50 protein-coding genes and 2 pseudogenes are annotated in these 57,578 nt (G+C 41.3%); 40 read left to right on the forward strand and 12 right to left on the reverse strand.

What is annotated here, in order from left to right; all coding sequences use genetic code 11:
* Positions 1-46: 46 nt before the first annotated feature.
* The gene (locus tag BIV59_RS02380; RefSeq protein ID WP_071349845.1) at positions 47-928 is read right to left on the reverse strand and encodes an SMP-30/gluconolactonase/LRE family protein; all 882 of its coding nucleotides are present in this window, start codon (positions 926-928) and stop codon (positions 47-49) included.
* Between the two features lie 945 nt (positions 929-1,873).
* Here BIV59_RS02380 and BIV59_RS02390 point away from each other — a divergent pair.
* From BIV59_RS02390 to BIV59_RS02400, 3 genes are all read left to right on the forward strand, one after another.
* Complete coding sequence (locus tag BIV59_RS02390; protein ID WP_071349847.1) at positions 1,874-2,191, forward strand: cytochrome P450 family protein; 318 nt, start codon at positions 1,874-1,876, stop codon at positions 2,189-2,191.
* 235 nt (positions 2,192-2,426) lie between these two features.
* Positions 2,427-3,596: an MFS transporter gene (locus tag BIV59_RS02395; protein ID WP_071349848.1), complete on the forward strand. Its 1,170-nt coding sequence runs from the start codon at positions 2,427-2,429 to the stop codon at positions 3,594-3,596.
* 30 nt (positions 3,597-3,626) lie between these two features.
* On the forward strand, positions 3,627-4,463 hold the full coding sequence (locus BIV59_RS02400; protein WP_071349849.1) for a MerR family transcriptional regulator: 837 nt from the start codon (positions 3,627-3,629) through the stop codon (positions 4,461-4,463).
* A gap of 107 nt (positions 4,464-4,570) precedes the next feature.
* Here BIV59_RS02400 and BIV59_RS02405 read toward each other — a convergent pair whose 3' ends face one another.
* Positions 4,571-5,176 carry a hypothetical protein gene (locus BIV59_RS02405; RefSeq protein WP_071349850.1) on the reverse strand — a complete coding sequence of 202 codons (606 nt, stop codon included), beginning with the start codon at positions 5,174-5,176 and terminating at the stop codon, positions 4,571-4,573.
* Between the two features lie 166 nt (positions 5,177-5,342).
* On the opposite strand from BIV59_RS02405, the gene BIV59_RS02410 reads away from it, so the two are divergent.
* The 9 genes from BIV59_RS02410 to BIV59_RS02450 all read left to right on the forward strand — a co-directional run bounded on the left by BIV59_RS02410 (position 5,343) and on the right by BIV59_RS02450 (position 13,237).
* The gene (locus tag BIV59_RS02410) at positions 5,343-5,951 is read left to right on the forward strand and encodes a methyltransferase (protein ID WP_071349851.1); all 609 of its coding nucleotides are present in this window, start codon (positions 5,343-5,345) and stop codon (positions 5,949-5,951) included.
* Between the two features lie 1,005 nt (positions 5,952-6,956).
* On the forward strand, positions 6,957-7,676 hold the full coding sequence (locus tag BIV59_RS02415; protein WP_071349852.1) for a YebC/PmpR family DNA-binding transcriptional regulator: 720 nt from the start codon (positions 6,957-6,959) through the stop codon (positions 7,674-7,676).
* Between the two features lie 253 nt (positions 7,677-7,929).
* Complete coding sequence (locus BIV59_RS02420) at positions 7,930-8,193, forward strand: CD3324 family protein (protein ID WP_071349853.1); 264 nt, start codon at positions 7,930-7,932, stop codon at positions 8,191-8,193.
* A 395-nt stretch (positions 8,194-8,588) separates the two neighbouring features.
* Positions 8,589-9,227, forward strand: coding sequence for a FusB/FusC family EF-G-binding protein (locus BIV59_RS02425; RefSeq protein ID WP_071349854.1), 639 nt, complete (start codon positions 8,589-8,591; stop codon positions 9,225-9,227).
* Positions 9,228-9,388: 161 nt separating this feature from the next.
* Positions 9,389-9,922 (forward strand): sigma-70 family RNA polymerase sigma factor, encoded by a 534-nt coding sequence (locus tag BIV59_RS02430; RefSeq protein WP_481747411.1) that lies wholly within the window; start codon positions 9,389-9,391, stop codon positions 9,920-9,922.
* Positions 9,915-10,322, forward strand: coding sequence for a PadR family transcriptional regulator (locus BIV59_RS02435; protein ID WP_071349893.1), 408 nt, complete (start codon positions 9,915-9,917; stop codon positions 10,320-10,322). The genes BIV59_RS02430 and BIV59_RS02435 overlap by 8 nt, the downstream gene beginning before the upstream one ends.
* On the forward strand, positions 10,323-11,585 hold the full coding sequence (locus tag BIV59_RS02440) for an FtsW/RodA/SpoVE family cell cycle protein (protein WP_071349856.1): 1,263 nt from the start codon (positions 10,323-10,325) through the stop codon (positions 11,583-11,585). It begins immediately after the preceding gene.
* A gap of 15 nt (positions 11,586-11,600) precedes the next feature.
* Positions 11,601-12,215: a VanZ family protein gene (locus BIV59_RS02445; protein ID WP_071349857.1), complete on the forward strand. Its 615-nt coding sequence runs from the start codon at positions 11,601-11,603 to the stop codon at positions 12,213-12,215.
* Between the two features lie 176 nt (positions 12,216-12,391).
* The gene (locus BIV59_RS02450; protein WP_071349858.1) at positions 12,392-13,237 is read left to right on the forward strand and encodes an AraC family transcriptional regulator; all 846 of its coding nucleotides are present in this window, start codon (positions 12,392-12,394) and stop codon (positions 13,235-13,237) included.
* 82 nt (positions 13,238-13,319) lie between these two features.
* On the opposite strand, the gene BIV59_RS02455 is transcribed toward BIV59_RS02450, so the two are convergent.
* A complete protein-coding gene (locus BIV59_RS02455; protein WP_139194290.1) occupies positions 13,320-13,934 on the reverse strand; it encodes a YdcF family protein in 615 nt (204 codons plus the stop codon).
* 331 nt (positions 13,935-14,265) lie between these two features.
* Here BIV59_RS02455 and BIV59_RS02460 point away from each other — a divergent pair, with 331 nt between their 5' ends.
* From BIV59_RS02460 to BIV59_RS02490, 8 genes and pseudogenes are all read left to right on the forward strand, one after another.
* Positions 14,266-15,192, forward strand: coding sequence for a catalase family peroxidase (locus BIV59_RS02460; protein WP_071349860.1), 927 nt, complete (start codon positions 14,266-14,268; stop codon positions 15,190-15,192).
* A 134-nt stretch (positions 15,193-15,326) separates the two neighbouring features.
* Complete coding sequence (locus BIV59_RS02465) at positions 15,327-16,853, forward strand: HD-GYP domain-containing protein (protein ID WP_083392009.1); 1,527 nt, start codon at positions 15,327-15,329, stop codon at positions 16,851-16,853.
* Positions 16,854-17,105: 252 nt separating this feature from the next.
* Positions 17,106-18,872 carry a T7SS effector LXG polymorphic toxin gene (locus BIV59_RS02470; protein WP_071349861.1) on the forward strand — a complete coding sequence of 589 codons (1,767 nt, stop codon included), beginning with the start codon at positions 17,106-17,108 and terminating at the stop codon, positions 18,870-18,872.
* Positions 18,869-19,312 (forward strand): SMI1/KNR4 family protein, encoded by a 444-nt coding sequence (locus BIV59_RS02475; protein ID WP_071349862.1) that lies wholly within the window; start codon positions 18,869-18,871, stop codon positions 19,310-19,312. Before BIV59_RS02470 ends, BIV59_RS02475 begins: the two co-directional genes overlap by 4 nt.
* A 126-nt stretch (positions 19,313-19,438) precedes the next feature.
* A pseudogene (locus BIV59_RS24005) lies at positions 19,439-19,537 on the forward strand (recombinase family protein); the annotation flags it as partial.
* A gap of 236 nt (positions 19,538-19,773) precedes the next feature.
* Positions 19,774-20,118, forward strand: a complete 345-nt coding sequence (locus BIV59_RS02480) for a hypothetical protein (RefSeq protein WP_071349863.1) — start codon at positions 19,774-19,776, stop codon at positions 20,116-20,118.
* Positions 20,119-20,423: 305 nt separating this feature from the next.
* Positions 20,424-21,137 (forward strand): annotated as a pseudogene (locus BIV59_RS02485) (polymorphic toxin type 15 domain-containing protein).
* 18 nt (positions 21,138-21,155) lie between these two features.
* Positions 21,156-21,698: a T6SS immunity protein Tdi1 domain-containing protein gene (locus BIV59_RS02490; RefSeq protein ID WP_071349864.1), complete on the forward strand. Its 543-nt coding sequence runs from the start codon at positions 21,156-21,158 to the stop codon at positions 21,696-21,698.
* A 238-nt stretch (positions 21,699-21,936) separates the two neighbouring features.
* On the opposite strand, the gene BIV59_RS02495 is transcribed toward BIV59_RS02490, so the two are convergent.
* Together BIV59_RS02495 and BIV59_RS02500 are read right to left on the reverse strand one after the other, a co-directional pair.
* Positions 21,937-22,476: a PadR family transcriptional regulator gene (locus tag BIV59_RS02495; RefSeq protein ID WP_071349865.1), complete on the reverse strand. Its 540-nt coding sequence runs from the start codon at positions 22,474-22,476 to the stop codon at positions 21,937-21,939.
* On the reverse strand, positions 22,473-23,315 hold the full coding sequence (locus BIV59_RS02500) for a sialate O-acetylesterase (RefSeq protein WP_071349866.1): 843 nt from the start codon (positions 23,313-23,315) through the stop codon (positions 22,473-22,475). The genes BIV59_RS02495 and BIV59_RS02500 overlap by 4 nt, the downstream gene beginning before the upstream one ends.
* A 294-nt stretch (positions 23,316-23,609) precedes the next feature.
* On the opposite strand from BIV59_RS02500, the gene bla reads away from it, so the two are divergent.
* The 11 genes from bla to BIV59_RS02555 all read left to right on the forward strand — a co-directional run bounded on the left by bla (position 23,610) and on the right by BIV59_RS02555 (position 38,949).
* Positions 23,610-24,551, forward strand: coding sequence for a class A beta-lactamase (bla, locus tag BIV59_RS02505; protein WP_071349867.1), 942 nt, complete (start codon positions 23,610-23,612; stop codon positions 24,549-24,551).
* Between the two features lie 360 nt (positions 24,552-24,911).
* Positions 24,912-25,676, forward strand: a complete 765-nt coding sequence (locus BIV59_RS02510) for a MerR family transcriptional regulator (RefSeq protein ID WP_071349868.1) — start codon at positions 24,912-24,914, stop codon at positions 25,674-25,676.
* Between the two features lie 132 nt (positions 25,677-25,808).
* Entirely contained in the window at positions 25,809-25,985 is a 177-nt protein-coding gene (locus BIV59_RS23460) for a hypothetical protein (RefSeq protein WP_170846069.1), read from the forward strand.
* Between the two features lie 15 nt (positions 25,986-26,000).
* Positions 26,001-27,566 carry a response regulator transcription factor gene (locus tag BIV59_RS02520; protein ID WP_071349870.1) on the forward strand — a complete coding sequence of 522 codons (1,566 nt, stop codon included), beginning with the start codon at positions 26,001-26,003 and terminating at the stop codon, positions 27,564-27,566.
* 9 nt (positions 27,567-27,575) lie between these two features.
* Complete coding sequence (locus tag BIV59_RS02525) at positions 27,576-29,348, forward strand: sensor histidine kinase (RefSeq protein WP_071349871.1); 1,773 nt, start codon at positions 27,576-27,578, stop codon at positions 29,346-29,348.
* A 187-nt stretch (positions 29,349-29,535) separates the two neighbouring features.
* Positions 29,536-30,822 (forward strand): ABC transporter substrate-binding protein, encoded by a 1,287-nt coding sequence (locus BIV59_RS02530; protein WP_071349872.1) that lies wholly within the window; start codon positions 29,536-29,538, stop codon positions 30,820-30,822.
* Between the two features lie 174 nt (positions 30,823-30,996).
* Positions 30,997-31,884, forward strand: a complete 888-nt coding sequence (locus BIV59_RS02535) for a carbohydrate ABC transporter permease (RefSeq protein WP_240501840.1) — start codon at positions 30,997-30,999, stop codon at positions 31,882-31,884.
* Positions 31,877-32,701 carry a carbohydrate ABC transporter permease gene (locus tag BIV59_RS02540; RefSeq protein WP_071349874.1) on the forward strand — a complete coding sequence of 275 codons (825 nt, stop codon included), beginning with the start codon at positions 31,877-31,879 and terminating at the stop codon, positions 32,699-32,701. The genes BIV59_RS02535 and BIV59_RS02540 overlap by 8 nt, the downstream gene beginning before the upstream one ends.
* A gap of 27 nt (positions 32,702-32,728) precedes the next feature.
* Entirely contained in the window at positions 32,729-35,770 is a 3,042-nt protein-coding gene (gene lacZ, locus BIV59_RS02545) for a beta-galactosidase, LacZ type (RefSeq protein WP_071349875.1), read from the forward strand.
* 137 nt (positions 35,771-35,907) lie between these two features.
* Positions 35,908-38,154: an alpha-galactosidase gene (locus tag BIV59_RS02550; RefSeq protein WP_071349895.1), complete on the forward strand. Its 2,247-nt coding sequence runs from the start codon at positions 35,908-35,910 to the stop codon at positions 38,152-38,154.
* Positions 38,155-38,478: 324 nt separating this feature from the next.
* Positions 38,479-38,949, forward strand: coding sequence for a hypothetical protein (locus tag BIV59_RS02555; protein WP_071349876.1), 471 nt, complete (start codon positions 38,479-38,481; stop codon positions 38,947-38,949).
* Positions 38,950-39,169: 220 nt separating this feature from the next.
* Here the strand turns inward: BIV59_RS02555 and BIV59_RS02560 are convergent, their stop codons facing one another.
* Together BIV59_RS02560 and BIV59_RS02565 are read right to left on the reverse strand one after the other, a co-directional pair.
* Positions 39,170-40,198: an ABC transporter permease gene (locus tag BIV59_RS02560; RefSeq protein ID WP_071349877.1), complete on the reverse strand. Its 1,029-nt coding sequence runs from the start codon at positions 40,196-40,198 to the stop codon at positions 39,170-39,172.
* A complete protein-coding gene (locus tag BIV59_RS02565) occupies positions 40,195-40,926 on the reverse strand; it encodes an ABC transporter ATP-binding protein (protein ID WP_071349878.1) in 732 nt (243 codons plus the stop codon). Before BIV59_RS02565 ends, BIV59_RS02560 begins: the two co-directional genes overlap by 4 nt.
* Before the next feature lie 448 nt (positions 40,927-41,374).
* Here BIV59_RS02565 and BIV59_RS02570 point away from each other — a divergent pair, with 448 nt between their 5' ends.
* Positions 41,375-42,106 (forward strand): GDSL-type esterase/lipase family protein, encoded by a 732-nt coding sequence (locus BIV59_RS02570; RefSeq protein ID WP_071349879.1) that lies wholly within the window; start codon positions 41,375-41,377, stop codon positions 42,104-42,106.
* Between the two features lie 210 nt (positions 42,107-42,316).
* On the opposite strand, the gene BIV59_RS02575 is transcribed toward BIV59_RS02570, so the two are convergent.
* Entirely contained in the window at positions 42,317-43,093 is a 777-nt protein-coding gene (locus BIV59_RS02575; RefSeq protein WP_071349880.1) for a class I SAM-dependent methyltransferase, read from the reverse strand.
* Positions 43,094-43,498: 405 nt separating this feature from the next.
* Here BIV59_RS02575 and BIV59_RS02580 point away from each other — a divergent pair, with 405 nt between their 5' ends.
* From BIV59_RS02580 to BIV59_RS02590, 3 genes are all read left to right on the forward strand, one after another.
* The gene (locus tag BIV59_RS02580) at positions 43,499-44,188 is read left to right on the forward strand and encodes a pseudouridine synthase (RefSeq protein ID WP_071349881.1); all 690 of its coding nucleotides are present in this window, start codon (positions 43,499-43,501) and stop codon (positions 44,186-44,188) included.
* Between the two features lie 195 nt (positions 44,189-44,383).
* Positions 44,384-44,788, forward strand: coding sequence for a hypothetical protein (locus tag BIV59_RS02585; RefSeq protein WP_071349882.1), 405 nt, complete (start codon positions 44,384-44,386; stop codon positions 44,786-44,788).
* The gene (locus BIV59_RS02590; RefSeq protein ID WP_071349883.1) at positions 44,785-46,053 is read left to right on the forward strand and encodes an ammonium transporter; all 1,269 of its coding nucleotides are present in this window, start codon (positions 44,785-44,787) and stop codon (positions 46,051-46,053) included. Before BIV59_RS02585 ends, BIV59_RS02590 begins: the two co-directional genes overlap by 4 nt.
* 130 nt (positions 46,054-46,183) lie before the next feature.
* On the opposite strand, the gene BIV59_RS02595 is transcribed toward BIV59_RS02590, so the two are convergent.
* The gene (locus tag BIV59_RS02595; RefSeq protein ID WP_071349884.1) at positions 46,184-47,575 is read right to left on the reverse strand and encodes an APC family permease; all 1,392 of its coding nucleotides are present in this window, start codon (positions 47,573-47,575) and stop codon (positions 46,184-46,186) included.
* Between the two features lie 223 nt (positions 47,576-47,798).
* Here BIV59_RS02595 and BIV59_RS02600 point away from each other — a divergent pair, with 223 nt between their 5' ends.
* From BIV59_RS02600 to BIV59_RS02620, 5 genes are all read left to right on the forward strand, one after another.
* Complete coding sequence (locus BIV59_RS02600; protein ID WP_071349885.1) at positions 47,799-48,707, forward strand: acetamidase/formamidase family protein; 909 nt, start codon at positions 47,799-47,801, stop codon at positions 48,705-48,707.
* A 248-nt stretch (positions 48,708-48,955) separates the two neighbouring features.
* Positions 48,956-49,780, forward strand: a complete 825-nt coding sequence (locus BIV59_RS02605; protein WP_071349886.1) for an SPL family radical SAM protein — start codon at positions 48,956-48,958, stop codon at positions 49,778-49,780.
* Positions 49,734-51,194 (forward strand): cytochrome P450, encoded by a 1,461-nt coding sequence (locus tag BIV59_RS02610; RefSeq protein ID WP_240501839.1) that lies wholly within the window; start codon positions 49,734-49,736, stop codon positions 51,192-51,194. The genes BIV59_RS02605 and BIV59_RS02610 overlap by 47 nt, the downstream gene beginning before the upstream one ends.
* Positions 51,195-51,382: 188 nt before the next feature.
* Entirely contained in the window at positions 51,383-52,009 is a 627-nt protein-coding gene (locus tag BIV59_RS02615; RefSeq protein WP_071349887.1) for a 5-bromo-4-chloroindolyl phosphate hydrolysis family protein, read from the forward strand.
* Positions 52,006-52,998 (forward strand): toxic anion resistance protein, encoded by a 993-nt coding sequence (locus tag BIV59_RS02620; RefSeq protein WP_139194291.1) that lies wholly within the window; start codon positions 52,006-52,008, stop codon positions 52,996-52,998. The genes BIV59_RS02615 and BIV59_RS02620 overlap by 4 nt, the downstream gene beginning before the upstream one ends.
* A 760-nt stretch (positions 52,999-53,758) precedes the next feature.
* Here the strand turns inward: BIV59_RS02620 and mglC are convergent.
* The 3 genes from mglC to mglB form a co-directional block, all read right to left on the reverse strand.
* Entirely contained in the window at positions 53,759-54,784 is a 1,026-nt protein-coding gene (gene mglC, locus BIV59_RS02630; RefSeq protein ID WP_071349890.1) for a galactose/methyl galactoside ABC transporter permease MglC, read from the reverse strand.
* A gap of 12 nt (positions 54,785-54,796) precedes the next feature.
* On the reverse strand, positions 54,797-56,302 hold the full coding sequence (mglA, locus tag BIV59_RS02635; RefSeq protein WP_071349891.1) for a galactose/methyl galactoside ABC transporter ATP-binding protein MglA: 1,506 nt from the start codon (positions 56,300-56,302) through the stop codon (positions 54,797-54,799).
* Positions 56,303-56,383: 81 nt separating this feature from the next.
* Positions 56,384-57,439 carry a galactose/glucose ABC transporter substrate-binding protein MglB gene (mglB, locus tag BIV59_RS02640; RefSeq protein ID WP_071349892.1) on the reverse strand — a complete coding sequence of 352 codons (1,056 nt, stop codon included), beginning with the start codon at positions 57,437-57,439 and terminating at the stop codon, positions 56,384-56,386.
* Between the last annotated feature and the right edge of the window lie 139 nt (positions 57,440-57,578).

The raw sequence follows: 57,578 nt of genomic DNA on the forward strand, positions 1-57,578 counted from the left end.
CTTTTAGGGGTCACTACAAATCCGTAATTGGAGATCCGCCGCATTTTTATTTGTCATTAAAAGAGTATGCTGGAAGACCTTTAACTCCAGTTTTAACTTTGAATAATCCTCCTGACAAAGGATACTTTGCAAGCTGTTCATCGTTCATTCCGTTTCTTGCTGTCGTGATATATAATTCAGTAAAATCTTTTCCGCCAAAGGTACATGAAGTGACATTCAACGCTGGAACCTCAATAGAGGACAATTGTTTTCCAGATTGCGGATCCCATCTCGACACTTTAGAACCGCCCCAGTGTGCTATCCAAAGCATGCCTTCATTGTCGATGGTCATTCCATCAGGCATTCCTTGATCGTCCGGAAAATCAATAATCTCAACCGGATTTTCAATCCCTCCTGTTAAAATATGAAAATCAAAGCGAAGCACCTTCTTAGTAGGCGTATCAATCAGATAGAAAAACTTGTTGTCGGGAGACCAGGCCAATCCATTTGATAAGCTTAATTTATCCCACTTTTTTATTGTTCTGAAATCTGTATCCAAGCAATAAAGGGCACCTTGTTCCTTATTGTCAGACATGTCCATGGTACCAGCCCAAAAACGGCCTTTGCTGTCGCATTTTCCGTCATTGAATCTGTTATTTGTCAAATGGATTTCAGGTTCGCTGATCCGGGAAATTTTTTCTGTTTCCAGATCTAAAAAATAAAACCCGTTTTCTAATGTGATAACTGCTCCGCCACTGGTTCTTGGAACAATAGCGCTGACACGCTCTTCCAGCTGGATTTCGCGGTTTTCATTTGCAGCTGGATCGAAAATACATACCTTTTTCTCTTCAATGTTAACCCAATACAAAAGTTGTTTCTCCGAATCCCAGCTAGGCCCTTCACCAAGTACGGCTTTTGCGTCAAATACCAATTCTGCTTTTTCCGGCATACTAAAATCCCTCCGCCAATTTTAAAATTTATTACACAATCTTTTCTATAAGCTGTTTTCGTAACCTTTGTTGCTTTGAAACAAAGTGGTTGATTTTCGCTCCAGGATGCTCGCTTTCCGCAGGGTCTCACCTGTTCTGCTAATCTAAGCAGGAGTCTCGCACCTTATGCTCCAATCAGCCTGACTTGAACAATCTTTAAGAAAAGAGCCTTTCTATAATTACCAGGTACGTCAACATTCAATGCGCTCTCATTCACTTTGGCTCTGTGCTGCAGAATTCGGCTTTTTTTGCCGGTCCGGTAGCCGCAGCAGCGCACCCATCGCTTGTCCAAAATTAACATACATAGACTTGTATCCGGTTATGCAGCTGCAGATGCATCCAGCGATGTCTATAGCGTATCAAAAATTCGCCTATCCCACTTTTCCACAAATTCAGCCGGCATAAACTGTACAGGGCTTTGGTTCTTAAATTTTCTGCTAAAAATGATTTATGTTTATCCTGAAAATTCAATGTACATTGTGTGTTTCCTTTTGGATTGAAAATAGGAATAACTAGAAGAATCAAAAGTATACAATGGAGCTGATAGGCATGCCGAATAACGGCCAATTGCCAAGGGACAGCGGTTTAGATCATACGCTGGGCTTATTAAAGGAAGGGTATTCGTATATTTTAAACAAGCGCTAAAGCATGAAGTCTGATATTTTTGAAACCCGGCTGCTTGGGCAGAAAGCTATTTGTATGGGCGGGGCGGAAGCGGCAGAAATTTTTATGATCCTGATAAATTTAAGAGAGAGGAGGCTGCACCTAATCGCGCCAAGGAAACCTTATTTGGGGAAAATGATGTTCAGGGACTTGATGGGCACTTGATGGGCAGGACCATAAGCACCGGAAGGCCATGTTCATGTCCCTTATGTCTCCTGATAGAATGAGTGAATTGACACGCATTGTCACAAAGCAGTGGGAGCTGGCCGGGATTTGGCTGCCATTATGAATCTGCAGCGGCAGCTGGTCCTGCCCATTGGAAGGGAAGGCATTCGCGCAACCATGCTGAGAAGTGGATTGGAGAACTTGTTGAAATGGTTCGCGAGAGGAAGGTGAATCCTCCGGAAGGTACTGCTCTTCATACTTTTTCCTGGCATAAAGAATTGGAAGGGAACCTTCTGGATACTGAAACCGCGGCGGAAGAGGTGCTTAATAATTTGCGGCCGATTGTGGCTATTTCTGTATTCATCAACTTCCTTGTGCTGGAGGTCCATCCCTAGTGCATGGTCAAGATGCCAAGTATTCCTGAGAGTAAAGTAGTGCTCAGGCAGGTTAAGCGCCGCCTAAAATTCATAGTCAGCCAAAAAATACAAGCCGATTTGTTATCAAGGGAAACCGGCTTTTTGACATACCCTCATAAAGTGCTGGCTGAGATTCTTTTGCAAATGTATTGACTCTGCCCTAAGGGGAGACTTTATATTGGGAGATATCAGTGTAAGATAAAGGGGAAGCATCATGGAAAAACAGAACTCAACAATGTTTATTTTATTATTAAATTTATTCATCGCATTTTTAGGCATTGGCCTTGTTATACCTGTAACGCCAAAGATTATGAATGAACTGCATTTATCCGGAGCGGCAGTCGGTTACATGGTATCGGCTTTTGCATTGACCCAGTTAATTGTGTCTCCCATTTCAGGCCATTGGGCTGACAGGTTTGGGAGAAAAAAGATGATTCTTATCGGCCTGCTTATTTTCAGCGCTTCAGAGTTTTTATTTGGAATCGGAAAAACATCACAAGTGCTGTTTCTTTCCCGTATGCTTGGCGGAGCAGGTGCAGCCTTTATCATGCCGGCGATAACAGCATTTATTTCAGACATTACCACACTCAAAACACGTCCAAAAGCAATGGGATATATGTCTGCAGCCATTTCAACAGGCTTTATTATCGGCCCCGGAATAGGCGGGTTTTTAGGGGATATCAGCACTCGCCTGCCATTCTTTTTTGCAGCAGGCCTGGGGGCGGTTGCAGCAGTGTTAACCATGATTGCCTTAAAGGAACCAGAGAGAAGTCCCGAAAACGAAGAGAAAGCGGTACAAGAAAAAAAGCTGAAGCGAATTTTCTCTCCGTTATATTTTACCGCTTTTTTAATTATCTTTATTTCATCATTTGGTTTAGCTTCATTTGAATCATTATTTTCATTATTTGTTGATCACAAATTCGGTTTTACACCCAAGGACATTGCCATAATTATTACGGGCGGCGCCATTGCGGGAGCCATCGTCCAATTGTCTTTATTTGGCCGCTTAACAGCATGGCTTGGAGAAATCCGTCTTATCCGCTATAGTATGATTTTTTCGACTGCCCTTGTTGTCATGCTGACATTCGTAAACTCATACATGTCCATATTGCTTGTTACAGTAACGGTGTTCATTGGCTTTGATATCATGCGACCTGCACTTACAATGTATCTATCCAAAATTGCCGGCATGGAACAAGGATTTGTCGGCGGCATGAACTCGATGTTCACTAGCATCGGCAATGTCTTTGGCCCAGCCATTGGCGGCATTTTATTCGATATTGACTTAAATTATCCATTCTATTTTGCAACGGCCTTCTTAACAGCGGGAATTGGATTAACGTATGTTTGGAAAAAGAAGGAGCATACCTATAGTACAAATTAACCATGAAGAGGAATTAGGGGGGCGGCCATATTGAGAGAAACATTATATACAATCGGCGAGGTATCAAAGCTTGCAAATATTTCGATTAAAGCCCTCCGTTATTACGATAAGATCAATTTGTTTAAACCTTCCTATGTGGATCCCGGCACAAACTACCGCTACTATAAGGATTCTCAGCTATATCGCCTTGACCTGATTAAATCACTCAAGTATATTGGAACACCATTAGAGGAAATGAAAAAAGCCCAGGAACTAAAAACGGATGAATTATTTACATTTCTTACAGAACAAGAGAAGATTGTGCGGGAAAAGGTAGATTACTTATTGGAGATTGAACAAAACATCGCAAATGTGAAAAAAAGAATGCAGCGGCAGAAGAACTATCCGGTATTGGGTGAAGTATTTGTCCTTGAAGAAGAGGAAATGCGTATTATCCAGGTCGAGGCGGACGGGATCTCGCAGAAGGAATTTCTGAATGCTTTTTACAGCAAACTTAAACATACAATAGAATCAATTGATGGATTTCTGAACAATGGGGAGGGTGCTATTTTCTCCTACCAGCCATATGTGCAGGCTGAAGAAATCAGATATATGAAGTTGTTTATGCCGGTATTAACAGCCAAACAAGAATTATCTCTTCCTCAGAATGTGGAAATATCCTCTATTCCAGGCGGGAAATATGTATGTATTGCCTTTATTTACTCGCCGGAAAGCTATTTTAAAAGCCTGAAAAAGCTGATTTCTCATATTGAGGAACACCATTTCACAGTAATCAGTGATATATATGAGGTGTTCTCACCGAGCCATTACTCACCGAATCAAAGTGAAGAATATATCGTTGAGATGAAGATTAAGGTGAGTGAATAACTGAAGCCGATTTCTATGAATCGGCTTTTTGGGTTATATCAACGCTTCCTAATATAATCGAGTCTTTTGAAAAGACTGATTAGACCAGGCTTCTTGGTTCGTGATACCTAGTCCAGCAGTACGGCTATTTCCTGCCCTGACCGTTTGTCAAAAAAAGGATTGGGGTTTTCACTGAAAACTAACTCCAGTCCGGAAAGGTTGTCCGGCAATGGAGGAGAGACGATGAATTGGTAAGATATATGTCCATCTGATCCGCCGCCGCCAGTCATTCTGCAGTAATAATCTCCGCTGATCTTAAGCTCCCAAAAACCGTGAAACCGATTTTCACGTTCATCAGGGCCTGATGGAATTTCCCGATCAATATTCAGATTTACGACACTTGCATTATCATACTGTTTTATAAAGGTAACGGAGTATACGTTATTCTCTTTTTCCACTAGTTTTAGAACTGGAAGGAGTTTCCGGTACTGATTTGGTTCAACAATTGGCCGAAAGGTTTCTTCATCTCTCAGCATGGAAAATAAGCCACGTAATAAATCTTCATATAGTCCATATTCTCTTGCCCAATTTTTGAGGAGCCCTGAACCCGGAAATCCGGGATTGCTGTTTGATTGTTCCCTGCGCCTTTTCAGCAAAGCACAAATTTGCTCATCAATTTTAATAATGCTTTCGTCATAGTATTTTGCCGATGGTTCGAAATAAACTCGCTTCATTGCATGTATCACTCCCTTCGTATGGTTACATATTAACAGAAAATGGTATTTGCGGCATTTGTTAATCACTGTTTGGGCAATGGAGAAAAAATAGCGTGTTCCTTTAAAGAATGAAAGGATAAGGTATAATGGAATACAAAGAAAGCCATCAGTCAGGAGTTTAGCTATGAACGAAAAGTATTATGATGCATTGCTGAATATTAAAACGGGCGGGGATCAGAAGGGGTTTCATCAGTCGCTGCACTATCACCGCTACGAGCCAACGCCGTACAGCGCGCTTGAGCATTTATTTACTCAGCATGATCTGGAAAGCAGTGACAGGATTGTAGATTTCGGCTGCGGAAAAGGGCGCTTGAACTTTTACATACACCATCTATTCAATGCTCATGTTACAGGCATTGAAATGGATGAAAATTTTTACCGGGAAGCATTGGAAAACAGGAAAAGCTATCAAAAGAAAAATAGGCATACACCGGAAAAAATCCAGTTTCAGTGCACACTTGCACAAGATTATGTAATCCATCCACGGGATAACGTGTTTTATTTTTTCAATCCTTTTTCGGTCCAGATTTTCATGAATGTGGTCAAAAATATTCTGCGGTCTGTGGAAGAAAACAAGAGGGAAATAGAATTGATTTTATATTACGGGTCAGAGGATTATACTTTTTTCCTTGAAAATCAAACTGCCTTTGAATTGAGGGAACAAGTTCTGCTGCCGGGATTATATGAAAGCAATCCTTTTGAAAAGTTTTTAATCTACCGTCTGGCCTATTGAAGGGAGAAGCTGGAACCTGGTTCTAACTAGGAGCTTAAAGGAGAGGGCTATTTCTGTAAGACCGCAAAGAAGATAAAGCATGGGGGCATTTTTTTGGGGAGGAGTTCATGCAAACCTTGAGGGAACGATTCAGGTGGCGTGCAGCCACAGTTAAATCATTCCGAAGCAAGGGCATGATCAAACTTATCCAATTAAAAGACAACGTGAGCGTTCACATTAGCTGGAAACAGTTTCGGAATAAAAGCTACTTCATGCGGATGTATTTAATCCGGGATTTGCGGGGATCACGGTAGCCGCCGTTTATTTGATGTCCGAGCGAGCAGCCGATAATTACAGCCGCAAAAAAAAGAACAAGCCTCTTCAATTTAAAAACTTCTTTCTCTATTTTTTTTTTTCAAGGATACACCCTTATAAATCATACATCAAGATATCTATGATAATGTTGAAAAAATGCCACAAAATTATGACAGGTTTATAAAAAAGATTGAAAACCAGGCCGAGAATTCTTTGCTTGGTTTTTTTATATGGAGGGAAACTGAAGTTTATTTCCCCAATCAAGATTTTTTTTAGCAAAATGACGTGTGTTTTGAGCCTAATCAAAAAGAAATGAGCGATCCACATGGCTTTATGGGCATCTATTATTAAATATCAGGGCCATTCAACAATAAAATTGGAAATTAAATGGATAATAAGTCCAAATGAGCCTCGATTCGAGCCAAATCATGCATGATTAGAGCGAGATTAAGCTCCATTAGAGCCAAATAGCTTGTCATTCGAGCCAGATCCCAAAATTAAAGGTCAGCTCTGGTGCATTCAAAGCGCCAAAAATACTTCAAAACATTTTCAGGTATAAAACTCGAAAGACCATGGACAGATGAGGTATAATATAGGAGAATGCAAAAAGCTGGGAAGTGCCCCGTGAGGACTTCTGTGATACCAAAGAAGCATGCAGCATTGACTTAGTTTATTTAATCATTTTGTGAACCCGAAAGAGAGTGGAACCCAATGGGACGTAAATGGAATAATATTAAAGAGAAGAAAGCTTCAAAGGATGCGAATACTAGCCGTATTTATGCCAAGTTTGGCCGCGAGATTTATGTGGCAGCCAAGCAGGGTGAGCCGGATCCGGAATCAAATACTGCGCTGAAAGTTGTGCTGGAGCGCGCCAAAACGTACAGTGTGCCGAAAACCATCATTGACCGTGCAATTGAAAAGGCAAAGGGCGGCTCAGAGGAAAGCTATGACGAGCTTCGCTATGAAGGATTTGGCCCGAATGGTTCAATGGTCATTGTTGATGCATTGACAAATAACGTAAACCGCACAGCTTCCGATGTTCGTGCGGCATTTGGGAAAAATGGCGGAAACATGGGTGTGAGCGGTTCGGTTACGTACATGTTTGATGCAACGGCGGTCTTTGGCGTTGAAGGCAAAACCGCGGATGACGTACTTGAACTTCTGATGGAAGCAGATGTGGATGTCCGCGATATCATCGAAGAAGAGGATTCAGTGATCGTGTATGCAGAGCCTGATCAATTCCATGCTGTGCAGGAAGCGTTCAAGAACGCTGGGATCACTGAGTTTACAGTGGCTGAGCTGACAATGCTGGCACAAAATGATCTTGAACTCCCTGCGGATGCACAGGCACAATTCGAGAAAATGATAGATGCGCTTGAGGATCTTGATGATGTTCAGCAGGTCTACCACAACGTAGATTTTGGAGAATAATGCATCTATAATCCTGCGCAGGCGCCCATTAGGGTGCTTGCGCTTTTTAACTGACATATAAGGAGGTGGCAGCAATGGCAATTTCCATGCCGAACTCTGCAGCGTCTCATGCAAAGCCTGATTTTGAAATGGCGATACTTTGCATGGGGCGGACTTCTATTTTAAACAAATCGCCCAAGTAAGCGTATATTGCCTTTCATCTATTCGGCTTTGCACCTTATTTCATTGGATTAAAAATAAGGGGCTGGCAGAAATGAAATATGTGAAAGCAACCGCTATACTACCTGAAAAGCTGATACTTGAAATTCAAAAGTATGTTCAAGGAGAAACCATTTATATTCCAAAGCCAGAAGCTGCATACCAAAAGTGGGGTGCGCGTTCTGGAAGCCGAAAGATGATCGATGACAGAAATGCCTCAATAAAGACCGCCTTTAAGAGCGGCAGCAGCATTAATCAGTTATCTGAAGAATATTGCCTTTCCATTGAAACGATAAAAAAAGTCGTTTATTCCAAATAACAAGGCAATCAGTTGGACTATCAAATAGAATGGCCCCGGTTTTATGCCGGGGCCATTTAACATAATCCAAAACTATTTGGACATAACTTCAGGCAGGGGTGAAATAATGCAAACTGCAGTTTTATTAATAGTAGTGATCATCTCAATTTTAATTTATTGGGGAGTACAAAAAGGCAGTATGAGTGCTACGGCTAAAAAATTTATATTGGGATTCCTGATTACTATAGTAATCATTAATATTATCATGGTTTTCCTCATGTAAAAGAAGGACAGCTGGACTACTCCTGCTTTTAATGCAGTAAAGTTTTAGGTATAGTTTGATTCGCATTCATTTTCTCCATTTACTGGCATTTGCTTTTATTTTATAGTAAAGAGGAGAGCAGGGAGGGATTGGTATGGAACCTTTCATTAGGAGTGACCAGTTTAACTTTATTAAATATCAGACACAGATCATTATAAATGGCCATGCGACAGCAAACGACCTGAATGTCCGCCGCACGGTTAAAGATCTTGCAAAGGAGAAAGCTGCGGGTTTGTTCAGTGATTTAAACGAGGAACAAACAGAGCTGATTGAAGCCATTCATAAGGTTGAGGATAAGGCACAAGCAGAAGCTTATACTGCGAGGCTTTACCCTTATGTTATTCCTTTTAAATCTATTTCAGAGGAAGGCATTAAGAAATTGTTCCGGAAGGTAAAGAAACTCCGGGTTCCTTCTATTGAAGAATGGGATTTTCGTGATATATCTTATTTAGGGTGGAATGATGCGGGCTCTAACAGAAAATATCTCATAATACAGCAGGGCGATAAGCTTGCTGGATTGCATGGGACCTTCCGCAGCATTAATCAAAAAGGCATGTGTGCGATATGCAGCAGTTTCCAGGAACTTGGCTTATTCGTTTCTGAAACAAAAGGGTCAGGCGGGGATACCTTCATTAAAAGAGGAAACTATATTTGCACGGACAGCATGATCTGCAATCAACACCTTAAATCACTTGATAAATTACACGATTTTTTTGAACGGCTGAATGGGTAATATTATACATGGAGTGTTCAAAAATAAAAGGCCAAGACACCTTAAAATGGATTCTTGGCCCTTTTTGCGTCTTTTTTTCAGTAAAATAGAAAATAAGGAAAACTTTTCAATATGCTGTCTCGTCTAAGTTATAGAGAGGAGGGGCAGAGGTGGAGGATTTAATGCTTGACGTATTTGAACATGCAGATAGTGATGAACTGATTGATGAAATCATGAAAAGATATGGACAGGACATATTGCAGCTCGCTTATTCGTATGTGAACAGTAAAGAAGTTGCCGAGGATTTAACACAGGATATCTTTATCAAGTGCTATAAATCCCTTCATACATATAACGGAAAATCGAAGCTTAGAACATGGCTTTGGCGGATTGCGATTAATACCTGCAAGGATTACCTGAAAAGCTGGTATAACAACCGTGTATTGGTTTCTGAAGAAGAGCCGTCGAACATGTTCACTAAAAGTGATGAAGTAGAAAAAGCAGTTATTCAGAAGGATGAAGATAGCCGACTGGTTTCCGAAGTAATGGGCCTGCCGATTGAATATCGTGAAGTGGTATATTTGTATTATTTTGAGGAATTGCCAATTAAAGAGATTTCAGTTTTGATAGAGACGAAGGAGAATACTGTAAAAACCCGGCTTAGGAAGGCTAAAAAGCTTCTTAAGGAAGGAATGGGGGATCAGCATGATGGATGAACGTTTAAAAGGGCTTCGGAAATCCATGAAAAAAACTGCATTCAGGGAGCTCCAATTCACCGGGGACCATGCTGCGGAAATCCGTAAGAAAATCAGCAGGGGCAATGAACGGGAAGAAGATATATTACTAGCAGTCATGCAGCTGACAGTACATGAAAAAACCGGGTTTGTTTTGGCTGGGCAATTACAGAGCCGCGGCATAAAAAAATTTGAAGATAATGAAGGGATTTTATATACACTATTGCATCAGCTTGAACAGGCCGGGATTTTGCGGTCAGCCTGGGATCAATCTGAAAAGCTGTACCAGCTGACGGATAAAGGAAGAAAAGTGCTGAAAAAAGCAGAAAAAGCAGGAAAACATGAGCGGTTTTCAAGAAACTGGCTGAGAGGTGAGGCATAAATGGCTGATAAAAAAACCTTTATAAGCGAGGTCACTGCCCACATCCGGTCTAAAGAAGCGAAACAATATGTGTCAGAGGAATTAGGCTATCATTTGGAGGAAGCGAAAAAAAGTTTGCTTCAAAAAGGCATGACGGAGACTGAAGCTGAAGAAAAAGCAATCAAGAGGATGGGAAGCCCGCAGGAAATTGGCCAGCAGCTTAACAGGGTGCACCGTCCAAAGCCAGACTGGTACTTGTTAGGCTTGCTTTTTACAGTTATGTGCCTTGGATTTTTGACAATGTTTATACCGGGCTTTTTGAATACTCCCCGGTTTATCTTATCAAAAGTAATTATAGTATTGATCGGTGCAGCGGCTGCTTTTGTGCTGATGAAGATAGATTATAGAAAATGGAAGAGAGCCGGATGGCTGTTTTATACAGCCGGAGTCATTTTTCTGGCCGGTATTCATTTCTTTTATAATACAACGATTAATGGGAAAGCATATTTGAAATTTGGGACCATTACCTTAGAAAGCATTATGGCCATGCCCTTCTTTTACATAGCGTGGGCATCTTTTATGAGTAACGGCAGGATGAGAATTTGGAATTTTGTTCCCTTGTTTTTGGTTCCTGTGATTTTGTATGGCTATGTTCCCAATATTTCTGCAGTCTTTATCTATAGCATGATGGTTTTTATTATGCATTGGAAAAGTACGTTTAAAAAAAAGACCATACTTGCCATATGGTCAGCAGCAGCAATGTTGCTGGCTATTGTCTTCGCTGTTTCCTGGCATAATGTAAAGGACTATCAAAAAACAAGGATACTCTCGATTTTGCATCCTTCTTCCGAAAGTATACATATTAAAAAGCTGTTGACCCACGCAGGATGGTTTGGCCACACAGGTCCCCAGGATTTTTTTATGCCGGAGCCCTACACCAATTTTGTTTTCGTTAGCCTCACTTACTGCTATGGCTGGATTTTTGCTGCTGTACTTGTGCTCATTCTCATCATGTTTCCCGTAAGAATGGCCATGATGATGTCAAAGGTGCAGGATGGGTACGGGAAACTTCTTATTGCTGGTGCAGCTGCCTTTTTTACAGTCCAGTTTGCCTGTCATATTGGAATGGCCGCGGGTGTTTTTCCTATGACGGAGATGTCTCTTCCGTTCATAAGCTATGGGTTGGCGCCTACATTGCTAAATGCTGCTGTGATTGGAATTGTACTCAGTGTATACCGAAAGAAGGACCTGGTCGCGGCCCGTCTTTCTGCAGAAAAAAGGTAAGAGAGGATGGATACTTTGGTTTTACTTAATGGAAGCTTAGCTTTAGCAGCGGGAGTTGTGCTGTATGTTTTGGCGCGCGGTCTATATGTCTTGATACATCGGGACAATGTGAAATGGGTCAAAGAGGGTCTTCAAATTGTGTTCGTTATTTATCTGCTCATGGTGGTTTCTGTTACATTGTTTCCACTAGCACTATGGATTGAGCCGGATTTGAAAGCTCTGAAATATGCTGTGAACCTTGTGCCCCTAATTTCCATTTTTCATGACATTAGTCAAATTGGCATTGCGTACGGCGGGGATTCTGTTTTTATGATGAAGTTAATACTCCGTAATGTTGGAGGAAATGTGTTAATGTTTGTTCCTTTAGGTATTTTAGCACCGATGTTATGGCCGGAATTCAGGAGACTGAAACCGATTCTTTTACTGGGAGTGCTTATGTCGATAGGGATTGAGTTTCTGCAGTTTTTTGAATTGCTAGTTTCAAGTGAAATGGGCAGGACTGTCGACATTGACGATGTGATCTGCAATACGGCAGGCGCTATTCTCGGCTATATTTTATACAGACTAATAACCGCCCTCGCAAACAAGTATCGCATCAAATCCCTGCAGCAGTTGTTTATCGGCGGCTGAAGAATAGCTGCCAGAAAAATAGTTTACAGACTCCGTGCTGAATTACATAAAAAAGACTGCTGACTGAATTATTTATGCAGAAATTTAACAAGTTCAAAAACCAGTCAGAACAAAGCACACATTGACAGGATTTCCCGAACTGAGGCTGGTAGGATATGAAGTAAGGAGTGAGTGATATGGGCTGGGTTGAATCTTTGCAAAAAGCGATCGATTATATGGAGGATCATTTACTGGACGATATGGATATGAAACAGATCGCGAAAGAGGCGAATTCTTCTGTTTTTCATTTTCAGCGCACCTTTGCGCTGCTGACTGATGTATCCGTCGGTGAGTATCTCCGGCGCAGGCGTTTGACACTGGCAGCCCAAGAGTTAGCAAGATCTCAATGCAAAATTATCGACCTGGCCTATAAGTACGGCTATGACACTCCGGAGGCTTTTTCCAGGGCTTTCCGAAGGCAGCACGGCGTAAAACCCAGTGAAGTCAGGAAAAATCATGGAAAGCTGAATGCTTATAATCGCCTGATTATCCAGGTAACCTTGAAAGGGAGAGAACCGATGAAGTACAAAATTGTTGAGCGGGAAAGTTTTCAAGTTGTTGGTGTCAAACGGGAGTTTTCGTTAGCAGGAGGTGAAAATTTAAAGGGAATCCCGCTTTTTTGGAACGATATCCATTCTGATGGAACAAATGACGTTCTGCTTAGCTTGGACAATGGAAGAATGTACGGAATATGTGTGGATAAAAGTACAGATCAGAAGATGGATTATTGGATTGCAGCGGAATACGGCGGTGAAGTACCAGAAGGATTATCAGCCTTTACGATGCCTTCCTCAAAGTGGAGTGTATTTGAAGTTCATGGCGCAATGCCGGATGCCATTCAAAAGGCGTGGAAGCAAATCATGTCAGAGTGGTTTCCATCAGGGCATTATCAGCATGGAGGCACCCCGGAGATGGAAGTCTATTCCGGCGGAGATCCGTCAAGCCCGGATTACTATTCTGAAATTTGGATTCCAGTAAAATAAATGAATTAGCCTTTTTATGAAGCAGGGACCGGTCGCCACAAAAACCAGCATTCTATCTAGAATGCTGGTTTTCCACACTGTTTTATGAATTTTTACCTGGTATGATGCTGAAGAACTTTTTCAGTGTCTTTTTTGAGTTTGTTCCATTCAAACCAAAATAGTTGCCAACCAGCTTAATGTATTCGGTATAGGTGATTTTCCTGTTCAGGCTTGTCAGCCACCAGGTTGCGGGATGATAATGGCTGCCGCCGCTTGAGCAATAGGTCAGAGTGATGCCTGTTTTCTTAAATGCCTTATCATAATTATATTTAACCCGTCTCATATGATAATTGGAGGAAACCACAATCGCAGATTTCAATCCGTGCTGCTTCATAAGTTTTTCTGTGAATAAGGCATTTTCCGACGTGCTTGTCGCATGATTTTCTAAAATGATGGAGCGGGCAGGGATGCCGGATGCACGGGATCCCTGATAAAGGTTATTTTCACGGCCATTAGAGAACATCAGATGAGAGGCATACCCTTTTTTATACAACTCAATTCCTTTTTCCAGGCGGTTAGTATCGCCGCTTAATACAATTACAACATCTGATTTAACAGGTTTTTCATCTACAACAAGAAAATTCCCCGCAAGCTCTATAAGAATGATGAAAATAATCATCACCGCCATTAATTTTTTAAAAGTACGTTTTTTCCGCATTTTTATCCTTCCTCTACCAATGCTTCAAAGCCTTGATGCAGATTGCGGACTGTGAGAAGCAAGAATCATTTTTATGTGAAAATAAAACTGTATAAAATTCTTTTTGTTCATTAAATATCCATTTGCAGTCATGGTAAAACTGTGCTCGCCATTGCTTGGCCATGACAAGTATAACATAGGATATTCGTAAACTTTAGAGAAAATTACTGACAGTATTCTGCTTTTAATGAGGATGTTTTTAAAAGGACACTTGAATACAATTCAATGTGATGGGGTACACGTAAGAATATATACTTTGGCTTGAAAAATAATCAATAGACAGGAGATTCATATGAAACCGAACGATCACTCCGATTTAGCGGTACAAGCTGTAGATGATATTGAACATATTTCAGGCACGTTTCCCGGGTATCGGCGTGCGCATGCCAGAGGGCGCTGCTATAAGGGGATATTCACTCCGAATGGAAAGGCAGCTCCTCTCACCACTGCTCCTCACCTGCAGACAGAACCTGTGCCTGTTATTGTCCGGTTTTCCAACAGCTCGCCCAATCCCGGCCACTCAGATGCCCTAACTCCTGTTAAAGGGATGTCGGTACAATTTCAATTAGGGAACGGAGAAATCACTAATTTAATAGCTGTTACCATCCCTGTTTTCTTTGCGAAATCTCCCGAGGCATTCTCTGAAATGTTTAAATTGATAAAATCAGCGAAAACAGGCTTGCCAAATCTTAAAAGCCTGATGAAGGTGCTTGTCAAATACCCGGAAGGTGATGCTGCAGTTCGGATTTTGAAGGAAATGCACCCTCCAGCAAGCTATGGCTCTGCACAATACTATTCGATTCATGCTTTTTATTTTGTGGATAAAGAAGGAAGAAGGCAGGCGGTTAAATACCAATGGAAGCCAGATGCAGGGCTCGGCATGCTGAAGCTAAAAGAAGCGGCAAATCGTCCAGAGGACTATCTTGATCAAGAAATGGATGAACGCCTAAAACAGGCGCCTGTAGGGTTTGACCTTGATATCCAGCTGGGAGCGGAAGAAGACCCTACGGATGATCCAACCGTACTCTGGCCTGAAGACAGACAAAAAATGACTGTAGGCCATCTTGAAATAACGGAAAGACTTGAAGATCAAGGCGAAGATTTGCTATTTGATCCCACAGTGATAACAGACGGAATTCAATTGTCTGAGGACAAAATCCTGCATTTTCGCCATGCTGCTTACAAGGAATCCTATCGTCGCAGAATTCATAATAAATGAAAGAGTAGCTGTTTCAAAGGACGCTAAGCACCATGCCTTTGAGACAGCTTTTTTGGTGATTCATTTCAAAAACATCCAGAAAAACCGATATAAGGAAAAAGATAGGAAATAACTTAATTGCGCAGGTGAAATTTTTGCATATTACATATAGGACGTTTATCAAAAAGCTGATTAGGAACTATGTAATCGGTTCGCTGGCAGCTGTATTCGGGGTAGGAGGAATATTTATTTTCTTTGCTTTAAAGGTATCGGCTGAGGAAATAGTAAGCCTTCTGTCCATTTTATTCATATCGCTTGTTGTTATGCTGTTTGCTGAGTTTATTGTATTTTCCAGGCATATCCGCCCTATACGGAGCATGTTTTTGGAGAGCAGTCCGGACTTCAGTATGCTGCAGTCTGTATATTTTCAGACACACCGCTTTCCAATATTGGCAATTAAGCGGATTATTGGACCGCATTTTCTGGGTCTGTCCATTCCAGCCATGCTTATGCTTTGGGGGGGCATCCGTAGCGGACTTTTGGATTTGCCCCATTATTATATTTTGCTGGCTGCTTTTGGATTGCCGCTTGTAGCTTGTATGCATGCTTTTATCGAATTCTTTTTAACATCACAGTCCATCCGTCCTGTTGCCATGCACATCAGACAGCTTTCCATGGATTTATACAATATTGATTTGTCTCTGAACGGAGAGGTGCTGGTATCTATTCAGCGAAAATTTCAATTCAGTACCTTTTTAATTGGAACATTTCCGCTGTTCCTCTTCAGTCTCGGTGAGTATATCCGCCAGAATGTGCTTCATAATTCTCATGATTACTGGAAATGGACGGGTATCATTCTTCTTGCAGGGATTATCTTTTCTTCACTTGGAGCCTGGGTATTGTCAAAAGAGGTGCAGCATCCGATTACGAGCCTTTATAAAGGGTTGGACTCTGTACGGAGCGGCGACTTTGACGTGAGAACAGCTGATATTTATTCAGACGAGTTTTCCATGCTTGTGGCCGGCTTCAATCATATGGTGAGCGGGCTGAGGGAGCGGGAAACCATGAATAACCTGCTCATCCAGAGTTACTTCTCGACCCTTGCTGCGGCTCTTGATGCCAGAGATCCTTATACGGCGGGGCATTCCGAGCGGGTGGCAAATTATTCCCTGAGGATCGGCAGGCTTGCAAGACTGCCGGAAGCTGAGCTCGATATTTTGCATAAAACCGCACTGCTGCATGATATTGGAAAAATCGGCGTCCGTGATGATGTTCTTCTTAAGGACGGTAAGCTCACAGACGGAGAATTTGAGCAAATTAAACAGCATCCAGTATTAGGAGAGAAAATTTTAAAAGAAATAAAGCCCGCCGAATCCATGGCGCCCTTGCTTCCCGGTGTCAGATCGCATCATGAACGATACGACGGAAGAGGATATCCGGATGGCTTAACAGGCGTCGGCATCCCGTTAATGGGCAGGATCATTGCTATAGCAGATGCCTTCGATGCCATGACCTCTGACAGGCCGTATCGCAAAGGAATGCCCGAAGAAAAAGCCTTGAGCATCCTTGCAGGCGGCAAAGGCACACAATGGGACCCGGAATTAACCACTCTTTTTATTGCTCATTATGGAGAAATTAAGTTTCGGGAAGGAGAATCGGAGCAAACTGAATATGCAGGGTAATGTAGGACCGGATTTGATCTGGTTCTTTTTTTATATAAAGCTAAAGCTCAGGAGAAATCAACAACGATTACGTCGCTTGTATAAGACTAATTGCATATATGGTGAATAATAGATAGTTCAATAGAATTATTTATAGAATAAATTGTGGATTACTTGTTGCGGCAATAGTATTCCTTTAAGATGTGAATATCCAATAATTTACAGTATCGAGGATGGCTGTCCAGACTCTGTGAGAAAGGAATTCCAATTAAAATGTCTACTAAAAGATATGATGCGAAGGCACTTTTTGCTGCAATGGATGATCGCGCAAAACAATATGAAGATGTGCATAAGCAATTGGCGGCAATCAGGAAGGAATTTGACATCATTGTGAAACTGGATGATGAATTACAGGGAAAAGGTGCCGAAGCAATCAAGGGGTTTTACAAGGCGCAGATTGATGCAGTGGATGCGTGGATCGGCCTAGTTAATCGGCATATCGCCTTTTTTAAAGGGATAAGCGGGGATGCAAAGGAAGCTAAGCTTGGAGAAGACACCGTTATCCATGTTCCCTTTTTGGAAGATGAGGTGGCCATTGCCGACCAGAAATCCAAAGATTTAGTTACCGCCCAAAAAAGGGATCTCAAAACGATATTGGACCGGATCCATGACATTATTGACCTAAAACCCTTCTCTGATGAAGACTTTCAGGACGAAATTCAGGAAGCAGAAAGAAAGCGGATTAAGACCATTGCCAAGGTAAACAAACTCGACAGCAAATGGCTGACGGAATACGCAGAATCAGAGGATGACCAGGTTTCCATCACGGCTCTCATAAAGCAGCTCAGTGATTCCAGCACAAGAGGCGGAAAGGTATCTCCGCTGTACTTTAATGCCAATGCCTACAAAAGTAGTGAGGTATACAAAGACCTGCAGGAGCAGAGAAAAGAAGACGAAGCCTATCTAAAGGTGAAGAAGAAAGAAGCGGAAGAGCGAAAGCGCAGTGAATTGAATGCAGACCTTGCTCGGCAGGTTTCAAATCCGCAGGAATATTTGAAAGTCGCTGATAAAATTGGCTTTACAAACCTCCATCAAGATCAGCGGAGCCTGTACATGAGGTATATGGAAGAAGAGCTTAAAAAAGGAGCTACTATAGGTTTACTTGATGCGGGAAAGGACTTCGCGAAAGATATCTTTAATTTTGTGATGGACCCGGAAGCAGCGGAGATGGCAGTCTATGAATCTGTCATTCATTACAAACAGACCTATCAGATCATGAAAAAATCCATTGTCGACTCCTATGAAAAAAACATGGTGCATGGAGACTGGTATTCCAGGGCGCACTGGGTAACCTACGCCATCGGGTCCGTTGCCTCCAATGCAATCGGCACAAAAGGAATGGGAGCTGCCGCCAAAACAGGGATGGCTACTGCCAGAGTAGGCGTAATCAAAGGCGCTTCCAAGGCCAGGAAGTTTGTGCAGATTCCCCGAAGAACACCGTGGGCATACCAATTTGCGGTAGATGGGCAGGTGCCATATAATACGGTTAACAGCAAAGGATTGCTGGACCGGCTTTCTGCGTTTAGTGCGGAGGAGGGGAAGGTTGGTAAGGGTACGGATAAATTAAATTCAACAAAAGATATTTATAAAGTATCACCTAAAGATATTTACCAAGCGCTAGAAGGCTATGAGCAAACTCATAAATTCAAAGCACATTTTAGAGGATTTGAAGTAAAAGCACAGCGTTCATTATCGTATATGTTTGATAAACAATTGATATACTCATTTAAAAAAGGGTACTCACCAAAGGATGGAGCAAATGATACAATTTTACTCCATCATCATGAACAAAAAGTTGAGGGACCAATAATTGAGATGCCTAGTAGATACCATGATTTGGGCAATAAAAAACAACATCCATTTGGAAATTCAGGTGGAGTTGGGAGTGGGGAAGCTAGGATAGAATTTAATAAGTGGCGTAAAGAATATTGGAAGGCAAGATATGCCAATGAAATGATTAAAAGGGGGATTATTGAATGAAGATAGAAATATTAAATGCTATCGATGAAGAGTTTGAAATGTGCCCAGAAGCCTTTGGAGGACCTCTTAATATTGAGGAAGTAAACCAAGCAGAAGATGAACTAAAAGTAAAATTGCCAGAGGGCTTTAAAGAATTTCTTTTGAGATATGGTTCTGGAGCAGTTGGTGAGGCTATTATTTTGGGATTGAAAGAGGCAGAGTTTGTTGCGACACCATCATTTGTAGAGAAATCTCTACATTTTAGAAAAGCACTCCCTCAAGGGTATGAGAATTTTACTGCTATTGGTATAGACGGTGCAGGAAATCCAGTAGGCTTTAATTCCCCGAATACAGAAATTATTACATTTGACTTTAATTTCGGTGGGAAAGAAATTATAGCAGAGAGTTTTGAGGAATACTTAGAAAAAGCAATCCGTGAAGAATTAAATATACATTTTTAACATCCGGGATATTAATTGTAATAAGATAGACTAAAAAATGAAAATTAACTGTAAGCACTTGATTGCATAGTAGGCAACAAGTGCTTTTTTGAGAGAAATTAGCCTTTGGACAACATAAAAAATGATAAGAAATATGGCTGTGATATTAAAAGCATTGAACAGCCATTTTACAGCATTCACAAAAAAGACCCAAACGACTTTTTGGTCAATGGCTTAATGGAGTTATAATTAATAGATAAAATGGTTGAAATAAAAGTTGACAGAATTAATATAGAATTTTTAAGGAAAACTACTGATTAAGGGAGAAGAAGTTAAATTCATAAATTATTACTAACCACAATAGTTTATATTGATAGCTGTAAAGCACTTAATGCCATTTCGAGCATTGAGTGCTTTTTTGAGGAATTTTAAGGTAACGGTAAACCAGACGAGATGATAAATTTTTCAAAGCTAAGGTTGTTTTGGTCTTAGTAGCTAACAAACTAACAAAAATAACACTTGTGGTGATAAAACAATGTGAAACTGCAAAAAAGTATATTTTTAATAAAGACATTCAGGATAAGGTATCTCCGCTGTACTTTAATGCCAAGTCCTACAAAAGCAGCGAGGTTTACAAAGACCTGCAGGAGCAGAGAAAAGAAGACGAAGCCTATCTAAAGGTGAAGAAGAAAGAAGCGGAAGAGCGAAGGCGCAGGGAATTGAATGCAGACCTTGCTCGGCAGGTTTCAAATCCGCGGGAATATCTGAAAGCCGCTGATAAAATTGGCTTTACAAACCTCAATCCAGATCGCGGACCCTGTACATGAAGTATATGCAAGAAGAGCTTAAAAAAGGAGCTACCATAGGTTTACTTGATGCGGGAAAGGACTTCGCGAAAGATATCTTTAATTTTGTGATGGATCCGGAAGCAGCGGAGATGGCAGTCTATGAATCTGTCAATCATTACAAACAGACCTATCAGATTATGAAAAAAGCCATTGTCGACTCCTATGAAAAAAACATGGTGCTTGGAGATTGGTATTCCAGGGCGCACTGGGTGACATACGCCATCGGTTCCGCTTTCGCCAATGCAGCCGGTACAAAAGGAATGGGAGCTGCCGCCAAAACTGGGATGACTACAGCCAGAATAGCCACAAAGACCGTTGTTTCCAAGGCAGGAAAGCTGGCACAGATTCCCTCAAAAACACCCCTCGAATACTCACTTGCGGTAGACGGGCAAGTGCCATATAATGCGATTAACAGCAAAGGATTAATGGACCGGCTTTCTGCGTTTAGTGCGGAGGAAGGGCATGTTGGTAAGGGTACGGGTAATGTAAGGCATTTAGATGATGTACCTAGAATAAATAAAATAGAAGTGGAATTTAAGAGAAATATAAAACACGACCCTGAAGAATTTGGGAGACAATTAAAAGATCAAGAAAAAGGGATGAATGAGTTAACAGTTGAAGAATATTTGAGAAATAGAGAAAGGTATATTGCTGAAGGTAGAGCTATTGAAGGAAATGCTGCTTAAAAAATGGCAAGACAAGAAGCACTTAAAGATAAAATTACTGGACTACGTAAGCAAGGACTTTCAAGAGCCGATGCGAATAAGCGAGCTTCAGAATGGATGGATACACAAGCTGCTCTTCACAATCCAGACCAAATAGCAGGAGGAAGGGCAGATAAAATTGGTGGTTTAGGAGATAAAAGAGTTAATTCCTCCTTGGGATCACAATGGAAATATAGAATTGATATTGTTGATGAGCAAATTAGGGAAATGGCAAAGAATATGTCACCTGAAGAAATAAAGAATACTTATTTGAATGTAAAGTTGACCCAATAAATAAAGGGGGCATTTTAAATGGATACCTTTGAGAACTTTATGAAATATAATACGGTTGATGAAAGAATTAACTTAAAGTATAAAGATAAACTTCCTGGAGAACTGATAGAAGTGTGGGAAAAATATGGTTTTGGAACATTATTAAACGGTTTTTTAAAAGTAATTAATCCAGACGACTACTTGGATATTTTAGAAAGGTGTTACATAAGGTACGAGCAAGCAATTCCTATCTTTACGACATCGATGGGTGATATTATAGTGTGGGAAAAAGATAAATATGTTAACTTGTTGAACTTTAGGAAAGGACTCGTTCACGTTGTTTCATCGGGCTTTGATTTCTTTCTTGATGATTTAAAGGATAATGATTTTATGAATGATGAATTAATGTGGGAACCATATCCTGAGGCTTGTAGTAAATATGGTAGACCTGATTATGACGAATGTTTCGGATACACTCCCTTATTAGGTCTAGGTGGGTCTGAAAAAGTGGAAAATCTAAAAAAGGTAAAAATAAGAGAACATATTCTTATTATTACTGAATTTATGGGGCCGGTTGAATAGAATTAATTTCAAGATAAGCACTTGATAGCATTTAGGGTATCAAGTGCTTTTTTGTATATAATATATTTAGTTGAGCGCAATAAATAATACCTGCTTGAAATAGAGACTTCATGATGGCTATACCATCATGGAGTACGGTTGTAATACTTTAATTATCGAAAAAGTGCGAGAACCGAGCGAGATGACATTTTATATGGCATTGACCAAGTAATATTGATAGGTGATTATAGTTTTTTATTTAAACAGTAGCTTCTTCTATGTCTGCCTTTAATTCTTCAAACCATTTTAAGTTCACTAAATGGTGAGAACGAGAATTTTCGTTCATGCGGCGAAAATAATCAATTTTGCCAGGTGATTCCTTAGTGATAGCTAAGTATTCATCGAGAAGAGCAATTCTGGCTTCAGTTTGATCAATTTGAGATTGGATTATTTCTAATAATTTATTTTTATCAAATACATCTGCAAAGAGTAATGGTCCATAGAATGGCAAGTTAACATACTCGGATTTAGTTCCATATTTGGAAATTAATTTATTAAATTCTTCTATTCCTAAAGACGTGATTTTAAAGGTGTGAATTTCACGACCGTTGTTTGGACGTATTTGATGTGTTTCTTCAATCAAACCTTTTTCTTTAAGTTGCTGCAAATTGTAATAAAATGATCCTTTAGTAAAGTTAACGATATATTTATAATGTCGTTTTTCCATTAAACTTAATAGTTCGTATCCATGTGCGCCAGGGTTTTGAATAAGTAAGCCAAGAATTAGTAAGGGAATCAAGGCTGCATCACCTTCGCCATTTGTGCTTCAAATTCAGCGTATGTGATTTTACCTAGAGCTAAATTCATACTGTGAATATAAATTTGTTCAGTTTTCGAATAGTTTTTGTTTATTTTAAGTGATTGACCTTCATCCGAAAGCGGCTCTAAGATATTGCGTTTCTTGGAAAACGCCTCAAAGTAGCGGAAACCGAATTTTCGTTGAGAAACGGCGTCCAAATGAATACCATCAGGATTTGAAGTTAGACCTTCTGCCGATACAAAATAACAATTTTGCTGCTCATGAGCGAATCGACGTAATTGTTTGTTGATTTCCTGAAACTCTGATGAGTATTTTCCAAAACCTGTTTTCCCTAAGAAATCACCAAGCTCACCAATTACTAATGGGGCATTTTGAAGGTTTAATTCTTTACGTAAAGTTTCAATGATAAGAGATAACTTTTCATTATACGTTTCATGTAGAGAATTATTGCTATCACTTTCACCTTGATGCCAAAGGATGCCGCAAATTTGACTAGTTTCAAGAGCAAATCGAGCTTCTGATAAAGCATGTTGAAAAAGAGTACCTTGCGGATGCCAATCGTTCAAGGAACTGCCGCCTTCCGCACAAGGAATCAAACCAATTTCTTCATCCTGGTTTGCTTTCGAATACGCCTCTGCAAAAGATGCTGCTAGACTTATACCAGCAACAGGGCGGTCATAATTAATTGGCTCTGTCATCATTTGCCACTGTCCGTTGCGAAGCATTTTTATTTTTTCATTTATAATAGGTTCTACCTCATGCAAGAATCCGCGGCCTGCCATATTCGATTGTCCTAACATTAAGAAAGATTTTATCATTTATTTTTCATCCCTTTACATAATAGTCTAATTAGACTAAGCTAGTATAAAGTCTAATTAAACTATCGTCAACTCGCTATTGCTAGTAATTTTTCAATCACGAATAAGTATAGAATTGTAAGCGTTCTAATAACTGCTCGTGAACGAAGCCAGTAATAGGAATTTTAAGTAAAGTTATAAAGGGAATCATTGGGTTGTTCTAATTCAATAGAACTTAACCAAAAATTATGTGATAGTTGACAGAATCAGAATGTAATTGAATTTAGGTATTAAACCAACATTAAACTAGAGAATATGAGAGGACTGATCATTTTGAAAAGTGTGAGCATGCTAAAAATATGGTTGAGTGCTGGATTATTAATTTTGAGTTTTATAAGTTTAAACCTCTTTGGAGACGGAATAAAGCAGACCGAGGCAAAAGAAAAAGTAGAACAAACAAAAAATACAAGTCATGCGGCGGCTGGCCGAAAGTTCAAGCAGCTTGAGAAAAAGTTTGATGCCCGGCTTGGCGTCTATGCGATTGACACCGGTACAAATCGCACGGTGGTTTATCGGCCCGATGAACGGTTCGCCTACGCATCCACCTATAAGGCTTTGGCCGCAGGGTTAGTGCTACAGCAAAACTCAATTGACAAACTTGACGAGGTAATCACTTATACTAAAGATGACCTAGTCACGTATTCGCCAATCACAGAGCAGCACGTGGATACCGGGATGACCCTTAGGGAAATTTGCGATGCTGCCATCCGATACAGCGATAATACCGCAGCGAACCTTTTATTGCAGAAACTCGGCGGTCCTAACGGCTTCGAGAAAGCACTGAGGAAAATCGGCGATAATGTCACCGAGGCTGATCGCTTCGAGACGGATTTGAACAGTGCCATCCCAGGAGACATCCGTGATACAAGTACAGCAAGAGCACTTGCGACCAACCTGAAGGCTTTTACGGTCGATGACGTTCTCCCGAATGATAAGCGCAAAATCCTAACAGATTGGATGCGGGGAAATACTACTGGAGACGAATTGATCCGTGCGGCTGTACCTAAAGGATGGGAAGTAGGCGATAAAACCGGATCAGGAGACTACGGAACACGAAACGATATTGCTATCGTTTGGCCGCCCAATAGAGATCCCATCGTCATCACGATTCTATCCACCCGTGATACGAAGAATGCCACCTATAATAATGAACTTATAGCAAAGGCTGCCAAGGTCGCATTGAATACTTTTAAGTGATTTTCCGAAACGTTCTTCAAGAAATAGAGCTATAATTTAAGGGCAAAGGTTGAAAGTAATTTTTATAAAACCGAAATTATTCAAGGGTTGAATGTTAGAAGGAATGAAAAGATTCTTAGGTTAGATGTATATTAAACTCATCAACTTAGATTTTAAAAAGATTGTTGCTTTGTGTAACGATGTGTATAGATTTTTCATTTAATCGTTGAGTGGAGGAAGGTGCGGGACCCGAGCGACCTCTGCAGAAAGCGAGCGTCATGAAACGGAGAGTACATGGTTACGAAGACAGATCTTTTTCAAAAAAGGGTTTGACCTTCACGCTGCGTCAAGGTGTAAAGTGAAGGTGTCAGGAGGGATCTCATGGAATATACAATCCAAAAACTAGGCATTCTGGCTGGCATCAGCACGAGAACACTTCGGTATTATGATGAAATTGAACTCCTTAAGCCGGCAAGGATCAATTCGTCAGGCTACCGCATTTATGGCAAGCGCGAAGTCGATCGGCTTCAGCAAATCTTATTTTACAGAGAGCTCGGACTCACATTAGAACAAATCAGGGAAATTGTCAGCAACCCTGCCTTTAACGGGACCGAGGCCTTAAAAGAACACCGTGAGAAACTCCTGGACAAACGAAAGCAATTGGATGAACTCCTCCTTAACGTAGAGAAAACGATTGCTTCACATGAAGGGAGAATGACAATGAAAGATCAGGAAAAATTCGATGGGTTTAAGCAAAAACTCATTGATGATAATGAGAAGGAATACGGAAAAGAAATTCGAGAAAAATACGGTGAAGATACCGTAAACAAATCGAACGAAAAGCTGAAGAACATGACACAGGAAGAACATGCGGAGATTACTCGTCTGACGGATGAGTTGGAACAGACCCTCGCAGCGGCGTTTAAGGAGGGCGATCCTGCAGGGAAACTCGCTCAAAAAGCTGCGGAAATGCATAAGAAATGGCTTACTTTTTATTGGAGTGAGTACAGCGAAGAGGCCCATGCCGGACTTGCGCAAATGTATACGGACGACGATAGGTTTAAGCAGCATTACGACAAGGACCAGCCAGGAACGGCAGAATTTCTAAGAGACGCTATCTACATCTACACAGGTGTAAAAAAATAACACAAAAAGCAGCCCTCCATTTTACGGGAGAGTTGCTTTTTTTACTATATGCAGAAGTTATCCTGGCTTAGCGATTTTGCTGCTCTAGGCAGCACGGGCCTTAACTACTGCGGGCAGTTGATGAGGGTTGTAATGGATAAGAAAGTTCAACCTCAATCGCCTCTAACGCACATGGCTCAAAAAAACTATTATATATATCCCAAAAACTCCTTTTCTCTAAAAATGGAAAAAGGAACTTGGGGCAATTTTATATTCAAAATTCATGAAAGCTATATAATAGGAATAAAAGCGCTTACTATACATAATTAAAAGCGGGGGATAAGTTTGGCTGAACAAGAGCTGTGCAGAACGCTTATTGTGGATGATGAAATTTTAATTAGACAGGGCATTAAGCATTATATTAACTGGGAGCAAGAGGGATTTATCATTTGCGGAGAAGCGTCTAACGGGCAAGAGGCGCTTGAGTTAATCGGCTCGGCGGATCCGCACATTATCATAACAGATATTGTGATGCCCATTATGGACGGGGAAGAGCTGACAAGAATCGTTAAAGAAAAGTACCCTCATATTGAGGTAATTGTCCTTAGCAGCTTTGGCGAGTTTGACTATGTGCGGTCTACTTTGCAAAATGGCGCAGTGGATTATATTTTAAAGCCGAAGCTGGATGCTGCTGAACTGCTTAAGGTGCTGAATAAAGCATTGGATAAAATTCCTGCTCTTAAATTTCGCAATGGAACGGCAGACTGGCATTTTTCCATGGAGCAAATCGCTGATAAGCTGCTCTCAGGATATGAAATAAAAGATGAAAAGGAATTACAGGCCATTTCTGATGCCTTTCCGTATCGTTCCTTTTATTTAATGGGTATAGATTTGACCCTTCATCCTTCAGGTGATCATCCTGAAACCAGGAGCAGGATAATAGAGAAGCTGGAAACTGAATGTAAACGTCTGCTAAATCAAATTGTATCTTTTCCTATCAATCATGGAAACAAAAAAGTCTGTGCAATGATCCTTAATACAGGTTCTGATCAGGCATCTGAAGTGTTTGCAGCAGTCAGTCAGCTCTTAAATAGCGAACCTGGAATCGGACTTGCAGTGACGGACGAATTCACGGATTTCAGCAGGCTTGGCCATATATACAAGGGAGAATTTACAAAGCTTGTGAACGCTGGATTTTATCTTCCGGAAGCACCGCTGTTAACCATCCGCAGCCTTCCTGAGTTGTCTGGCCAGATTGATAGCTTCAATTTGGACTGGTTTACAGGTGAATGTAAACGGCGGAATTTTGATGCTGCTTTTCAATACCTCGAGAAGCATACCGAGGCCTTATGCGCCAGGTATGATATGGATATCTATGAATTTAAGGCTTTTTTCGGGAACATTATCTTCAATATATCCATTCAGCTTGGCAACATGGATTATGATGTGAAGGATTTGGAGACTGTCAGGAATGAGTACTTTAGAGCCATTGAAGAAGCCCGTACTGCCAGGGATACCAGCGCTTTGCTGAGCCGGTTTATTGCAGAGGCAAAAAGCATTATTTTATCCAGGCAGCAGCCGGATCATCTGACTATCAAAAGTATCATGGAATATATAGCTGAACATTATGCAGAGCAGCTGACGCTAAAAGATGTGGCCAATCATTTTCACTTTAATCCTTCTTATCTTTCCAGTTATTTTTCCTCTCATAATAATGAGGGTTTTATTGAGTACTTGAATAAAATCAGAATAGAAGAAGCGGCTGGGCTTCTGATAACGGGCACAGTGTCAATTTCAGAAATCAGCGGTATGGTCGGTTATTCGGATCATAGCTATTTCTGTAAGGTTTTTAAGAAAGTAAAGGGCATGTCGCCAAGTCAGTTTAGAAGAAAACAAATTAAAAGTAAGTGATGGTATATTATGAAATTGATTCCCGATCGTTTTAAACACAATGGTATTTTTATAATTATGTTTTTGATAACGGTTCTGAGCATCATTACAGTTACAATCACGATTACCTGGACCGTCATTCGCATGTCTGAAAATTTTTTCATTGATAAGTTCAGTATTACGAATTCGAAGGTAATGGATCAAATCAAAGACAGCTTCGAGTCTTTTAATTATTCAGTCGTAATTGCATCAAACAATCTTCTGCAAAGCGGAAATCTTAAAAAAAGTTTAACGGCAAAAGAATCCGATACGGAGAAAATGTTCTCCATCTACAATATTGGCGAGCAAGTAAAGCGGATTAAGTCCAATTTGGATGCCTATGATGTCGGAATTATTGTGCTGGGAAAAAACGGGACTAGCTTTGCAACGAATCGAAATTACTGGCCGATTTCAGATGAAGAGCTGAAAAACAGCCCGATTACCCGCAAAACTCTAAAGGTGCCAAAGAGATTGATCTACCAGCAGGATAAGCGTCCGGAACTGGCGCTTGACAGTAAAGATAAAAATTTCATCGTGGCTTCCAGGGCTTTAATGGAACGGATTTCCGGCAAGATATACGGCTCCATGTATTTTTCCATTCAGGAACGTAAATTCAGGAAGTTTTATTCTAAGTATACGAGCCCCGGAAATAATGTTTTTCTGATCAACAAAGCAGGCCTTATTGTATCAAGCAGCCAGACGGGGATGATCGGACAGAAAGCCAATGATCTTCTCGGCTATCGAACAGATTTGGAAAGCCATTCACGTTCATATACAATCGGAAAATTCATGGGACATGATCAGATTATTTTAATGGAATATCTTCCTTCATTTGATATGTATTTATTTAATACGATTGATAAGAAGACGGCGATTGGGGATTTAATTAATAAAAAGGCTATTGCCATGATTTGCATGAGTATTGTATTTGTGGCGCTCATTATTGTATTTCTGCTTTCCAGAAGGCTTACTGATTCATTATCCAGGCTTGTTAAGCAGATTTCCAATGCGCCCAAAAATGATTTTCATCAATTTGCTGATGTGTCTGGCACCTACGAAACCAGGCAAATCGGAAAGGCCTTTAACTCGATGCTGGACGAGCTGCATGAATATGTCGGGCAATTAGTGCTGGCGCAAAAGCAGCAGAGAACGGCTGAGCTTGAGGCGCTGCAGCAGCAAATCAATCCTCATTTTCTCTATAATACATTAACTTCAATAAAGTTTATGGTCTGGCAGGGGAAAAAGGAAGAGACGGAAGCGGTTATAAATGCGCTGATTTCACTGTTGCAAAATACGATTGGAAATGTGAATGAAACGGTTACCGTGCAAAAGGAAATGGAGAATCTGAAGAACTACGTGTTTATTAATCAAACCAGATACGGTAACAGGATTAAAGTCAATTATTTTATCGAGCCGGATTGTATGGAATTTCAGCTGCCAAAATTAATTCTTCAGCCATTTATCGAGAATTCATTTTTTCATGGCTTTAATCATAAAGCCGGGGGGTACATCAATGTTCTCGTATGGCGAGATGGTGAAAACATGATCTGTGAAGTGGCGGATAATGGAGATGGCATGAAGGTTACAGGTGAAAGTGATCTGCCTAATACGAGGCGCAAGCGCCAGCTATTTTCTGGAATAGGGGTCAGGAATGTAAATGACCGGATCCAGCTTATTTATGGAGAGGAGTATGGGGTAACTATTTCAAGCGAGCCAGGCGAGGGGACGAAGGTAAGGATTGTGCTGCCAATCAGCCGATTGTAAAAAAAGTTATAATTTCTAAAGATAATACAATTTCAATATTTGTAAGCGAATTCATTTCCTGAAAATATTACAAACATACAGAAATATTGTTCTAACTGGACGCCCCCGGGTGGTGCTAAGATAGGGATTGTAAGATGGTTAGCGCTTACAATTAATGAGTACTAAAACACAATCGGGGGGTTTTTTTATGAAAAAAGTGCTGGCACTTTTTTTGGTAAGTGTAATGATGCTGGCTGCCTGTTCTTCCGGATCGAGTAAGAATGATGCTTCCGGATCAAAGAATACCAAAGAAATCACAGTATGGGCATGGGATCCTAACTTTAATATTAAGGCAATGAACGTTGCTAAAGAGGCTTATAAATCAAAAGACCCAAAACTTAACATCAAGGTTGTTGAAAATGCACAGGATGATATCGTGCAAAAGCTGAATACAAGCTTGAGCTCAGGAACAACAAAGGGCTTGCCAAATGTAGTCCTTATTGAGGATTACCGGGCACAGAGCTTCCTTCAGGCCTATCCTGATATGTTCTATGACTTATCAGATTCTTTCAAATCAGATGACTTTGCAAAGTATAAGGATGCTCCTACCAGCCTAAAAGGGAAGCACTACGGCCTTCCATTTGACTCAGGGGTTACTGGATTGTACTTCAGAAAAGACTATCTTGAAAAAGCAGGATACAAAGTAAGTGATTTAAATAATATTGACTGGGACAAATACATTGAAATCGGCAAAAAGGTAAAAGCGGCGACAGGCAAACAAATGCTTACTCAAGACCCTAAAGACCTTGGACTGATCAGAATGATGATTCAATCAAGCGGATCATGGTACTTAAAGAAAGACGGAGTAACACCGGATATTGCTAATAACGAAGCACTTAAAGAGGCTTTTAAAACATATAAAAATATCCTGGATGCAGGTCTTGTAAAACCAGTTTCAGACTGGAGCCAGTTTGTAGCAGGATTTAATAAAGGTGATGTTGCCACCGTACCGACTGGTAACTGGATTACTCCTTCCATAAAATCAGAAGCATCTCAATCAGGGAAATGGACAGTTGCCCCGCTGCCAAAGATGTCTCAAATTCCAAATTCAGTGAATGCCTCTAACTTAGGCGGAAGCTCTTGGTATGTATTAAACATCCCTGGAAAAGAAAAAGCGGCTGAGTTCTTGTCAAAAACATTCGGTTCAGATGTTGATTTGTACCAAAAGCTGAACAAAGAAATCGGTGTGATCGGAACATATAAACCTGCTTCTGAAGGAGAGGCATATAAAGCAAGCGATGAATTCTTCGGAGGACAAAAAGTCATTACCGATTTTGCGGACTGGACAGCAAAAATCCCTCAGGTAAACTACGGCCTGCATACTTATGCCATTGAAGATATTTTATCAGTAGGCATGCAGGATTACCTGAAAGGAAAAGATCTGGATAAAGTACTTAAAGACGCTCAGCAGCAAGCGGAAGAACAAGTTAAATAAATTTCAATTTCATAAAAAACTAAGCCTCGGGATTTCGCCGGCTTCTCCAAGTTTGGTTACGGAGCTTTCTGATTCATCAGGCGATCTTGCCCGGGGCTGTTTTTTCATGGACATTGTAAGGAGTGATGTAAAGTGCAAACAGCTAAAGCCGCCCAGGAAACTCGAACCGCTTCAATAAAATCCGGCCGTAACCTGCGGACAAAGAGTACTATTATCGGATGGTCTTTCATCAGTATTGCTTCAGCCATGATCTGTTTGTTTTACTTTTACCCTATGATTCAGGCATTTATATTGTCCCTGCAATCTGGAACAGGCATGAATCTTAGATTTGTGGGCCTTGAAAACTATGCGCGTTTATTTAAGGATCCGACCTTTCTTACGACAGTGAAAAATACCGTAATCTTTCTTATCATTCAGGTGCCGGTCATGATTTTGCTTGCTTTATTTCTATCGGTCCTGCTTAATAACAAAACCCTGAAATTTAAAGGGCTGTTTCGGACGGCGATTTTTTTACCCTGTGTAACCTCATTGGTTGCCTACTCCGTTATTTTTAAATATTTGTTCGGACAGGACGGAATCATCAATCTTATGCTCATGAAAATAGCCTTGATTTCTGAACCGATCCAGTGGCTGACAGATCCCTTTTGGGCGAAAATAACAATTATCATTGCCATTACATGGAGATGGACCGGATATAACATGATTTTTTATTTATCTGCTCTTCAAAATGTCGATGAATCTATTTATGAGGCAGCGAAAATGGACGGTGCTTCATCTATCCAGCAGTTTTTCAAAATTACCATACCAATGCTGAAGCCAATCATCCTATTTACATCTATTACCTCAACAATAGGAACGCTTCAGCTATTTGATGAAGTGATGAACATCACGAAGGGCGGACCAGGTAATGCAACCATGTCCATCTCACAGTACATTTATAACCTTTCGTTCAAATATACGCCGGACTTTGGTTATGCGGCCACTGTCTCGTATGCCATAGTGATTATGATCGTGATTTTCTCAATTATTCAATTCAGGGTGGCGGGTGATAAGAATGCCTAATATTAAACGGAGCTTCAGCTATGCAGTACTGTTCATTTTGTCCGTTATTTCTGTCTTTCCATTCTTATGGATGATTATCAGTTCAACAAATCAGTCAGTTGATGTGACAAAAGGAAGGCTGCTTCCTGGGACCCACTTCATGGAGAATCTGCACAAGCTTCTCGACTCGGTGAATCTTATCCCAGCTTTGCTGAATTCAGCAAAAATTTCTATAGCTACGACACTGCTGTCACTCTTGATTGCTTCTTTGGCGGGATATGGATTTGAAATTTACAGAAGCAAAGCAAAGGATATCGTCTTTAACATTCTTTTGCTTTCAATGATGATTCCATTTGCTGCTTTAATGGTCCCTTTGTTCAGGATGTTTGGAACCATTTCGCAGACACTTCCTTTTCTCGGAATCGATACGCTGACAGCAGTTGTTTTGCCGACAGTGACGACAGCCTTTCTGATCTTTTTCTTTAGGCAAAGTACAAAAATGTTTCCCAAGGATATCCTTGAAGCAGGACGAATTGATGGTTTATCAGAGCTGGGCGTGTTTTTCAGGATTTATGTACCAACCATGAAAACAACCTATGCAGCTGGTGCCATTATTACGTTCATGGCCAGCTGGAACAGTTACTTATGGCCGCTCGTTATTCTGCAGTCTCCGGAAAAGCAGACACTGCCGCTCCTTATTTCTAACTTAGGATCAAGCTATTCTCCGGATTATGGCATCATTATGACAGCCATCGTCATTGCGACACTGCCGGCTGCACTCATTTTCTTTATTATGCAAAGGCATTTTGTTGCAGGCATGATGGGATCGGTAAAATAACAAATCGAAAGGCAGGATGTTAAAGATATGGAAATGAAACCTGAAATCAGCTGGTTAAGTGATTTGAATAAATACGCAGTAAATAGACTTCCGGCACACTCCGACCATGTTTACTACGAGACGCTTGAGGAGGCAAAAAGTGCAGGACAGATGAACATGAAGCATGTTTTGAACGGAAACTGGAAATTTGCTTACAGCACCAATCCTGGCTGCCGCCCTGAACATTTTTATGAAAAAGACTTTAATTGCTCGGGCTGGGGAGACATCAAGGTCCCCGGGCATATCCAAATGCAGGGTTACGGAAAACCTCAATACGTGAATACCATGTATCCGTGGGATGGCCTTGCTGATATCCGTCCCCCGGAAATTCCGATGGACCATAATCCTGTGGGAAGTTATGTGAAGGAATTTACACTTCCGCAAAACATGCAGGGCAAGCCAGTCTATATTTCTTTTCAAGGTGTAGAATCCGCTTTTTATGTGTGGATGAACGGAGAATTTGTGGGATACAGTGAGGACTCCTTCACACCCTCAGAATTTGAACTTACTCCTTTTCTTTCGGAAGGGAACAATAAGCTTGCGGTTGAAGTGTACCAAAGGAGTACCGGAAGCTGGCTTGAAGACCAGGATTTTTGGAGGTTTTCCGGTATATTCCGTGATGTGTACCTTTATACAATTCCGGAGATTCATATAAGAGATCTTCACATTCATGCTGATCTGGATTCAACATTTACTAAGGGTTCTCTAAAAGCAGATCTTTCATTTTTAGCTGAAAATCGTGTTCCTTCTAAAATCACTGGGGAATTGTTTGATGCAAACGGAAGTAAAGTTGCCTCAGGAACAGGGGAATATGCTGGCGGGAGATCGAGTTTGTCGCTGAATCTGGATAATCCGGAGCTCTGGAGCGCAGAAAGCCCTTATTTATACAAGCTGTATATTCAAGTGTTTGATGAAGACGGGCATTTATTAGAGGTTGTTCCGCAGAAGGTCGGTTTCAGAAGGTTTGAGATGGTTAACAAGTTGATGACATTAAACGGAAAGCGCATCGTTTTTAAAGGCGTTAACCGGCATGAATTCAATTGCCGGACTGGACGTGCCATAACGAAGGAAGATATGCTCTGGGACATTAAAACACTGAAGCGAAATAACATTAATGCAGTCCGCACGTCTCACTATCCGAATCAAAGCTATTGGTATGAATTATGTGATGAATACGGCGTATATGTGATTGATGAGATGAATTTGGAAACACATGGATCCTGGCAGAAGATGGGTGTGGTTGAGCCTTCATGGAATATTCCCGGAAACAAACCGGAATGGAGGGATATTGTCATCGACCGGGCTGTATCTATGCTCGAGCGCGATAAAAATCATCCTTCCATCCTGATATGGTCTTGCGGGAATGAATCATATGCTGGTGAAGTGATCCTGAGTGTTTCCCAATATTTTAAAAAAGCAGATCCGAGCAGGCTTGTCCATTATGAGGGTGTTTTTTATGACCGCAATTATAATGACACAAGCGATATGGAAAGCAGAATGTACGCGAAGCCGGCTGAAATTGAGACATACTTAACTGAAAACCCGGAGAAGCCTTACATCAGCTGCGAATATATGCATGCAATGGGGAATTCTTTGGGAGGCATGTATAAATACACAGATTTAGAAAAGAAATATCCTATGTATCAGGGTGGCTTTATATGGGATTATATTGATCAATCCCTTATAAAAAAAGATCGTTACGGAGAGGAATTCCTTGCTTATGGCGGAGACTTTGAGGACCGGCCGACAGATTACGGCTTCTGCACCAATGGAATTGTGTATGCCGACCGCAACCTGTCTCCAAAGATGCAGGAAGTGAAATTTTTGTATCAGGACTTCAAACTGCAGCCGGACAGAGAAGGAGTCACCATCATTAATGACAGTCTTTTCACAGATACATCGGGCTATGATTTGGAGTACATTTTGTTCCTTGAGGGCAGGGAAGTATTTCGGGGTGTACTGGAAACAGCTGTTGCGCCGCAAAGCGAAGGGCGTGCTCACTTTAACTGGCCTGCCGATGTGGCGGAACGTTCAGGAGAATATTGTATCCAAACCTTTTTCCGGACCAGGGAAAACCGGGATTGGGCAAAGTCCGGATATGAAATGGCATTTGGGCAGTATGTATTTCAAGTGGAAGCTCAGCATGCGGCTCCTTCGAAAGAAAGCATAGAAGAGCTGAAGGTTATCCAGGGCGATGTGAATATCGGGGTGCACGGCAAGGATTTCCGGGCGATCTTCTCCAAGCAGGCCGGCAGTCTTGTTTCCCTGGTTTATGATGGCAGAGAGATGATTTCCCTTCCTCCGGCACCATTGTTTTGGAGAGCCACAACAGATAATGACAGAGGCTACTCTCAAATGTTCGAATCAGGCTGCTGGCATACAGCAAGCATGGCACGCAGATGCACAGACATTGTTGTTGAAGAAGAAAATGGGTATGTTAGCATCATCTTTACCTATAAATTTTCCATCAGCGGAGAAATTGGTGTCATGATGAAATACACAATTGACAGCGCTGGACATGTTCGTGTCCGTTCTGTTTACAAAGGAGCCGCAAAGCTCCCGCAGCTGCCGATTTTTGCGGTCACCTTTAAGGTTCCGGCAGATTATGATCAGCTTGAATGGTATGCAATGGGCCCTGAAGAGAACTATTCTGACCGTTCTATGGGTGCAAGGCTCGGAATCTTTAAAAATAGTGTTTCAGAAAATATTTCTTCTTATCTTATGCCTCAGGAATCTGGAAACCGGACAGGTGTACGTGAATTGAAGATTGCAGACAAGCTTGGACAGGGAATAAAAATCGCTTCAGTTGGTGAACCGCTTGAGTGCAATGTATCTCCTTATACAGCCTTTGAACTTGAAAATGCCCAGCATCACTATGAACTTCCGAAAACACATTTTACAGTCGTTACGGTTGCGGGAGTACAAATGGGTGTCGGCGGAGATGACAGCTGGGGAGCACCGGTTCACCAGGAACATCTCCTTTTGGCAGATCAGGATTTAGAATTTGAATTCACTCTGGATAGAATCTAGATTGCTATAAGAAGAAATTATATCAGCACAGTAAAAGTCTGAACCATAGAAGCCTTTTCCTGTGCTGGATAGTTTTAAGATGTTAATAGAGGGAAGCCGCAATGCTGATCAAAAAAAGGCAGGAAAAGAGGAAGATTATGCTGATACACGTGAATGAAGAGAAAAAGCAATTCCATCTGACAAATGGGCTTGTGAGTTACATATTTCATGTCATGAAGAATGGCCAGTTGGGCCATCTTTATTACGGAAAAGCACTGCGTCACAGAGAAGATTTTTCTCATATGCAGGCCTATGATGTCCCGACAGCGGCAAGCTGCCACATATATCCTGATGATCCCGCCTTTTGCCTTGAAACTCTCCGGCAGGAATATCCGGTTTACGGAAATTCAGATTTCCGGGAGCCTGCAATAAGTGTGTACAGGAAAAATGAAAACCATACTCCGGATTTTAAATATGAAACATACAGACTTTTGAATGGAAAGCCAAAGTTGGAAGGATTGCCTGCAACTTATTCTGAAAAGAAAGACAGTGCCAGTACCCTGCAGATTATTCTTAAGGATGAGTACTTGAAGGCAGAGCTAACCTTACAATACTCTATCTTTCTTGGTAAGCCTGTTATCACAAGGAGTGCTTCATTGAAAAATGAAGGTGCAGAAGCATTGATACTTGATAGAATGATGGGGGCTTCTATTGATTTTCCTGATAAAGAGTTTATTTTTACCCATCTGGCCGGAGCCTGGTCAAGGGAGAGGCATATCAAGGAAAGAAAACTGGAAACGGGCATTCAATCGATTGCCAGTCTTCGCGGTGCAAGCTCTCACCACCATAACCCATTTTTGGCACTGAAAAGACCTGATGCTACCGAACACAGCGGAGAGGTGTTTGGCTTTAATTTTGTTTACAGCAGCAATTTTATCATGCAGGCAGAAGTCGATCATTATGATATGACAAGAGTAACAGCAGGCATTCACCCCTTTCAGTTCAGGTGGGATATAAACCCTGAAGAATCTTTTCAAACTCCTGAAGTGGTCATGGTGTATTCGGATAGGGGCATGAATGGAATGAGCCAGGGTTTTCATGATTTATATAGAGAAAACTTGATTCCATCCCGATGGAAAGAAGAAGAGCGTCCAGTGCTGATCAATAACTGGGAAGCGACCTATTTCGACTTTAATGAGGATAAATTGGCGGAAATAGCCGAGTCTGCAAGCGAGCTGGGCATTGAGCTATTTGTCCTTGATGATGGCTGGTTTGGAAAAAGAAATGATGACACATCATCGCTTGGGGATTGGCATGTTGATGAGCAGAAGCTTCCCAATGGTCTAAAAAGCCTTGCTGGGAAAATTCAGCATGAAGGAATGAAGTTTGGGCTGTGGTTTGAGCCGGAAATGATCAGTCCGGACAGTGATTTATTCAGAAACCATCCCGATTGGGCGGTGGGAATGCCTGATCAGCACCGTACTCTCGGCAGAAATCAGCTGGTTCTGGATTTTTCAAGAGCGGAAATTGTTGATTATATGTATGGTAAAATATCAAATATCATCGAAGAAACAGGACTTTCCTATATTAAGTGGGATATGAACAGGAATATCACAGAAGCTTTTTCTGCAAAGCTTCGTGCAGATCAGCAGGGAGAGTTTTTTCATCGCTATATCCTGGGAGTCTATCAGCTGTATGAGCGTTTAACGGCAGAATTTCCGCATGTATTGTTTGAATCATGTGCAGGCGGCGGGGGGCGTTTTGATCCGGGAATGATGTATTATGCTCCGCAAGCCTGGACAAGCGATGATACTGATGCTGTAGAAAGATTGAAAATTCAGTACGGAACTTCGCTGGCCTACCCTCTGTACAGCATGGGCTCTCATGTTTCTGCTGTGCCCAATCACCAGACGCTGCGTAATGTACCGCTGTCAACCAGAGCGAATACTGCTTACTTTGGAACCTTTGGATATGAACTTGATCCTCTGAAACTCTCTGAAGAGGAGAGAGAGGAGATTAAAGCTCAAGTATCTTTGTATAAACAGCGGCGCAGCTTAATCAGGGATGGCGATTTCTATCGTCTGTTAAACCCGTTCCATGGAAATGAAACAGCATGGATTGTCGTCTCAAAAGACGGAAAAGAAGCATTGGCCGGATGGTATAAGGTTCTGGGCGGGGCGAATCCTCCGAAGCTTCAGACATTGCGGCTGGCCGGGCTGGATGAATCACTTGTGTATGAAGTGCAAGGGGAGGACCGGTATTATTATGGAGATGAGCTAATGAACTCAGGCCTTCCGCTTCCTACAGAGTTTAACGGCGCTAACAGCCAGCACGCCATTCGCGGAGGAGACTATCAATCACAAATCTTTTATTTAAAAAGTACCGATTATATAAGCTTAGTGTAAAATCTAAATCTGTCCGCACTGGCGATTCTCCGTTATGGAGGATCGCTTTTGCTTGCTTGTCTGCTGTCACGCGGAGATTTAGCAAAGAATTAATAGATAGAAAATCAGAAGAGTTTCATTGAAGAGCAGGGATTTCTTAGTTATGGATTCAGCGGGCAACAGAGACTTGAAAATAGTCCAATTAATGGTAAATAAAAAAATAGGAATAGCTCAAATAATAAAAGGGTATAGGATTATAGAACCGAAATAGATAACAAGGGGATTAATTTTTCTCAAATTCTCATATAGTTATATGGAATTACTATTCGTTTGGAGGAATGAGATATGAAAAAGTGCCTGATTTTCTTGATTGCCATCATGACTCTGCTGCCATCTGCTCTTGCATCTGCCGCTTCATCCAGTACGAATGCAACTACATATTTTACATCCATGAATACAAGCAGCAAAGGTGTTACTGCAAAAGCCGATTATATCCAATGGTATAGGGGCGAACGCGCCAACCAGGAAGCGCAAAAGGACCACGAATGCTACTGGTATAAAGGAAAATGCTATGTGCCGGATGATTATTACATACGCAATGTGAATAAAAAAATCCGCAGCTTAAAAATCTCGAAAAGTGCCGTCATTACAATGGTGACTTATCAAATAGATAAAACAAACGATATAAAAAAACAAAGATTATCTTTGTCAGCGTTCACTAAGGAAATGAAAAAGAAGCGGTACCGCTATATTCCCTTCCATATCACCGTTAAAAATGGTGTAATAGTGAAAATAACTGAACAATTCATTCCATAATAACAAAAACAGCATCATCCCAAAGATTAGGGGTTCGGATGTGAAATACAAAATCAATTCACAGCAAATCAACCTTGATTAACACTCCAATTAGCATTTATATTAGCGTAGAAAAACGCTCTGAGTTTTTATTCTCAGGGCGTTTTATTATTTAATGCTCAAAATTCGTTGGCAACATCCATTTCAAAAGCAGCATAAACCAAAACCACAATAAGGAATATTATAGTTTTCTGAATTTTTTCAATGCGTGTGTGTTTAATAGGTATAACAGAAGAGCATATGCCACTAGACCAAGAAGATAACCCCAGATTTGAAGGAAACCATCACCATAAAGCATTACACTCTTAATTGCCGCTGCACCATAATAAACTGGCATAATATAACACAGATTCCCCAGATGATATGGAATCAGGTCTAATGGAATCAGTCCCGAAAAGAAGACTTGCGGAATAATAGTAAAAGGGATCATTTGCACGACTTGCAGTTCTGAACTAGCAAATACAGAAATCATCGCACCAAATGAAACGGCTGTAACCGCTAATAAAACCATTGCGGCCATAATCCAGCCAATATTCCCGACTGAACTTAATTTCAGCACATAAAAGGAATAGAACACAATAAGAATTGCTTGAATAATCGCAAATACTCCGTATCCAATCGTGTAACCAAGAATGACTTCACCACGTTTGATTGGTGTCATCATCAACCTTTCCAAAGTTCCGCCACTTCGTTCCCTAACAAGTGCCATCCCCGAAATGATAAACACTAGCAAGAATGAGAAGAGACCAAGAAACACATATCCGAGGGAATCAAATGTTGACCCACCTTGCGACCCATAGACATAGGACATTTTTACTTTTGCCGAAGGATTTAATGAAGTCATCGCCTTTTGAATTTCATTTACTGCCTTTGCACCCTTAGATGAAGATTCAAACATTGTAATAGTCGTTCCTGAGCTTTTTGAGATAGTGAAAATCGCATCCACATTTTTATGTTCTTTCAAATAATGTTTTGCATGTTGAGCATCATTGTTTGAAACATTTACAACTTTTAAATCTTGTGCTTTTAACGCTGTTACAAGAGGTACAGGCATTGTATTTTTATTTATTCCAACTGAAGGTACATAACTTGAATTACCAAGGAGGAAATAAATCAAGGTCAAAGCAAATAGCGGTGCAACTAAAATCATCATTACGCTTCGTTTGTCATTTAACGTTTGGAGAATGACACGTTTAGCTAAGTTCATCATTGTCCAACACCACCCTCTGAATCATTTGAAGCAATAAAGAACAGTTCTTCGACTCGTCCACTTTCAGTTTTGTTAAGTAAATTTTTGACAGTATCATATTGAATCAAGGAACCGTTATAAATGAGTGCTGCTTTATCGCACTCTGTCACTTCGTCCATAACATGTGTGGAAACAATAATGGTTGTTCCTGATTTTTTAATTTCCTGAAACTGATCCCATATCGTTCGACGTAAGACAGGGTCGATTCCAACTGTCGGTTCATCCAAGAATAAAACTTCAGGAGAATGCAAAATGGCAGCCGCAAGCGATAGCCGCTTTTTCATACCCCCAGAAAAATTTTTTACCAATTTTTTTCGATACTCAGCTAAATTTACTAAATAAAGTACCTCATCAATACGCTTTTCTAATTGAACTTTATCTAAATGATAAAGTCCTGCAAAAAATCGTAAATTAGCTTCAGCGGATAAGTCGTCATACAAAGCATCGTTCTGTGGCATATACCCTATCTTTTTTAACATGTTCATATTAGGCATTTGCACGTCTTCATAATAGATGGTTCCGTTATCCGCAGCAATAGCTCCTATCATCAGGCGAATCATCGTTGTTTTTCCCGAACCCGAAGGACCGAGCAAACAACATATTTCTCCAGTTGGAATCATAAGCGTAATATCTTTTAAAACTGTCTTTTTTTCAAAACTTTTACTGACATTTGAGACTTGAATATCCATTGAATTTTTACCTCCTCTTATTAGCGGTGATAACACTATATAATTTTTCTTATACAAATTTATTCAGTTCCTCTATATCTTTTTAAATAAATATACAACACGTTGTTCGCTGTGCAATTTCATTGTAATTATAGAGAAAACCATTATCAATAATCAGAAACAAAGGATATGTCGGTTATCCAACACATTTTCTGAATGTGTTGGAAAAAATAGGAGGAATGCAGGGAGGCTCACCGCACGCCCGGTAAAAGAGAAGATTCCTGCGTTCCAATAGATCGGCTAATTTACAAAGGTAATCTTTAAAAAAACCTTTCAAGTGGCTTTGTTTTTTATATGTAGTTTTTTGCCGAAAAATAATTGTTCAGGGTGTGAAGGATTTATTATCAGGAGAAAAGAATTTAGGAGAGGAGTTGATTTTAGGTATATTATACCAAAAGGGGAGATTGTGATGAACGGGAAAAAGAAAGCGGCCAGCTTGGCTCTGGCCGGTGTTTTGTGTATTGGGCTTCCTTTTAGCGCCATGGCAAAACCAGTGCAGAAGGACCTTCCTCAGCACGTGCAGTATGTTGCATTAGGAGACTCTTTGGCGGCAGGGCAGACACCCAATGGCTATATCGACTACAGCTATGCGGATTATCTTGCAGGAGACTTTTCAGCGAATAAGTACAAATATAAGCTCGATGATTTCGATAACTTTGGTGTTCCCGGCTATACATCTGCACAGGTCAAAACAGACCTTCTAAAAAGCGGGAAGATAAGAAAAGAAGTAAAAGAAGCCACACACATCACCCTGGATATAGGAGCGAATGACCTTCTCGGCAAGCTTAATGACCCAGCGCATGTATCGGAAGCCATTTCTGCCGTGAGCTCGAATCTGCAGACAATCCTTTCCACTATCCACAAGCTTAACCCGCATGTGAAGGTGTATGTAATGGGCTATTATAATCCATATCCATATATGCCAAAGGATCAGCAGGCAGCATTACTGCCGCTTTTGAAAGCGCTTAACGCATCGATTCAGACAGTTACCATGCAATATAAGGATACCTATATAGCGACAGAATCGCTGATTGCTAAAAAATACAAAGAATATATTACAAATAAGCAAAATATCCATTTATCACTAAGCGGCTACAAAGCGATTGCGGGTGAATTCTGGAAAGCGATGATGAAGAAGTAATAAAGCCAAAACATCTGATACTAAAAAATAACGGTTCAGTTTTAAAGTGCAAGTAATTCGCAGTTGAACGGCAAAGTTAGCAACAAAAAAAGCTCGGAGCTATTATGCTTCGAGCTTTTTTTTGTTGCTAACTTTGTAATATCAGCAGCCATAGCTTAAGAGTATCGTTTCACAAACTACAGAGAATTTTAGAATTATTCAAGTTAAGTTTTACACTTTTTTACATACATAAATTAACTCGTAACTATCGTTTGAAATAGGCGTTTCCTTCCAATCTTTAAATATGCTCACTATCTCCAAGCTGTTAAATAATAAGATTCTTTCCATCTCTTTTGGGAAGACATAGCGTAATCTTATATTAGTTCTTTTTTCGTCTATAATTTTACCTTCATTGTTTAGGTATTTTCTAATGGTTGCATAGTTTTGAATTTGCCTCAAAGAATCATATCTGCTAATCGTAAATACATCCACCTTATTTGAAGTATCTTTATCTATATATGACTTCCAATATTCTTCAGTATCAGGCTGGAATAACTCTTCAGGACTAGGGAATCTTGTGTTAAAAATAAAGACACCGCCATGTTCTAAATGTTTATTTACAGATGAGAATAGCCCATCCTGTTCCTCATTCGTAAGAAAGTGCTGAAACGAATTTCCCACAGAAAATATAAGTTTACTCTTAACATTTAAGTTAAACTTAGTACAATCCTGTTCAACCCATTCAATTTGCAATTCAAGTTCTGATGACTTCTTTTTCGCCTCACGCAACATTCCTTTATGGATATCAACTCCTATGAGCCTATAACCTAATCTTGCTAAAGGAATGGTTGCCCGGCCTGTTCCGCAGGCTAAATCAATTATTGGTAAGCCCTCGCTTTTTGAGGCCCATTTAATTAAATAAGAAAGATCCTCAACATACTTCTCATTTTCCTTATCATATAGTATAGGATCATCGTACTCTTCCGAATTTGTTTTTACCCTTTCCATAAATAACTCCTTTAAAAAGTCCTTTTCTCAAACTTTATACCGCAAACAGTAAATCCTACTTAAACATTACTGTTCCGTTAGTTGAACAAGTCTTCCTATCATTTTAACATAAATATCCAGAAATCTTCTTGATCATTTATACACACCAAATCACATGGCGATTAGCATACTGACAATACTTTTGTCACCTTGCTAAAGAGTCCGAACCCGGGTGCTAAAATCCCCTAAATGAACAACCAACCAAAAGATGCAGTCCAATTCAGTTGTGAATTGGATTGCTGATTTGTATGCGAATTTTGTTTTTAAATTTTTATGCTCAAAAACCGAACTTGTTACTAAAAAAATCAGGTGTTTTTATTTTGTATTTCAGCTAGAATAGCAGAATCAGACGAAGGCAGGTTGGACATGAGAATTAATAAGTATATAAGTGAGACAGGCTATTGCTCAAGGAGGGAAACGGACCGGCTGATTATGGCTGGGAGAATCACGGTAAATGGGCTGGTTTGTATGAAGGATACACTCGTTGAATATAATGATGATATTTTAATTGACGGAAAGCCTATCCCCTGTAAAAAGGAGCATGTGTATCTGATGCTGAATAAGCCTGCAGGCATTACCTGTACGGCAGCGAAGGATGTGGAAGGAAATATTATAGACTTTATTCATTTCCCTGAAAGGATTTTTCCGGTCGGCCGGCTGGATAAGGATTCCGTTGGATTGATTTTATTGACGAATGACGGAGATATTGTCAATAAAATCATGCATTCCGGAAATATGCATGAAAAAGAATATATTGTCACTGTGGATCATTCCATCACAGATGCTTTCATTGAAAAGATGTCTGATGGGGTAGAGATATTGGGCACGGTGACAAAGCGTTGTGACGTACAAAAGATCAATGAATTTGTGTTCAGGATCATTCTGACACAAGGACTTAACCGTCAAATAAGGAGGATGTGCAAAGAACTCGGATATAAAGTGGAGAAGCTGGAAAGAGTAAGGATCATGAATATCCTTTTAAATGGACTGGAACGGGGACAGTGGAAAAATCTCACAGAAGAAGAACTGAAGCTGCTATTCCTGCAGTTATCATAATAATTCAAGGTTTCGCTTTGGGCAGTATAGCGGGATCTCTTTTTTATGTTCAATTTTAAACCGGTTATTTAGGGTGCTTATCACAGGCCATATGAAGTATTCGTCCATTGCCAAAGCTGCGGTTGTTTTGTTGACTTGAGGGACAATTATTCATATAATCAGAAAAAGTGACATTTTCATGTGAGGAGATATAACATGGATGTATATGATGAGTATTACCAGAATATTGCTTTTACCGTTCCTTATGAAGAAATGATTAAAATATTTAAAAGTCTTAGAGATAAACGAAATCACGAGATTGACAGGATTAAAGAAAAGATTAAAAAATATGAACAGAAAAAAAGAGCGGAGGAAGCCTGGTATCAGTCATTGTCTTCAGTGAGAAAGTTTTTTGCGGGCCGCCCTCCCGCGCATCATCAGGCTGTGGAGTATTTAGTGCATGTAAAAGAACGGTTTGCGGCTATTGAGCAATTAAAAAGGCAGATAAATGAAATGAATGAAATGGCTGCGATGCTAAAGGAAGACCCTGTAAAGGAAAGGATTGTTCTGCCGCATTCCTTAATAGAAGAAATCAGGGAATGGAGGGACAATGAAAAATGACGATACATGAAATACATGCAGGTCTTGATACCATCTGGGTTGTTCTTACCGCAGCTATGATTTTGCTGATGGAAGGCGGATTTGCCTTGCTGGAGGCGGGATTTGTGCGTTCGAAAAATAGCGTTAATATCATAATGAAGGTATTTGCGGATATTACAATCGGCACGCTTTGTTATTATCTGGCTGGTTTTGGCTTGATGTGGGGCGCTGATTATCTGGGAGTCTCAGGGAAAAGCGGCTTTTTGTTAAACGGTGATCTTTCCCACTTGAAACTTTCGATATCGAATGACACCTTTTGGCTGTTTCAAGCAGCCTTTGTCATTGCGGTTGTCTCCATTGTTTCAGGCGCAGTGGCTGAACGGATTAATTTCCGTGCTTATTTGTTATATGTTGTGCTGATGACGGCCTTTATTTATCCTATTGCCGGACACTGGGTATGGGGAGGCGGGTGGCTGGGCAAGTTGGGAATGCAGGATTTTGCGGGGTCTGCTGTGATTCATGCCTTGGGAGGGTTCTCTGCATTGGCGGCGGCTAAGCTTATCGGGCCGAGAGCAGGAAAGTTTACCTTAGGCCCGGCAAGCTCTGTTGCCTTGCCGAGCAATCTTCCTTTAGCCTCTGTGGGGGCATTTTTACTTTGGTTTGGCTGGTTTGGTTTCAATGCCGGCAGCACTCTGCAGGCAACTGACGGCCGGATTGGGCATATTGCTATTGTGACCATGCTATCTGCTGCATCAGGCGGGGCTGCTTGCCTGATTTATACATTATTTATTTACGGGCGTTCAGATGCACCGGCTGTAATTAACGGCTCCCTGGCAGGACTTGTCGGCATTACGGCAGGCTGCGCCTATGTCAGTGACGGTGCCGCGATTTTTATTGGTGCCTCAGCAGGTATGATTATGCTTGCTGCGACAAGCTGGCTGGAAGCGAAACAAATTGATGATCCGGTTGGTGCCTTTCCTGTCCATGCCGCTTCAGGAATATGGGGAACCATAGCAGTAGGGCTTTTCTCAGGAGATGGCGGCCTTTTTACAGGAGGCGGATGGAAACTGCTTGCCATACAGCTTCTCGGATTGGCTGTTTTATGTGCATGGGGCTTTTTATTAACTTGGTTTGGTTTAAAGCTGATAAAAATCTGGGTTCCAATCCGTTCAACAGAGGAAGAAGAAGAAATTGGCCTGGACATCAGCTACCATGGAATCATGGCGACTCATCATTCAGCTGATTTTATTAAAGCGGAAAACAGGTTTTCTGATAATAAAGACTAAAAAGGAGATGCAGCGCTGCATCTCCTTTTTCGTGGTTTTGTTAGATTCTGTGTCTTCGTGAAATCCTTTCTAGAGGTTAACAAACCTCCGCCTGCCCGTTTTGCTCAGTAAAATAAGTCCCGGTTAATATCTACATATCCTTCAAAACTTCAGGAACTACTTTATATCCTTTTGATTTAACGGCACCGACAATAATCCCGATCAATAGCCAGCTGAAACCGGCGAGGAAGGTCATTTTATCGAATCCGGACCATACGTAAGCGATAATCGCAAAGCCAACAAGAGGAAGCACCAAGTATTTAATGGACTCTTTAAAGCTGCGAAATTTCTTTTTGATATAAAAATACACAAACACCGTAATATTGAGCAGCATAAAGGATGTTAATGCTCCGAAGTTTACAAACTTGATAATGGTTTCAATGGATAAAAAATTGGCAGCAATTACAGACAAGCCTCCGACAAAAAGAGTGGCGTTGAACGGCGTTTTATATTTCGGGTGGATTTTCCCGAGAAAGCTTGAACCAGGCAGAAGCTTATCACGGCTCATGGAATACAAAATCCTTGAAATGGCTGACTGTGCGGCTAGTGCATTTGCAATGCCGGATGCCAGGACATTGACAATGATCAGCATGTAATAAAGAAAGCTTCCGCCGGCTTCCCTGGCAATATCGAAGAACCCCATATCCGGATCAAGATTTTTGTATGCTGGATGAATAAGGGCCGCCATGTAGGTTTCTGCCATGAAAATCAGTCCTAGTATGATCAGTGCAGCCACTGTTGCCTTTCCGACTGTCCGTGTTGGATTTTTTGTTTCCTCAGACAGCGTGCTGATGCCGTCAAAGCCGAGAAAACTTAATACAGCGATAGATGTTGCTGTTGCAATAAAACCGAGATTTACGTGCTCGGATTGAAATAAAGGGGCTATAGCGAATCCGCCCGCACCCATTCCGTCAGCGAAAACAAACTTTAACGCATAGCCAATGAAAATTAACAAGGCAATCAATTCAATCCCTAAAAGAATAAAATTGGCCCGGGCAGCCATTTGGATGCCTACTGCATTCACGATGGTATTAATGGCGATAAAGGCAAGCACCCAGACAAATGCAGGGATTGACGGGGCTAGAGTATGAAGCCATAGACCTGAGAATGCATATAACAGGGCAGGAGCCAAAATATAATCCACCAGTATCATCCAGCCTGATAAAAACCCGATATGAGGATTCAGTCCCCTCTGGACATATGAATAAACAGAACCCGCAACAGGGAATTCGCGGCTCATTCTGCTATAGCTGAGTGCCGTAAATACCATTGCGATGATGCCGACCAGGTAGACAAGCGGGACCATCCCGAAGCTTTCTTTAGAAACGATGCCATATACACTCATTGGGGCAATGGGGACCATAAAGATCATTCCATAAATGAGTAAATCCTTAAAGGTTAACACCCGGTTTAATTCCTGTTTATAGCCTTTTGAAGGAGGCTGCCCGGCGGCAGTTCCGGTTGTTTTCTGTGCTTGTGCCATCTTATTTCCTCCTGTTCTAACGGTATTAGAATTTTCTGTCATATTTTGATAGAATGCTGCTTTCGAGTATTGTTGCAGCACTCATTTACGATGTTAATAGTTTAGTTCGCTGAAGGTTTGGTGTCAATATATTAGTTAGTCTAATTTAGATAATTCTAATTAGTTTAATTATTTAGTGTGATTACGTATAATAATAGAAAAAATCGTTAAAGGGGTTTTCTCGGTGGAAATTGTAGAATGCAAGCAACAAGCCATTTATGCCTTCAGCAAAAAAAATGAGCCTATACAGAGTGTGGGTGCCGGTTCAACGATAACAATTGAAACCTATGATTGTTTCGAGAATCAAATTACTTCAAACGATACAGGAATTAACTCTATTGACTGGGACAGGATCAATCCGGCAACTGGGCCGATTTTTGTAGAAACAGCACAGCCTGGAGATATTTTGGCAGTCAAAATAGAAAAGATAGAGTTAGGCGATTTAGGAGTGATGACGGTAGGCCCTGATTTAGGAGTGATGGGACATAGGCTTCAGGAGTTTGAAGCAAAGATGATCCCGATTAAAGAGGGAAAAGCAATTTTTGATGAGCGCCTTCATATTCCGCTGAATCCGATGATTGGCGTAATTGGCGTTGCACCAGAGGGGGAGCCGGTATCTTGCGGAACGCCTGGGGCCCATGGCGGGAATATGGATACGAAATTAATCACGGAAGGAGCAACCCTGCTTTTCCCTGTTTTTGCGGAAGGTGCCCTATTTGCACTGGGCGATCTTCATGCTGCAATGGGTGACGGTGAAGTTGGTGTATCCGGCATTGAAATTCCCGGCAAGGTAACTGTTACGCTATCGGTGATCAAAGGTCAGTCGATTGAACATCCGGTCCTGCTTTCAGATGAAGGCGCTGCAACCATCGTGTCTGCGCCGACTTTAGATGAGGCGTCAAAAAAGTCAGTGGAAGAAATGATAGATTTACTTCTTCCACATACAGATTTAACGATCAATCATATGACCATGCTGATGAGTGCAGTTGGGCAGGCCCAGATCTCCCAAATCGTCGATCCGCTTTTAACAGCGAGATTCTTCGTGCCGCAGTGGGTGCTTGATTCATACGGCATCAAACTGTTTTCTCTATGACATGCTATATTTCCCCTGGACTTAAGCTTTGGCTTGGGTCCTTTTTATATGGAACGAAAAGCTGATAAAGTGGTTTTTACACCTGTCCGTGATACACTTTTTATATAGATAACGTTGGCCTTTGCTGATGGTTGCCCAGCTTTCTGAGAGGAATTGGGCTGGCAAGTTTAAAAGTGTCTTTATATAAGAAAAATAATCTTAGCAATTAAATATAGATAGCTACAATCTTCTAATAGAAAGGTGATAAAGTGAAATTACAGCTGAAAGATATTGTCTCCAAAAGCATCCTGACCCCTGGGAAAGGAGCATTGGATGATTATACACATTCATTGAATCCTTACGCTGGATGCTCATTTGCGTGTGAATATTGTTATGTCAGGCAGCTTCCGCTTTCGCTGTACCGCGAAGAAGAGTGGGGAAGCTGGGTGGATGTGAAGACAAATGCCGCTGAGCTGCTGAAAAAGGAATTGGCGAAGGCGAGGAAGAAGGGGATTGTCGCCATTTTTATGTCATCCTCTACAGATCCGTATCAGCCTATAGAGGTTAAAACAAATCTAACCCGCAGTCTGCTGGAGGTCATGCTTGATGATAGTCCGGATTTTCTTCACGTTCAAACACGCTCTCCTCTTGTAAAGCGCGATATAGACTTGTTTAAGGAATTTGGAGACAAGATTAGAGTATCCATGACAATTGAAACGGATAAAGAAGATATCAGAAAAGCCTTTTCCCCGTCAGCTCCTCCTATTCAAGCCAGGATGGAGGCCTTAAAAGCAATCAGGGAAGCTGGTATTACTGCTCAGGCAGCCGTTTCTCCGCTCCTTCCGTGTTCAAGGGAATTTCCAAAAAAGCTGAAGAACATTGCTGACCGGGTTGTCATTGATGATTATTGGATGGGAGACGGAAGCAGGGGAGAGCGAACAGAAAACCTCGGGATATATGAGATTTATAAAAAAACAGGCATGGAAAAATGGTACAATCCAACCGCATATAAAGTAGTCCTCAGAATGCTGCAGCAGGAGTTTGGCAATGATGGAATTTATGTTTCTAAACCTGGCTTCGGCCCCGGGAATTAGAGAGCGCATTCCGACGCGATGGCAGCATGCTGAAAACGGAAAATCAGTGATGAATCTGATAAGCTTGGAAGACGTACCGCATTACAGAAAATGGAGGGTTTCTATGAGCAGAGTGATTGATATTGACCGGTCGAGAGTGAGGAATTTCTTTCACTTTCAGCGTGATCCGCTTGGCTTTTTGGTGGAAACAGCTGATAAAGGAGATGTTGTTTCTTTAAGAACAGGCACCTTTCAATCCACGTATGTGGTAAATTCCCCGGAGTTTATCAGGGCTTTGCTTGTCACTCATGAAAGCGGGCTCGTAAAAGGGCGGTCTTCAAACGTGCTGAGGCGAACAGTAGGAGACGGCCTCCTGACGTCGGAACATAATCAGCACAAGCAGCAGAGGAAGTACATGCAGCCAGCTTTTTATAAAGAGCGAATTAACAGTTATGCCAGGACTGTAGTTGAAGAAGCAGGAAAACTTGCAGATGGCCTTCAAAATGGGAGTGTCATTGATGTTCATGAAGAAATGATGCAGCTTACACTGTCAATTATCACCAAAACTATGTTTCACGCTTCAGTGGATGAAGATAAACAAAGGCTATCGGACGCAGTGGATACCACCATTGTACAGACAGCTGGCACACTGTTTTCTCCGCTGATTCTTCCGCTTGGATTTCCAACAAGGGGTAACCGCAATCACAAGCATGCGATTTCAGAGCTGGAGACGATGATATATAATACCCTGAATAGAGCAAAACAGCAGGAAATTCCCGACGATTCTTTATTGGGCATGCTGCTGGAAACGAAAGATGAAGATGGCAATCCTATCCCTGATGAAGAAATCAGGGATCAGATGATGACTATGCTTTTAGCTGGCCACGAAACGACCGCAAGTCTTCTGACATGGGTGTTCTTTCTATTGAGCAAGCATCCCGAAGCGAGGGAAAAGGTGCTGGCTGAAGTAAAGCAATGCCATAAGCCATATAGTTTTGAAACCTTTATGCAGCTTAGATATACCAAGCAAGTAATAGAGGAAACTCTAAGGCTATATCCTCCTGCGTGGATTATTTTAAGAGAGTCCAGGCAGTCAATTAATATTCTCGGGGAAACCTTCCCTGATAAAAGCTCATTTCTCATTTCCCCTTATGCCATTCACAGGAATCCAGCTGTCTTCCAGGATCCGCATTCCTTCCAGCCAGAACGCTTTAGTCCAGGCAGGTCCTATGAGCCATATACGTATTTTCCGTTCGGCGGAGGTCCCAGGGGCTGCATCGGCTCGCGTTTTGCCATGATGGAAGCTGTATTGATTCTTGCTGTCTTAATAGAGAAAGCAGAGTTCCGCCATAAAGAAAAAGAAATAATACCTGAGCCGCTTGTCTCTCTCAGAGTAAAAGGCGGACTTAAAGTGTCAGTAGAGTTAAATGGATGAAGACTGGATATTCAGCATAATACAGGGCACAATACGACTTAGGGCTTAGTGCTGGTAAAACCCGCGGTCTATAGAAAAAATCCGCAGTTTTATGTAGAATATACGGAGAATATGATTTACTTTTTCTTACTTTTTCGGCCGGTAAATGATACGATATTGATAGAGAATAAGTCAGGAGTCGATATACAATGAATCCATTTTTTACTGTTGTCCTTCAGTTGTTTTTTGCGATCCCTGCTGCAGTTGTTGTTTGGCTTGGCAGTTACTTTGCCATTAATCAGACCTTTTTGCTTTCAAGTGCTTATGCATTGGGCGCTGGGGCATTGGTGTACCTGTTTGTTTCTCTGTATTTGAAGATCAGGTTTTTGAGAAAGCATGGGCTTTCAAGAAAAGAATATCAATATATTAAAGGCAATCTTGACGAAGCAAAAGCAAAAATTCACCGTTTGCATAAATCTTTATTATCAATCCGCCAACTTTCATTTTTGAAAGAAAGGCTGGAATTAGTGCGAATCACCAGAAAAATTTATCACCTTACAAGAAAAGAACCTAAACGTTTTTATCTTGCAGAGCACTTTTATTTTTCTCATTTGGATTCGGCTGTGGAGCTTACTGAAAAGTATATCCTGCTATCTTCGCAGCCAAGGAAAAGCAAGGAAATTACACAAACGCTTCAGGATACCCGCAGCATGCTTGCTGAGCTTAATGCAACAATCGAAGAAGACTTATTCCAGACTTTATCGAATGACATTGACCAGCTCCACTATGAACTGGATGTGGCCAGGCATTCGATGAAGGCCATGAGGGAATCTTGATTAGAGACCTGGAGGCGGGGGCAATCATGGAAGGATATGGCCAGGGGCTTAGAGAGGCGCATGATGCAGCCGGGTGGTTAACGGCGGAAAATCGGGAAGAAGAAGCTAAAGAGCTCGCCAATCAGCTGGATCTGAAGGATCATACCGCAATCATGTCGTTTGGAGGACAGGCTCAGCAGAACCTTTCTTATCTCTCCGATAAGCTGTTGAAGCATATTCAAAAAAGAGATATTGCCTTTGCGGGTGACGTGATTAGTATGCTTGCTGCAAAGCTTACAGAGCTTGACCCTAACGAGCTTTTGGAGAATGATTCTTCCTTTTGGGGAAAAATTTTCGGCAAAAAGGGGGCAGTACCCCAAGAACTGATTTCCAAATTCCAAAAGGCGAGTGCGGAAATAGACCGGCTGACAATAAAAGCAGAACGCTGCAGAACAGCACTGTTATCTGATATGTTTTTACTGGAGAAGCTGTCTCGCATCAATGAAGAATCTTTGCACCTGCTTAATAGCCATATTGCTGCGGGGGAAATCAAGCTTAAAGCCATGGAGCTGGATGTGAATCAGGGAAACTGGGACACAAGCCGGGTTATGTTGGGTGAAAAGCTGGAAGAGCATGCTGCCCAGAAATTGGAGCAGCGTTTATACGATTTGAAATTAAGCCGTGAAGTCGCTGTGCAAAGCGCTCCGCAAATCACCTTGATTCTTCAGGCCAATTCCGCGCTTGCTGACAAAATCGAAACATCTATCATGACAGCCGTTTCACTATGGAAAAACCAGGTGGCCATGGCCATATCGCAGCTGCGGAAACAGAGTACCCGTCAAATGAGGGACAAGGTACCAGAAGCTGAAAATGAATTGTTTATAAAGAATGCTGAAATTCTCAAGACGGTAACTGCCAACACAGTCAAAGAGCAGCAGAGCGGCTTGATTGATGTGCAGACCCTATCTTCAGCCTGTAAGAAACTGCTTGCTATTATAAAAGCAGAATAAAGAAAACCAGTGAAGAAGCATCACTGGTTTTTTATGTCGTGCCGCGATTATGCTTCATTTTCTGTAACGCGAATTGATTATATGGTAAAATTTAGTTATCGTTCGGCGGTCCAGCATGGGGAAACGATTTTATATGAGAAGGGAATGGGGAGCATGGCCCAAAGAATGAACCTTTACTCATTCATAGCGTCATTTGTTTGTTGGGGATTGTTTTTGTTCGTGTGTTTTACAGGTGTTTTCAATTCAATTGAAACTTTATTAAACATAATCCTAACTCTTACCATCCTTTCTTTTTTTATATGCATCATTGGACTTAGCGGGATGAAAGATTGGAAATCATGCATAAGGAGTATGACATCATTATTTTTATCTTTAGGGCTATTGGCCATACTTATCTTTATCATCGGTACAGGCAAACTGCTTGGCTAAAAACTTGGCATAATCAAATAATTTAAATTTATGGGCCTGTTCGGGTCTTTTTTTGTTGAGCTGAAGAAGGGGGATGTACAAATAAGTATTGTATAGAGAACCGAAAAAATGCCTGAACTCATGAAAATCGGGATTTCGCTTCTAGCAAGCCAGATTTGGCTCGATTAACCATTTAAATTATTGCGGTTTGTATTCTGGTTAAAGAGGTCAAAACATCGCTTAAAGGAAAAGCTCGCTTTAGTACCGCAAAAGATACTATGGATAGCAGGTGAAATGAAATCTTCAATAAAAAACCTTCAGCGAATATCCGCTGAAGGTTTTAGCCGCAGGCTTATTTCCTTTTGGCATGTTTTCTCATATCAAAGGCTACAGCCAGGATGATGATGGCTCCTTTTACGATGAATTGGATGTAAGGGCTGACTCCAAGGAAGGCTAGTCCGTAGTTGATGATCTGGAAAATGAGAACCCCTGTAATAACTCCAGGAACTGTTCCGATACCTCCTGATAGGGATACGCCTCCTACTACGCAGGCTGCGATGGCGTCAAGTTCGTACATGTTTCCTGTGTTGTTTGTGGCACTTCCGACACGTCCTGCTTCAAGGGCGCCGGAGAATCCATATAATAAACCTGCAATTGTATAAATAATGATCAGGTTTTTTGTAACGTTTACGCCTGAAACCTTTGCAGCATCAGGATTTCCTCCAATTGCATACATGTTTTTTCCAAGCTGTGTCTTATTCCAGATCACCCAGATGATAATGGAAACAATGGCAGCATAGATGACAAGGTACGGCAATTCATAGGATCCGATTGGAATGCCCCGCTGTGCAAATGTGGTAAAAGCCTGGCTCAAACCGCCAATCGGCTGTGCTCCATATGGAGGACGGTCGAAATAGATGGAGGTAAGTCCGTATACTGTAATCATCATGCCGAGAGTGGCGATGAAAGGCGGCACGTGAAGTTTTGAGACAATGACGCCATTAAGCGCACCGATAAGACCTGTAACGATCATAGCGATTAAAATTGGTACAAATAGCGGCAGTTCAGCTAAATGCGGGTACATTCGGTATGCATAGTCTGAAGCCTGCAAAAGTGAGGCCGAAATTACAGCAGCAAGACCGACCATCCGCCCTGCTGACAAGTCGGTTCCGAATGTTATCAATATTCCGGCCACGCCAAGGGCGATGATGATACGGGAAGATGATTGGCTTAGGATATTTAAAAAGTTAGTAACCGATAAAAAGTCCGGAGAAGCAATGACAATTACGACTACCAGCAGCAGTAACACTACATAAATTACATTATCAACGAGCCATTTTAGATTAAGTCCAGATTTCTTTGACGCTTCATTATTCATTGTACTCTCCTCCTAATACAGGGCTGCAAGCCGCATGATTTCTTCCTGTGAAGCGGCTGCCGTATCGATGATTCCAGCTGCTTTTCCGCTGCTCATGACAAGGATGCGGTCTGTAACACCTATAAGCTCGGGCATTTCAGAGGAAATCATGATAATTCCTTTTCCGTCTGCTGCCAGCTTATTGATGAGCTGGTAAATTTCAAATTTAGCTCCTACATCGATTCCCCTTGTAGGTTCATCAAGCAAAAGTATTTCAGGGTTCGTCAGCAGCCAGCGTCCAATGATGACCTTCTGCTGATTTCCGCCCGACAAGCTGCCGATTGGCGTTTTTTGTGAAGGGGTTTTTACCTTCATGGAGTTAATGACCCAGCTCGTATCTTCATGCACCTTACCGTCTGAAAGGAAGACTCCTTTTGTTTTGTAGCGCGGCAGATTGGCGATGATCGAGTTGAAGCTGATGCTGAGTTCCGGGAAAATCCCTGTTGTCCGCCGTTCCTCCGTTACAAGGGCAAATCCGTTTTTGATTGCATCCTGCGGTGAGTTGTTGACAATCTTCTTCCCGTGCAGCTCAATGGTCCCGGAAGTTAAAGCTCTCATTCCGAATAGTGCTTCGACCACTTCAGTCCGTTTGGATCCGACTAGTCCTGCAATTCCCAGTATTTCTCCTTTGCGCAGCTCAAAGCTGACATTATTGAAGGAAGGCTGGGTAACGGCTGTTAAATCGGAAACCTTCAGGATGACTTCCCCTGGATGGTTTAATTTGTCCGGGAAGCGGTGTGAAAGGTCGCGCCCTACCATCAGTTTGATGATTTCATCTGTCGTAAGCTCATCGGCAGGTTTTGTGGCGATGCTTCTGCCATCACGCATGATGGTAACTTCATCAGAAATCTGCAGGATTTCCTCCATTTTATGGGATATGTAAATCACTGCGATATTGTCGCTTTGCAGCTTTTTAATGATCCTGAACAAGTGCTCTACTTCTCTTTCAGTTAGGGAGGAAGTAGGCTCGTCCATTACAATAATTTTAGAATGATAGGAAACCGCCTTTGCAATTTCAACCATCTGCATTTCTGACACAGATAATGTGCTGACTTTGCTTCGCGGATCTACTTTAATATCCAGGTTTTTGAAAATGGCGACCGTATCTTCGTACATTTTCTTTTCATCTATGAAAATCCCTTTTTTCGGATATCGTCCAAGCCAGATATTATCCATTATATTTCGCTGGCGGACCTGGTTCAGCTCCTGATGCACCATGGATACTCCGCTTTCAAGTGCCTGCTTTGATGTGGAGAATTGAACCTCCTGGCCATCCAGGAGAACCCGACCTTCATCCACGGAGTAAATGCCAAACAAGCATTTCATCAATGTGGATTTTCCTGCTCCATTTTCACCCATTAAGGCATGTACCGTCCCGGCCTTTACTCGTAGTGTTACATCCTGAAGAGCGATGACACCGGGGAATTTCTTAGTTAGATTCTGCATTTCAAGTAGATAAGCAGTACCCGCTTCTGACATGAGCGAACCTCCTCGCATGACCATTTAAAAAATATGAGAAGCACTGAAAGGAAATGTGCCTCTCATATTTTGATAGTTTTATTACTTGTATGCGGCTTTACCAACGTCGATATTATCTTTAGTCACTTCTACGTAAGGTACACGCACCGCTTTTGAATCATCCAGTTTCCAGTCCGTTCCTGCAAGAACATCTTTGCCTTTTGCTACATTTGCTGCAAGGTCGATTGTAGCTTTACCCTGATTTTTTGCATCGTTAAGTACAGTTCCGGCCATTTTGCCTTTTTCGATCATTTCAAGTGCTTCAGGAATTGCATCTACACCTACAACAGGCATGTATTTGTCTCCAGTGAAGTACCCCGCTTTTTCTAGAGAAGCGATGGCCCCAAGTGCCATTCCATCATTGTTGCAGATTACATATTCAATTTTGTTGCCGTATTTAGCGATCCAGGCATCCATTTTTTCTGTAGCTTTCGTTGCATCCCACATTGCTGTATCCAATGCAAGCTGATCAACCTCTATGCCTTTTCCTTTGATCGTATCGATTGCATACTTTGTGCGCGCTTCAGCATCTGGATGCCCCGGCTCGCCTTTCAGCAATACATACTGGATTTTTCCATCTTTATTTTTATCCCATTTCGCTTTGTTGGCTTCCCATGATTTTGCTACCATTTCACCCTGTATCACACCGGATTCAGAAGAGGTTGTACCAACATACCATGCCTTATCATAGCTTTTCATAACCGCTGCATCGGGTTCTTTGTTGAAGAAGATGACAGGAAGGTTTTTCGCTTTTGCTTTATCTACGATTGTAGAGGCAGCCTTAGGATCAACAAGGTTGATGGCCAGTGCTTTAGAGCCTTTTGCAATTAAAGTGTCCACTTGCTCGGTCTGTTTTGACTGATCATTCTGGGAATCGTTCAGCATAAGCTTTACTTTGCCTTTTGCTTCTGTGTCCATTGAACGGCGGACATAAGACATGAAGTTATCATCAAATTTGTAGATTGTTGCGCCAACAGCTGGAAGACCCCCTTTATCTGATCCGCCTGATCCGCCTGTTGTATCGCTGCATCCGGCAGCGAGCAAGATACTTGAAGCCACTGTTAAAGATAGGATGACACCTTTTTTCTTGTTTAGCATTTCATCATTCCCCTTTTTTTGTTATGTGTAACAGTTGGTAAGCGTTTGCTGAAAGCGCAAACATTTACAATTAGTTTACGGTTTTACTAAAAATATTACAATAAAAATTTTTAGTAATTTAATATAATTTCTTATTTTG

This window comes from Bacillus sp. MUM 13, assembly GCF_001866725.1.
In the GTDB taxonomy this organism is placed as follows: Bacteria; Bacillota; Bacilli; order Bacillales; family DSM-1321; genus Peribacillus.

Coding starts and splice junctions, on each gene's coding strand:
- BIV59_RS02380 (WP_071349845.1), bottom strand. CDS start 928: ATGCCGGAAAAAGCAGAATTGGTATTTGACGCAAAAGCCGTACTTGGT.
- BIV59_RS02395 (WP_071349848.1), top strand. CDS start 2,427: ATGGAAAAACAGAACTCAACAATGTTTATTTTATTATTAAATTTATTC.
- BIV59_RS02405 (WP_071349850.1), bottom strand. CDS start 5,176: ATGAAGCGAGTTTATTTCGAACCATCGGCAAAATACTATGACGAAAGC.
- BIV59_RS02410 (WP_071349851.1), top strand. CDS start 5,343: ATGAACGAAAAGTATTATGATGCATTGCTGAATATTAAAACGGGCGGG.
- BIV59_RS02415 (WP_071349852.1), top strand. CDS start 6,957: ATGGGACGTAAATGGAATAATATTAAAGAGAAGAAAGCTTCAAAGGAT.
- BIV59_RS02420 (WP_071349853.1), top strand. CDS start 7,930: ATGAAATATGTGAAAGCAACCGCTATACTACCTGAAAAGCTGATACTT.
- BIV59_RS02425 (WP_071349854.1), top strand. CDS start 8,589: ATGGAACCTTTCATTAGGAGTGACCAGTTTAACTTTATTAAATATCAG.
- BIV59_RS02430 (WP_481747411.1), top strand. CDS start 9,389: ATGCTTGACGTATTTGAACATGCAGATAGTGATGAACTGATTGATGAA.
- BIV59_RS02435 (WP_071349893.1), top strand. CDS start 9,915: ATGGATGAACGTTTAAAAGGGCTTCGGAAATCCATGAAAAAAACTGCA.
- BIV59_RS02440 (WP_071349856.1), top strand. CDS start 10,323: ATGGCTGATAAAAAAACCTTTATAAGCGAGGTCACTGCCCACATCCGG.
- BIV59_RS02450 (WP_071349858.1), top strand. CDS start 12,392: ATGGGCTGGGTTGAATCTTTGCAAAAAGCGATCGATTATATGGAGGAT.
- BIV59_RS02455 (WP_139194290.1), bottom strand. CDS start 13,934: ATGCGGAAAAAACGTACTTTTAAAAAATTAATGGCGGTGATGATTATT.
- BIV59_RS02460 (WP_071349860.1), top strand. CDS start 14,266: ATGAAACCGAACGATCACTCCGATTTAGCGGTACAAGCTGTAGATGAT.
- BIV59_RS02470 (WP_071349861.1), top strand. CDS start 17,106: ATGTCTACTAAAAGATATGATGCGAAGGCACTTTTTGCTGCAATGGAT.
- BIV59_RS02475 (WP_071349862.1), top strand. CDS start 18,869: ATGAAGATAGAAATATTAAATGCTATCGATGAAGAGTTTGAAATGTGC.
- BIV59_RS02490 (WP_071349864.1), top strand. CDS start 21,156: ATGGATACCTTTGAGAACTTTATGAAATATAATACGGTTGATGAAAGA.
- BIV59_RS02500 (WP_071349866.1), bottom strand. CDS start 23,315: ATGATAAAATCTTTCTTAATGTTAGGACAATCGAATATGGCAGGCCGC.
- bla (WP_071349867.1), top strand. CDS start 23,610: ATGAGAGGACTGATCATTTTGAAAAGTGTGAGCATGCTAAAAATATGG.
- BIV59_RS02510 (WP_071349868.1), top strand. CDS start 24,912: ATGGAATATACAATCCAAAAACTAGGCATTCTGGCTGGCATCAGCACG.
- BIV59_RS23460 (WP_170846069.1), top strand. CDS start 25,809: ATGGATAAGAAAGTTCAACCTCAATCGCCTCTAACGCACATGGCTCAA.
- BIV59_RS02525 (WP_071349871.1), top strand. CDS start 27,576: ATGAAATTGATTCCCGATCGTTTTAAACACAATGGTATTTTTATAATT.
- BIV59_RS02530 (WP_071349872.1), top strand. CDS start 29,536: ATGAAAAAAGTGCTGGCACTTTTTTTGGTAAGTGTAATGATGCTGGCT.
- BIV59_RS02540 (WP_071349874.1), top strand. CDS start 31,877: ATGCCTAATATTAAACGGAGCTTCAGCTATGCAGTACTGTTCATTTTG.
- lacZ (WP_071349875.1), top strand. CDS start 32,729: ATGGAAATGAAACCTGAAATCAGCTGGTTAAGTGATTTGAATAAATAC.
- BIV59_RS02550 (WP_071349895.1), top strand. CDS start 35,908: ATGCTGATACACGTGAATGAAGAGAAAAAGCAATTCCATCTGACAAAT.
- BIV59_RS02555 (WP_071349876.1), top strand. CDS start 38,479: ATGAAAAAGTGCCTGATTTTCTTGATTGCCATCATGACTCTGCTGCCA.
- BIV59_RS02560 (WP_071349877.1), bottom strand. CDS start 40,198: ATGATGAACTTAGCTAAACGTGTCATTCTCCAAACGTTAAATGACAAA.
- BIV59_RS02565 (WP_071349878.1), bottom strand. CDS start 40,926: ATGGATATTCAAGTCTCAAATGTCAGTAAAAGTTTTGAAAAAAAGACA.
- BIV59_RS02570 (WP_071349879.1), top strand. CDS start 41,375: ATGAACGGGAAAAAGAAAGCGGCCAGCTTGGCTCTGGCCGGTGTTTTG.
- BIV59_RS02575 (WP_071349880.1), bottom strand. CDS start 43,093: ATGGAAAGGGTAAAAACAAATTCGGAAGAGTACGATGATCCTATACTA.
- BIV59_RS02580 (WP_071349881.1), top strand. CDS start 43,499: ATGAGAATTAATAAGTATATAAGTGAGACAGGCTATTGCTCAAGGAGG.
- BIV59_RS02585 (WP_071349882.1), top strand. CDS start 44,384: ATGGATGTATATGATGAGTATTACCAGAATATTGCTTTTACCGTTCCT.
- BIV59_RS02590 (WP_071349883.1), top strand. CDS start 44,785: ATGACGATACATGAAATACATGCAGGTCTTGATACCATCTGGGTTGTT.
- BIV59_RS02595 (WP_071349884.1), bottom strand. CDS start 47,575: ATGGCACAAGCACAGAAAACAACCGGAACTGCCGCCGGGCAGCCTCCT.
- BIV59_RS02610 (WP_240501839.1), top strand. CDS start 49,734: ATGATGGAATTTATGTTTCTAAACCTGGCTTCGGCCCCGGGAATTAGA.
- BIV59_RS02615 (WP_071349887.1), top strand. CDS start 51,383: ATGAATCCATTTTTTACTGTTGTCCTTCAGTTGTTTTTTGCGATCCCT.
- mglC (WP_071349890.1), bottom strand. CDS start 54,784: ATGAATAATGAAGCGTCAAAGAAATCTGGACTTAATCTAAAATGGCTC.
- mglA (WP_071349891.1), bottom strand. CDS start 56,302: ATGTCAGAAGCGGGTACTGCTTATCTACTTGAAATGCAGAATCTAACT.
- mglB (WP_071349892.1), bottom strand. CDS start 57,439: ATGCTAAACAAGAAAAAAGGTGTCATCCTATCTTTAACAGTGGCTTCA.